Annotated in this window: 58 protein-coding genes and 1 riboswitch (2 of these 59 only partly in view); of the genes, 28 read left to right on the forward strand and 30 right to left on the reverse strand. The window is 66.1% G+C overall.

Features of this window, described 5'->3' with window-relative positions; translation table 11 throughout:
- On the forward strand, positions 1-598 hold the 3' portion of the coding sequence (locus ACFWO8_RS05155) for a Uma2 family endonuclease (RefSeq protein WP_378942608.1). The gene continues 17 nt to the left of window position 1, outside the view; 598 of the gene's 615 nt are visible here — the last part of the coding sequence; its start codon lies off the left edge, out of view; its stop codon occupies positions 596-598.
- 130 nt (positions 599-728) lie between these two features.
- Here ACFWO8_RS05155 and ACFWO8_RS05160 read toward each other — a convergent pair whose 3' ends face one another.
- The 3 genes from ACFWO8_RS05160 to ACFWO8_RS05170 form a co-directional block, all read right to left on the reverse strand.
- The gene (locus tag ACFWO8_RS05160; protein WP_378942613.1) at positions 729-1,937 is read right to left on the reverse strand and encodes an O-succinylhomoserine sulfhydrylase; all 1,209 of its coding nucleotides are present in this window, start codon (positions 1,935-1,937) and stop codon (positions 729-731) included.
- A gap of 10 nt (positions 1,938-1,947) precedes the next feature.
- Complete coding sequence (locus ACFWO8_RS05165) at positions 1,948-2,364, reverse strand: rhodanese-like domain-containing protein (protein ID WP_378942620.1); 417 nt, start codon at positions 2,362-2,364, stop codon at positions 1,948-1,950.
- A 17-nt stretch (positions 2,365-2,381) separates the two neighbouring features.
- Positions 2,382-2,501, reverse strand: a riboswitch (SAM riboswitch).
- A gap of 45 nt (positions 2,502-2,546) precedes the next feature.
- Positions 2,547-3,005, reverse strand: a complete 459-nt coding sequence (locus ACFWO8_RS05170) for a hypothetical protein (protein ID WP_378942623.1) — start codon at positions 3,003-3,005, stop codon at positions 2,547-2,549.
- A 190-nt stretch (positions 3,006-3,195) separates the two neighbouring features.
- On the opposite strand from ACFWO8_RS05170, the gene ACFWO8_RS05175 reads away from it, so the two are divergent.
- Entirely contained in the window at positions 3,196-4,584 is a 1,389-nt protein-coding gene (locus tag ACFWO8_RS05175; protein ID WP_378942627.1) for an FAD-dependent oxidoreductase, read from the forward strand.
- A 204-nt stretch (positions 4,585-4,788) separates the two neighbouring features.
- Entirely contained in the window at positions 4,789-5,637 is an 849-nt protein-coding gene (locus ACFWO8_RS05180) for an amidohydrolase family protein (protein ID WP_378942630.1), read from the forward strand.
- A 114-nt stretch (positions 5,638-5,751) separates the two neighbouring features.
- On the opposite strand, the gene ACFWO8_RS05185 is transcribed toward ACFWO8_RS05180, so the two are convergent.
- Positions 5,752-6,234 carry a DUF456 domain-containing protein gene (locus ACFWO8_RS05185; protein ID WP_378942633.1) on the reverse strand — a complete coding sequence of 161 codons (483 nt, stop codon included), beginning with the start codon at positions 6,232-6,234 and terminating at the stop codon, positions 5,752-5,754.
- Between the two features lie 124 nt (positions 6,235-6,358).
- Here ACFWO8_RS05185 and ACFWO8_RS05190 point away from each other — a divergent pair, with 124 nt between their 5' ends.
- Both ACFWO8_RS05190 and ACFWO8_RS05195 read left to right on the forward strand, forming a co-directional pair.
- On the forward strand, positions 6,359-7,456 hold the full coding sequence (locus ACFWO8_RS05190; protein ID WP_378942637.1) for a CaiB/BaiF CoA transferase family protein: 1,098 nt from the start codon (positions 6,359-6,361) through the stop codon (positions 7,454-7,456).
- 78 nt (positions 7,457-7,534) lie between these two features.
- Positions 7,535-7,906, forward strand: coding sequence for a hypothetical protein (locus ACFWO8_RS05195; protein ID WP_378942641.1), 372 nt, complete (start codon positions 7,535-7,537; stop codon positions 7,904-7,906).
- On the opposite strand, the gene ACFWO8_RS05200 is transcribed toward ACFWO8_RS05195, so the two are convergent.
- Positions 7,893-9,392 carry a PLP-dependent aminotransferase family protein gene (locus tag ACFWO8_RS05200; RefSeq protein ID WP_378942648.1) on the reverse strand — a complete coding sequence of 500 codons (1,500 nt, stop codon included), beginning with the start codon at positions 9,390-9,392 and terminating at the stop codon, positions 7,893-7,895. The genes ACFWO8_RS05195 and ACFWO8_RS05200 overlap by 14 nt on opposite strands.
- A gap of 62 nt (positions 9,393-9,454) precedes the next feature.
- On the opposite strand from ACFWO8_RS05200, the gene ACFWO8_RS05205 reads away from it, so the two are divergent.
- The 4 genes from ACFWO8_RS05205 (at position 9,455) to ACFWO8_RS05220 (ending at position 11,976) form a co-directional block, all read left to right on the forward strand.
- Entirely contained in the window at positions 9,455-9,718 is a 264-nt protein-coding gene (locus tag ACFWO8_RS05205) for a hypothetical protein (protein WP_378942653.1), read from the forward strand.
- A 37-nt stretch (positions 9,719-9,755) separates the two neighbouring features.
- Positions 9,756-10,319 carry a methylated-DNA--[protein]-cysteine S-methyltransferase gene (locus ACFWO8_RS05210; protein WP_378942658.1) on the forward strand — a complete coding sequence of 188 codons (564 nt, stop codon included), beginning with the start codon at positions 9,756-9,758 and terminating at the stop codon, positions 10,317-10,319.
- Positions 10,320-10,426: 107 nt separating this feature from the next.
- Positions 10,427-11,065, forward strand: a complete 639-nt coding sequence (locus ACFWO8_RS05215; RefSeq protein ID WP_378942663.1) for a DUF998 domain-containing protein — start codon at positions 10,427-10,429, stop codon at positions 11,063-11,065.
- A gap of 92 nt (positions 11,066-11,157) precedes the next feature.
- Positions 11,158-11,976 carry an alpha/beta fold hydrolase gene (locus ACFWO8_RS05220; protein ID WP_378942668.1) on the forward strand — a complete coding sequence of 273 codons (819 nt, stop codon included), beginning with the start codon at positions 11,158-11,160 and terminating at the stop codon, positions 11,974-11,976.
- Here ACFWO8_RS05220 and ACFWO8_RS05225 read toward each other — a convergent pair whose 3' ends face one another.
- The 3 genes from ACFWO8_RS05225 to ACFWO8_RS05235 form a co-directional block, all read right to left on the reverse strand.
- Positions 11,977-12,270: a hypothetical protein gene (locus tag ACFWO8_RS05225; protein ID WP_378942675.1), complete on the reverse strand. Its 294-nt coding sequence runs from the start codon at positions 12,268-12,270 to the stop codon at positions 11,977-11,979.
- Between the two features lie 243 nt (positions 12,271-12,513).
- On the reverse strand, positions 12,514-13,335 hold the full coding sequence (locus ACFWO8_RS05230; protein WP_378942680.1) for a hypothetical protein: 822 nt from the start codon (positions 13,333-13,335) through the stop codon (positions 12,514-12,516).
- A gap of 862 nt (positions 13,336-14,197) precedes the next feature.
- Entirely contained in the window at positions 14,198-15,487 is a 1,290-nt protein-coding gene (locus tag ACFWO8_RS05235; protein WP_378942684.1) for an adenylosuccinate synthase, read from the reverse strand.
- A gap of 263 nt (positions 15,488-15,750) precedes the next feature.
- On the opposite strand from ACFWO8_RS05235, the gene ACFWO8_RS05240 reads away from it, so the two are divergent.
- The 3 genes from ACFWO8_RS05240 to ACFWO8_RS05250 are packed head-to-tail and all read left to right on the forward strand — an operon-like array spanning position 15,751 to position 18,060.
- The gene (locus tag ACFWO8_RS05240; protein ID WP_378942689.1) at positions 15,751-16,380 is read left to right on the forward strand and encodes a hypothetical protein; all 630 of its coding nucleotides are present in this window, start codon (positions 15,751-15,753) and stop codon (positions 16,378-16,380) included.
- A complete protein-coding gene (locus ACFWO8_RS05245; protein ID WP_378942692.1) occupies positions 16,377-17,165 on the forward strand; it encodes a site-2 protease family protein in 789 nt (262 codons plus the stop codon). The genes ACFWO8_RS05240 and ACFWO8_RS05245 overlap by 4 nt, the downstream gene beginning before the upstream one ends.
- A 40-nt stretch (positions 17,166-17,205) precedes the next feature.
- Positions 17,206-18,060 (forward strand): glycosyltransferase, encoded by an 855-nt coding sequence (locus ACFWO8_RS05250; RefSeq protein WP_378942699.1) that lies wholly within the window; start codon positions 17,206-17,208, stop codon positions 18,058-18,060.
- A gap of 1 nt (position 18,061) precedes the next feature.
- Here ACFWO8_RS05250 and ACFWO8_RS05255 read toward each other — a convergent pair whose 3' ends face one another.
- Positions 18,062-19,228, reverse strand: coding sequence for an aromatic acid exporter family protein (locus ACFWO8_RS05255; protein ID WP_378942703.1), 1,167 nt, complete (start codon positions 19,226-19,228; stop codon positions 18,062-18,064).
- A 25-nt stretch (positions 19,229-19,253) separates the two neighbouring features.
- Positions 19,254-19,688, reverse strand: coding sequence for a DUF3151 domain-containing protein (locus tag ACFWO8_RS05260; RefSeq protein WP_378942708.1), 435 nt, complete (start codon positions 19,686-19,688; stop codon positions 19,254-19,256).
- A 525-nt stretch (positions 19,689-20,213) separates the two neighbouring features.
- Between ACFWO8_RS05260 and ACFWO8_RS05265 the strand changes: the two genes are divergently transcribed.
- The 3 genes from ACFWO8_RS05265 to ACFWO8_RS05275 all read left to right on the forward strand — a co-directional run bounded on the left by ACFWO8_RS05265 (position 20,214) and on the right by ACFWO8_RS05275 (position 24,327).
- The gene (locus ACFWO8_RS05265; protein WP_378942711.1) at positions 20,214-20,975 is read left to right on the forward strand and encodes a hypothetical protein; all 762 of its coding nucleotides are present in this window, start codon (positions 20,214-20,216) and stop codon (positions 20,973-20,975) included.
- 269 nt (positions 20,976-21,244) lie between these two features.
- Entirely contained in the window at positions 21,245-23,176 is a 1,932-nt protein-coding gene (locus ACFWO8_RS05270) for a hypothetical protein (protein ID WP_378942714.1), read from the forward strand.
- 98 nt (positions 23,177-23,274) lie between these two features.
- On the forward strand, positions 23,275-24,327 hold the full coding sequence (locus ACFWO8_RS05275) for a fused (3R)-hydroxyacyl-ACP dehydratase subunits HadA/HadB (RefSeq protein ID WP_378942722.1): 1,053 nt from the start codon (positions 23,275-23,277) through the stop codon (positions 24,325-24,327).
- Between the two features lie 50 nt (positions 24,328-24,377).
- On the opposite strand, the gene ACFWO8_RS05280 is transcribed toward ACFWO8_RS05275, so the two are convergent.
- The 3 genes from ACFWO8_RS05280 to ACFWO8_RS05290 all read right to left on the reverse strand — a co-directional run bounded on the left by ACFWO8_RS05280 (position 24,378) and on the right by ACFWO8_RS05290 (position 28,111).
- Positions 24,378-25,496: a BTAD domain-containing putative transcriptional regulator gene (locus tag ACFWO8_RS05280; protein ID WP_378942733.1), complete on the reverse strand. Its 1,119-nt coding sequence runs from the start codon at positions 25,494-25,496 to the stop codon at positions 24,378-24,380.
- 30 nt (positions 25,497-25,526) lie between these two features.
- The gene (gene fbaA / locus ACFWO8_RS05285) at positions 25,527-26,564 is read right to left on the reverse strand and encodes a class II fructose-bisphosphate aldolase (RefSeq protein WP_378942741.1); all 1,038 of its coding nucleotides are present in this window, start codon (positions 26,562-26,564) and stop codon (positions 25,527-25,529) included.
- A 110-nt stretch (positions 26,565-26,674) separates the two neighbouring features.
- Entirely contained in the window at positions 26,675-28,111 is a 1,437-nt protein-coding gene (locus tag ACFWO8_RS05290; RefSeq protein WP_378942745.1) for an RNA-guided endonuclease InsQ/TnpB family protein, read from the reverse strand.
- A 280-nt stretch (positions 28,112-28,391) separates the two neighbouring features.
- Here ACFWO8_RS05290 and ACFWO8_RS05295 point away from each other — a divergent pair, with 280 nt between their 5' ends.
- Positions 28,392-29,048 (forward strand): DedA family protein, encoded by a 657-nt coding sequence (locus tag ACFWO8_RS05295; protein WP_378943241.1) that lies wholly within the window; start codon positions 28,392-28,394, stop codon positions 29,046-29,048.
- A gap of 32 nt (positions 29,049-29,080) precedes the next feature.
- A complete protein-coding gene (locus ACFWO8_RS05300; RefSeq protein WP_378943246.1) occupies positions 29,081-29,746 on the forward strand; it encodes a DedA family protein in 666 nt (221 codons plus the stop codon).
- Between the two features lies 1 nt (position 29,747).
- Here ACFWO8_RS05300 and ACFWO8_RS05305 read toward each other — a convergent pair whose 3' ends face one another.
- A complete protein-coding gene (locus tag ACFWO8_RS05305; RefSeq protein ID WP_378943251.1) occupies positions 29,748-30,836 on the reverse strand; it encodes a glycoside hydrolase family 76 protein in 1,089 nt (362 codons plus the stop codon).
- A gap of 132 nt (positions 30,837-30,968) precedes the next feature.
- Positions 30,969-31,634: a TrmH family RNA methyltransferase gene (locus ACFWO8_RS05310; protein WP_378942756.1), complete on the reverse strand. Its 666-nt coding sequence runs from the start codon at positions 31,632-31,634 to the stop codon at positions 30,969-30,971.
- A 147-nt stretch (positions 31,635-31,781) separates the two neighbouring features.
- On the opposite strand from ACFWO8_RS05310, the gene ACFWO8_RS05315 reads away from it, so the two are divergent.
- Complete coding sequence (locus ACFWO8_RS05315; protein WP_378942761.1) at positions 31,782-32,228, forward strand: hypothetical protein; 447 nt, start codon at positions 31,782-31,784, stop codon at positions 32,226-32,228.
- A 121-nt stretch (positions 32,229-32,349) separates the two neighbouring features.
- Here the strand turns inward: ACFWO8_RS05315 and ACFWO8_RS05320 are convergent, their stop codons facing one another.
- The 8 genes from ACFWO8_RS05320 to clpB all read right to left on the reverse strand — a co-directional run bounded on the left by ACFWO8_RS05320 (position 32,350) and on the right by clpB (position 41,284).
- The gene (locus ACFWO8_RS05320; RefSeq protein ID WP_378942765.1) at positions 32,350-33,228 is read right to left on the reverse strand and encodes an alpha/beta fold hydrolase; all 879 of its coding nucleotides are present in this window, start codon (positions 33,226-33,228) and stop codon (positions 32,350-32,352) included.
- 12 nt (positions 33,229-33,240) lie between these two features.
- Positions 33,241-33,930 (reverse strand): lysoplasmalogenase family protein, encoded by a 690-nt coding sequence (locus ACFWO8_RS05325; RefSeq protein WP_378942770.1) that lies wholly within the window; start codon positions 33,928-33,930, stop codon positions 33,241-33,243.
- Between the two features lies 1 nt (position 33,931).
- Complete coding sequence (locus ACFWO8_RS05330) at positions 33,932-34,990, reverse strand: beta-ketoacyl-ACP synthase III (RefSeq protein WP_378942775.1); 1,059 nt, start codon at positions 34,988-34,990, stop codon at positions 33,932-33,934.
- A 69-nt stretch (positions 34,991-35,059) separates the two neighbouring features.
- Positions 35,060-35,623, reverse strand: a complete 564-nt coding sequence (gene pyrE / locus ACFWO8_RS05335; protein ID WP_378943255.1) for an orotate phosphoribosyltransferase — start codon at positions 35,621-35,623, stop codon at positions 35,060-35,062.
- 5 nt (positions 35,624-35,628) lie between these two features.
- Complete coding sequence (locus ACFWO8_RS05340) at positions 35,629-36,387, reverse strand: SDR family NAD(P)-dependent oxidoreductase (RefSeq protein ID WP_378943260.1); 759 nt, start codon at positions 36,385-36,387, stop codon at positions 35,629-35,631.
- A gap of 173 nt (positions 36,388-36,560) precedes the next feature.
- Positions 36,561-37,760, reverse strand: coding sequence for a hypothetical protein (locus ACFWO8_RS05345; RefSeq protein ID WP_378942779.1), 1,200 nt, complete (start codon positions 37,758-37,760; stop codon positions 36,561-36,563).
- A 68-nt stretch (positions 37,761-37,828) separates the two neighbouring features.
- Positions 37,829-38,644 (reverse strand): DUF5666 domain-containing protein, encoded by an 816-nt coding sequence (locus tag ACFWO8_RS05350; RefSeq protein WP_378942782.1) that lies wholly within the window; start codon positions 38,642-38,644, stop codon positions 37,829-37,831.
- A gap of 63 nt (positions 38,645-38,707) precedes the next feature.
- A complete protein-coding gene (clpB, locus tag ACFWO8_RS05355; RefSeq protein WP_378942788.1) occupies positions 38,708-41,284 on the reverse strand; it encodes an ATP-dependent chaperone ClpB in 2,577 nt (858 codons plus the stop codon).
- Positions 41,285-41,499: 215 nt separating this feature from the next.
- On the opposite strand from clpB, the gene ACFWO8_RS05360 reads away from it, so the two are divergent.
- The 4 genes from ACFWO8_RS05360 to ACFWO8_RS05375 all read left to right on the forward strand — a co-directional run bounded on the left by ACFWO8_RS05360 (position 41,500) and on the right by ACFWO8_RS05375 (position 44,682).
- Positions 41,500-42,489, forward strand: a complete 990-nt coding sequence (locus ACFWO8_RS05360; protein WP_378942793.1) for an NADP-dependent oxidoreductase — start codon at positions 41,500-41,502, stop codon at positions 42,487-42,489.
- A 26-nt stretch (positions 42,490-42,515) separates the two neighbouring features.
- Positions 42,516-42,755, forward strand: coding sequence for a hypothetical protein (locus tag ACFWO8_RS05365; RefSeq protein WP_378942796.1), 240 nt, complete (start codon positions 42,516-42,518; stop codon positions 42,753-42,755).
- A gap of 772 nt (positions 42,756-43,527) precedes the next feature.
- Complete coding sequence (locus ACFWO8_RS05370) at positions 43,528-44,241, forward strand: DUF6882 domain-containing protein (protein ID WP_378942801.1); 714 nt, start codon at positions 43,528-43,530, stop codon at positions 44,239-44,241.
- 123 nt (positions 44,242-44,364) lie between these two features.
- Positions 44,365-44,682, forward strand: a complete 318-nt coding sequence (locus ACFWO8_RS05375) for a WXG100 family type VII secretion target (protein ID WP_378942805.1) — start codon at positions 44,365-44,367, stop codon at positions 44,680-44,682.
- 221 nt (positions 44,683-44,903) lie between these two features.
- On the opposite strand, the gene ACFWO8_RS05380 is transcribed toward ACFWO8_RS05375, so the two are convergent.
- The 3 genes from ACFWO8_RS05380 to ACFWO8_RS05390 form a co-directional block, all read right to left on the reverse strand.
- Positions 44,904-45,287: a hypothetical protein gene (locus ACFWO8_RS05380; RefSeq protein WP_378942809.1), complete on the reverse strand. Its 384-nt coding sequence runs from the start codon at positions 45,285-45,287 to the stop codon at positions 44,904-44,906.
- A 423-nt stretch (positions 45,288-45,710) separates the two neighbouring features.
- Positions 45,711-46,778 carry a hypothetical protein gene (locus ACFWO8_RS05385; protein WP_378942813.1) on the reverse strand — a complete coding sequence of 356 codons (1,068 nt, stop codon included), beginning with the start codon at positions 46,776-46,778 and terminating at the stop codon, positions 45,711-45,713.
- A gap of 120 nt (positions 46,779-46,898) precedes the next feature.
- Complete coding sequence (locus tag ACFWO8_RS05390; protein WP_378942816.1) at positions 46,899-47,219, reverse strand: hypothetical protein; 321 nt, start codon at positions 47,217-47,219, stop codon at positions 46,899-46,901.
- A 559-nt stretch (positions 47,220-47,778) separates the two neighbouring features.
- On the opposite strand from ACFWO8_RS05390, the gene ACFWO8_RS05395 reads away from it, so the two are divergent.
- From ACFWO8_RS05395 to ACFWO8_RS05415, 5 genes are all read left to right on the forward strand, one after another.
- The gene (locus tag ACFWO8_RS05395; RefSeq protein WP_378942819.1) at positions 47,779-49,497 is read left to right on the forward strand and encodes a DNA/RNA non-specific endonuclease; all 1,719 of its coding nucleotides are present in this window, start codon (positions 47,779-47,781) and stop codon (positions 49,495-49,497) included.
- Between the two features lie 2 nt (positions 49,498-49,499).
- Complete coding sequence (locus ACFWO8_RS05400) at positions 49,500-49,967, forward strand: hypothetical protein (protein ID WP_378942824.1); 468 nt, start codon at positions 49,500-49,502, stop codon at positions 49,965-49,967.
- Positions 49,964-51,166 (forward strand): hypothetical protein, encoded by a 1,203-nt coding sequence (locus tag ACFWO8_RS05405; protein ID WP_378942827.1) that lies wholly within the window; start codon positions 49,964-49,966, stop codon positions 51,164-51,166. The genes ACFWO8_RS05400 and ACFWO8_RS05405 overlap by 4 nt, the downstream gene beginning before the upstream one ends.
- An 8-nt stretch (positions 51,167-51,174) precedes the next feature.
- Positions 51,175-51,633 carry a hypothetical protein gene (locus ACFWO8_RS05410; protein WP_378942832.1) on the forward strand — a complete coding sequence of 153 codons (459 nt, stop codon included), beginning with the start codon at positions 51,175-51,177 and terminating at the stop codon, positions 51,631-51,633.
- A gap of 579 nt (positions 51,634-52,212) precedes the next feature.
- Positions 52,213-53,202, forward strand: coding sequence for a tetratricopeptide repeat protein (locus ACFWO8_RS05415; RefSeq protein ID WP_378942845.1), 990 nt, complete (start codon positions 52,213-52,215; stop codon positions 53,200-53,202).
- 47 nt (positions 53,203-53,249) lie between these two features.
- On the opposite strand, the gene ACFWO8_RS05420 is transcribed toward ACFWO8_RS05415, so the two are convergent.
- Both ACFWO8_RS05420 and ACFWO8_RS05425 read right to left on the reverse strand, forming a co-directional pair.
- Complete coding sequence (locus ACFWO8_RS05420) at positions 53,250-53,819, reverse strand: PIN domain-containing protein (RefSeq protein WP_378942856.1); 570 nt, start codon at positions 53,817-53,819, stop codon at positions 53,250-53,252.
- Between the two features lie 2 nt (positions 53,820-53,821).
- Positions 53,822-54,277, reverse strand: a complete 456-nt coding sequence (locus ACFWO8_RS05425; RefSeq protein ID WP_378942861.1) for a helix-turn-helix domain-containing protein — start codon at positions 54,275-54,277, stop codon at positions 53,822-53,824.
- A 95-nt stretch (positions 54,278-54,372) separates the two neighbouring features.
- Between ACFWO8_RS05425 and ACFWO8_RS05430 the strand changes: the two genes are divergently transcribed.
- Positions 54,373-54,621 carry a prevent-host-death protein gene (locus tag ACFWO8_RS05430; protein ID WP_378942866.1) on the forward strand — a complete coding sequence of 83 codons (249 nt, stop codon included), beginning with the start codon at positions 54,373-54,375 and terminating at the stop codon, positions 54,619-54,621.
- A gap of 222 nt (positions 54,622-54,843) precedes the next feature.
- Here the strand turns inward: ACFWO8_RS05430 and ACFWO8_RS05435 are convergent, their stop codons facing one another.
- Together ACFWO8_RS05435 and ACFWO8_RS05440 are read right to left on the reverse strand one after the other, a co-directional pair.
- Positions 54,844-55,623: an ESX secretion-associated protein EspG gene (locus ACFWO8_RS05435; RefSeq protein WP_378942872.1), complete on the reverse strand. Its 780-nt coding sequence runs from the start codon at positions 55,621-55,623 to the stop codon at positions 54,844-54,846.
- Between the two features lie 12 nt (positions 55,624-55,635).
- Positions 55,636-55,818, reverse strand: partial view of a hypothetical protein gene (locus ACFWO8_RS05440; protein WP_378942878.1) — the 3' end only. Its footprint extends 912 nt past the window's final position; only the last 183 of its 1,095 coding nucleotides appear in the window; its start codon lies beyond the right edge, outside the window; the stop codon is at positions 55,636-55,638.

Here is a 55,818-nt window from a genome sequence, read left to right on the forward strand (position 1 = left end):
TGACGCCCCGCGGCTGGTGACGGCCGAGGAATTTCTAGACGGGCCCGCAGATGCGTTCGGCGAGATCCATGACGGTGTGATGGTCGAATGTATGGCGCAGGGTCCCGTGCACGATCGCGTGGTGCATCGGCTCCGATCGGCGCTGGAGTACGGCATCGACCCGAACGGGCCATGCCGCGAAGTACACGGTGACACACCGATGCGGCTCGCCGATAGCGACAATACTGACCCAGCACGTCGGCTGCGCGCACGATATCCGGACCTGATCCTGCGGGACTGTTCCGACGGCCCTTACGACGCGCAACACGTCGCCGACCAAGCACTGATCGTTGTCGAGGTGACGTCGGAGGGCACGATCGACAACGACATCGGTATCAAGCGTGAGCTCTATGCTCGCGCGGGTATTCCGGTGTACCTGATCGTCCATTTCGACAAGGACTGGCAGCACATCGCCATGATCGAGGAGCTGCGTCTCGACTGGTCAGGACGACGGTATGTCGGCTGGACCAAGCACACCGATGCCCTGGTTCTGACCGAGCCGGTCAGAGTAGCCATCATGTTCGAGGATCTTCAGAGTCCGCTGCCGCGTCGTCCGTGAGTCCGCTCAAAACAGCAGGCCTAGAACCCATTCGAAGAATTTGGCGATCAGACGGAGGAGTGGGCAGCCAAGGGTCATCCCGCCGGAGGTGGCTCGTTTTCGACAGGCTGACCTTTGGCACAGCCTGCGGCTAGCTCAGCGCGTGATCGAGGTCGCCGAGGAGATCTTGGAGGTCTTCCAGGCCGACCGAGATGCGTACTACCCCGTCGGACAAGCCGATTGAGGCTCGACCCTCAGGGCCCATGGCTCGGTGGGTGGTGGTGGCGGGGTGGGTGATCATCGTTTTGGCATCGCCGAGGTTGTTGGAGATGTCGATGATGCGGAGGCGGTTGAGGACCTCGAAGGCTTGTTTCTTGCCGTCTTCGCCGTTGAGGGCGAAGGTGACGACAGTGCCGCCGCCGGACATCTGTTCCTTGGCCAGTGCGTGTTGTGGATGTGATTCCAGGAAGGGGTATTTCACCCAGTCGACCGAACTCTTGGTCTCCAGGAATTCGGCCACTCGCAGGGCCGACTCGGTGGCGTGGCGCACGCGCAACGGCATGGTTTCCAGACCCTTGAGCAAGGTCCATGCGTTGAAGGGGCTCAGGGCTGGGCCGGTGTGGCGCATCAGGGTTTTGACGGGGCCGTCAATGTAATCCTGGGCGCCGAGGATGGCGCCGCCGAGAACGCGGCCCTGGCCGTCGATGTGTTTGGTGCCGGAGTAGACGACCACGTCGGCGCCGAGTTCGAAGCCGCGCTGGAGCAAAGGAGTGGCGAAGACGTTGTCCAGCACCACCTTCGCGCCCGCGGCGTGGGCGAGCTCGGTGACCTTGCGGACATCGACGAGGGTCTGCATCGGGTTGGCGGGGGTCTCGAAGAAGACGGCCTGGGTGGGAACGGAGAGGGCCTGCTCCCACTGTTCGAGGTCGTCACCGTCGACGAAAACGGTTTCGATGCCCCAGCGCGGGAGGATCTCGTTGCAGACCACGAAACAGGAACCGAACAGGCTGCGGGCGGCGACGAGTCGGTCGCCTGCCTTCAGCAAGGCACCGAGCGCGGTGAACACCGCCGACATGCCGGACGCGGTCGCGAAGGCCGCCTCGGCGCCGTCGAGCAGCCGGATGCGCTCCTCGAACATCGCCACGGTCGGGTTGCCGAAGCGGGAGTAGACGAAGTGCTCGACGTCGCCGGTGAACGCGGCTTCGGCGGCTTCGGCGCTCTCGTAGACGAAACCCGAGGTCAGGTACAGCGCCTCGGACGTCTCGTCGAAGCCGGAACGGCGCAGACCGCCACGCACGCCGAGCGTGGCGGGACCGACGCCCTCGGGCAGTGGCTTGTCGAAAGAACCACCGGTGATCATGCTTTTCTCCTTATGCCTGACGCCACGGCAGGCCGACCGCGCGCCAACCGGTGCTGCCGCGCTGACCGAACGCGTCGGGACCACCTTCGAAACCGTCGAGCACGTTGTAGGACGGTGCCACGCCCGCCGCCGTCGCCAGGTTCGCCGCGTGCGCGGAACGCTGACCCGAGCGACACAGGAACACCACCGGTGCGTCATCGGGGCGACCGGCGAGCGCCTGCTCGAGCTGCACGCCGAACGCCGGGTTGCGCGTGCCGGTGCCGTCGACCCACTCGATGAAGTGGGCCGGGCGTTCGATCGAGCTGGTGTCGGGAATGCCGATGTGTGCCCACTCGCCTTCGGTGCGCACGTCGACCAGCACGGCGCCGGGGTGCTCGGTGAGCAGCTCCCACGCCTTCTCAGGGGTGATGTCGCCGGCGTAAGTCATGTCGATCCTCCTGCGTGAATCCGCTCTTGCCGTGCCGGAAATCCCCGAACACACGGCCAGGTCGTCACCCGGAGCACCCCACCGCGGAGGAGGGTTGCCGACCAGCGAGCCGGGGCTTGACGCTGGCACTCATGACCTTGCGATCTGAGATTGCCTCGGCACCGGTCATCGTGTCAAACGATTCAGAAGCTGCACACCAGCCACGCGCTGTCGACGCGGGCGAGTTTCCATGTGTTGGTCGACGGATTGCCGTTGACCACGAGGGCGGCGTCGATTTTGGCGCGATCGCCGTTGACGGTCGCGTTCTGGAAGCCCTTACCGTCGATCGTGACAGTGGATTTCGGGCCACCGAGCTGTTCGGTGAGGCCGGATTTCTCCTCGTCGAAGCCGGGGCAGGCCACACCGGTCGGCGGACGGAGGTCGCTGCGCGAGCGTGCGTCGATATAGTTGGTGACGGCGGCCGCGAGACGGTCGGCCTCTGTGACATTTTTCTCAGCGGGTGAGAGCAGTCCGCCCGCCACGATGCCGATGAGCACGATGATCGCGATCACCGCGGCCGCGACGAACGGGACGATGGAACGCTTGTCGGTCTGATCCACCACTACGGGCTGGTCATCCGAGCCTGTTTGCTCCTCGTTCATGCTCTAATCCTGACAGACCCGCGCGGGCAGCCACACCGCGCGCCGGGTGCCCGCGTCGCCGCAGCTAGAATCGCCTTGATTGCGTCGGCTGCCGCGTGGGATGGCAGCTGCCAGTAAGCCGGTATACCGACTTAGCCTAAGCTAAGTTGACGCCGTCAAATCAGTTCTCGACCAAAGGGTGCGCGTAGATATGACCGAACAGAGTGCAGCGACTCGCCCACTTCGCATTGCGATCGTGGGTGCGGGACCGGCCGGTATCTACGCCGCCGACGCCTTGATGAAGTCCGATGCCGACGTGAGCATCGACCTCTACGAGCGCATGCCCGCGCCCTTCGGCCTGATCCGCTACGGCGTCGCCCCCGACCACCCGCGGATCAAGGGCATCATCACCGCCCTGCACAAGGTCCTCGACAAAGACCAGGTCCGACTGCTCGGCAACATCGACTACGGCACCGACATCACCCTCGACGACCTGCGCCAGTTCTACGACGCGGTCATCTTCTCCACCGGCGCCAACGCCGACCGTGCCCTGGCCATCCCGGGTATCGACCTCGACGGTTCCTACGGTGCCGCCGACTTCGTGTCCTGGTACGACGGCCACCCCGACGTCCCGCGCGCTTGGCCCCTCGAGGCCGAGAAGGTCGCCGTCCTCGGTGTCGGCAACGTCGCCCTCGACGTCGCCCGCGTGCTCGCCAAGACCGGTGACGAACTGCTCCCGACCGAGATCCCGCCGAACGTCTACGAAGGCCTCAAGGGCAACAAGGCCCTCGAGGTCCACGTCTTCGGTCGTCGCGGCCCCGCCCAGGCCAAGTTCACCCCCCTCGAACTGCGCGAACTCGATCACTCGCCGACGATCGAGGTCATCGTCAACCCCGAAGATATCGACTACGACGAAGGCTCCGAAGCCGCCCGCCGCAACTCCAAGCAGGTCGACATGGTCGCCAACACCCTGGAGCAGTGGGCCATCCGCGACCACGGTGACCGCCCGCACAAGCTGTTCCTGCACTTCTTCGAGTCCCCTTCGGAGGTACTCGGCGAAGACGGCAAGGTCACCGGCCTGCGCACCGAGCGCACCCAGCTCGACGGCACCGGCAACGTCAAGGGCACCGGCAACTACACCGACTGGGACATCCAGGCCATCTACCGCGCCGTGGGTTACCTCTCGCAGAACGTCACCCAGCTGCCGTTCGACGATCAGGCAGGCACCGTGCCCAACGAGGCCGGTCGCGTGATCTCCGACGACTCAGCCGTTGGCGACGCCCGGTTCATGCCCGCCACCTACGTGACCGGCTGGATCAAGCGCGGCCCGGTCGGCCTGATCGGCCACACCAAGGGCGACGCCAACGAGACCATCGCCTGCCTGCTCGACGACGCCAAGGCCTTCGCTCCCGCGCCCAAGCCCGAGCTCGATGCCGTCACCGAGTTCCTCGAGGGCAAGGGCATCCCGTTCACCACCTGGGCAGGCTGGTACCGCCTCGACGCCCACGAGCGCGCCCTCGGCGAGCCCGAAGGCCGTGAGCGCGTGAAGGTCGTCGAACGCGAGGACATGCTGCGCGCGTCCGAGCCGAACAAGGCCTGACACCGCCGCGGCCACACGGCACGCAACCCCGCACGACCCGACCTCGAGGAGGGTCCGCCGCGAAGCGGCGGTTCGCGGCCGTCCCGCTGTTGCGGACTCGAAAGCGCTACGCCGAAGGCGTTAGTCTCGAGTCCGCAACAGCGGGACCGGCGGGGCCGCGAACTCGAGCGTGCCAGCGCTCCAAAGATAAGGCATTCTGTACAAGTGTTCGATGCCCACGTCCACATCATCGATCCGCGGTTTCCGCTGATCGAGAACGAAGGCTATCTACCCGAGCCCTACGTGATCGATGACTATCGAAAGCGCATGGGGCACTTCGATGTCCGCGGCGGTGCTGTCGTCAGCGCGTCTTTTCAAGGCGCCGATCAGACGTATCTGAAGGCAGCACTGTCCGCGCTCGGTCCCGACTGGGTCGGCGTGACCCGGCTGGATCTCGATGCCACCGACGACGAGATCCTCGAGTTGAACAAAGCCGGTGTGCGCGCACTGCGGTTCAATCTCAAGCGCGCTGCCGCCGACATCACCGAGATGACGTTGCAGGCGTTGCGCGCGCACGAGCTGGCGGGCTGGCACGTCGAGCTCTACATCGACGGTCAGATGCTGGCCTCGCTGCAACCGGTGATCTCGAAGCTGCCCGCGCTCTCGATCGACCATCTCGGCATGTCCGAGGAGGGTTTGCCGTACCTGCTCGATCTGGTGGACCGCGGCGCCAGAGTGAAGGCGACCGGGTTCGGGCGGGTCGAGATGGATGTGGCCGAGACGCTGCGGCGCATCCATGCGGTCAATCCGAGTGCGCTGATGTTCGGCAGCGATCTGCCCGGCACGCGCGCCGGTAGGCCGTTCGAGGAGCGCGATGTGGACCTGATCCGCCAGGTGGTCGGCGCGGATATGCACGCGGTACTCGAGGACAACGCCCGCGAGTTCTACCGCCTGCCCGCCGTGCGCCGCGACCAGGTGCCGCCCCCGCGCGTCGAGAACCCGACGATCCCGATCCCCCGCAACCTGCTGCCCGGCGCGGACGAGCACACCCGCCCGCTGCCGGTTATCGAATAGCCGGTTCTCGGCCGCCTCGATCTGGACTGACCAAAGGGTGCGACGAAGGGGTGCCCGGCGGGAGGGAAGATCGAGGGAACAGGCCGAGAACCTGCGGCACCAGCCGCCAAATACTCAGCTCAATAGCGCGCCGGTGAGCCACACGCCGGAGGCGATCAGCGCGCCGAACAGCTCGACCAGCATCGACAGGCCGACGCCCTTGAGTGCGTGCAGCGTTGCGGGCCAAGCCAAGTCGTTGGTCTTCAAGCGGTACAGCTCGGCCAGGTACACCCCGAGCACGAAGCCGATGAACAGGCCGACGATCGGGATCACGAAGAAGCCGACGATGCCGAGCACCGCGCCGGCCAGCAGCGCACGGTTCGACACCCCGGCTTCGCGCATCCGCCTGCCCGGCCAGGTGTACTTCACGACGCCGGAGAGCACCAGCGCGACAGTCGCGATCGCCAGCACTGTCCAGGCCGTCGCACCGCCGGTCATGAACGCCCACACCGCGATTGCCGCGAAAATGAGGATCACCCCCGGCAGAATTGGTACGATCACGCCGACGATGCCGACCAGAATGACGAGGCCGACTCCGACCTCACCCCACACGCTCACTACCGGTCCTCCCGTTGCCGCGCCGAGTCGCGCTCGTGCGAATTCTCGCCCATGCTCTACCCGAGCCGCCACCCCAGCGCTATTGTCGAGGTGTCAATACCGTTCGACGAACTGAGGTCACCGCGTGAGCACGGAGTCCACCGCCAAGCAGGGGCCCCTTGCGGGCATCAAGGTCATCGAGTTGGCAGGCATCGGGCCAGGCCCGCACGCCGCGCTGCTGCTGGCCGACCTCGGCGCCGACGTGGTGCGCGTGCAGCGCCCGAACCAGCTACCCGGCTTCATGGAACGCCCACAGTGGCGCGGGCGAACGATCGTCGAGGCGAATCTGAAGGACCCCGCCGACGTCGCCAAGATCCTCGACCTGGTCGAGAAGGCCGACGTGCTGCTCGAGGGCTTCCGCCCCGGCGTCACCGAGCGCATGGGCCTCGGACCCGACGACGCGCTGGCCCGCAACCCGCGCCTGGTGTACGGCCGGATGACCGGCTGGGGCCAGCACGGCCCGCTCGCCGACCGCGCGGGACACGACATCAACTACATCTCGCTGACCGGCGTGCTCAATGCCATCGGGCGTAAGGGAGAGCGGCCGGTGCCGCCGCTGAACATGGTCGGCGACTTCGGTGGCGGCTCGATGTTCCTGGTGTTCGGCGTGCTCGCCGCGCTGGTGGAGCGGCAGAGTTCCGGCAAGGGCCAGGTGATCGACGCCGCGATGATCGATGGCGCGCTCGCCCTTTCACACATGATCTGGGGTATGCGCGGGGTCGGTCTGTGGTCCGACGAGCGCGGCACCAACCTGCTCGATACCGGCATGGCCTTCTACGACACCTACGAGACCTCCGACGGCAAGTACATGGCCGTCGGCGCGATCGAGCCGCAGTTCTACGCCGAGTTGCTGGCGGGGCTGGAGATCGATCCGGAAGGTCTGCCGATGCAGATCGACCCGAACGGTCAGGAGCAGCTGCGCAAGCTGTTCACCGACAAGTTCCTGACCAAGACCCGCGACGAGTGGGCCGCGATCTTCGACGGCACCGACGCCTGCACCACGCCCGTGCTGACCTTCACCGAGGCCACCGAGAACCCGCATATCGTGGCCCGTACCGGCCTGATCGACATCGACGGTGTGGTCCAGCACGCGCCGGCGCCGCGGTTCTCGCGCACGCCGGGCGGCACGCCCACTCCCCCGCCGACCGTCGCGACACCGATCGAAACGGTCTGGGCTGACTGATTTACCGGCCTGTCGTCGGTAAAGTTCTCCGTTATCGACGACAGGCCGAGGATCCGAACCGTCAGAACACCACCGAAGGTGCTCGCCGCCCTCATCGCGGCCACCACCTTCGGCACCGCGGTGCTGTGCTTCATCCTGGCCGAAGGATTGTTCGACACCCGCCAAGGTCATATCGCCGAAACCCATTGCCACAGTGAGGCACCGGCGCCGGTGATGGTGAGCGTGCTCAACGGGCTCGCGACCGGGCTGCTGCTGGCCGCGGCGATCTCGCTGCTGTGCTTGCTGGTGCTGCTGTTCCGCTATCCGTCCGAACGCAGCGCCGTCGCGGTGCCGTTGACCGCGCTGGGGTTGGTGGCATCGGTGCTGTTCATGTTCGGGGCAGGGTACGAAACCGTCCGCCCCGCACCGGTTTCCACCGGGCCCAACCCGTGCGCGTTCAGTAACAGGTGAGCGGTTGGAGTGGGTCGGCGGCGCGCGGGGTGAGGGCGTCGTAGGCGGCGGCGATGGATTTCACGGCGATGCGCAGGTCGGCCTCGGGGTGGGTGTAGGGCAGCCGGACGAAACGTTCGAAGGCGCCCTGAACACCGAAACGTGGTCCAGCGGCGAGTAATACACCGTGATTGGGGGCGGTGGCGGCGAGTGCGGTGGAGACGGGGCTCGGCAGCTGGGCCCACACCGACATGCCGCCCGCGCCGACCGCGATGTGCCAGCCAGGCAGGTCTTCGGCGACGGCGTCGAGCAGGGCGGTGCGCTGGGTGCGTAGCTGTTCGCGCCGGCGCTCGAGGATGGGTTCGGCGTTTTCGAGCAGGTGGACGGTGGCGAGCTGATCCATCACCGGGGTGCCGAGGTCGACAGTGGAGCGGATACCGAGCAGCTTGGCGATCAGGGGCGCATTGGTGCGGATCCAGCCCACGCGCAGGCCACCCCAGAACGACTTCGACGCCGAACCGATCGTGACGATCTCGGAGCCCTTCGCGAACGCGGCGACCGGCGGGGGCATCGTCGAGTCCGACAAACTCAGTTCGCTCATCGACTCGTCCACGACGACGGTCATCCTGGTGTCGCGGGCGATAGCGGCCAGTTCGGCGCGGCCTTCGGCATCGAGCAACAGGCCGGTGGGGTTGTTGAAGTCGGGAACCAGGTAGGCCAGGGTGGCCGCGGTTTGCCTCGCCGTGCTGCGCAAGCCTTCGAGATCCCAACCGGCGTCGGGGAATTCGGGTCGCAGCGGGACGGGGATGGGGCGGGCGCCGACGTCGCGAATGGCTTCGATGGCGTTCGGGTAGGAGGGGTGCTCGATCAGGACTCGCGCGCCGGGTGAGGCGAGCACGTTGAGGAGCAGCCGAAGTCCGTGTTGCGCACCGAGAGTCACCAGGATCTGTTCCGGCTCCGTAGGCAGACCACGGGCGGTGTAGCGGCGGGCCAGCGCTTCGCGCAGCGCGAGGATGCCGACCGGGTCCATGCCGTGAGTGCCGAGGTAGGACGGAATCCCTTGCAGCGCGACGGAATACGCGTCGTGCAGTTCGGGGGAGGCAGGCATCGCGGCGTAGGTCATGTCGATGGTCGGCAGTTCCGGCTGCGCCATCAGGGCCATGATGCCGCGGCTCGGCTTGGCACCGTCATGCTGGATCGCGGGCGGCAGCGCGACGGTGCTGCGCGAGCCCTGGCGGCTGATCAGGTAGCCGTGTTCACGCAGCAGCGAATACGTGGAGGTGATGGTGGTACGGCTGACACCGAGGGTGCCCGCCAGGTCGCGCTCGCTGGGCAGCGCGACGCCGAGTGGGGCGCGACCGTCGTGGATCAGCAGGCGGATGGCCTCGGCCAGTGCCAGGTAGGCGGGGCGGTGCGGGCGGCGCTCGGAATCGCCATCGGTTTCGGGGTCACGCCACCGGCCGAGGTCACGAGCCAGGCCCGCTGCGCCGATCACTCTTGTCGCCATAAAGTCCAGTATTCCCTAAGTGGATATTTCTAAGCAAGGCCAGTCGGTGGATTCTTACTGACATGACCACTTTCCTTGCCCTCGCCGTTGCCGTCGCCTTCGGGGTGGCGGTCTACCACTTCTCGCCCAAGAAGGGCGAGCTGCCGTTCTGGCCCTTCCAGTATCTGCCGCATGACCGGGCTTTCGGCACCTACGACGAGCAGCGGCTCTACCGCGATCTTGATGCCATGCGGGCACACGAAGTCGGTGACGATGCAGTCCAGTTACCTGAAACTGGCCTTAATGTGGCCTCGACTGACCGGCAGCAGAGGCCGCTCGCCGCGTGAGTGTGGCTTTGTCGGTGGGTCAGCGCACACTGTGAGCATGAGTGATTCGACGCAGACCGAGACGGTGGTCTCGGCACTGTTCGACACCGCTATCGGGCTGTGCGCGATCGCCTGGCACGGTGACGCCGTTGTCCGGTTCCAGCTACCCGAGGCCAGCGAGGAGGAGACCCTCGCGCGGATCACCCGGCCGTTCGATGGGGCCGCGGTGCCGGAGAGTGCGCCGGGGCCCGTGATCGTCGAGGCGATCGCGGGCATCCGCGCTCACCTCGACGGGGCGGTCGACTCACTGCGCTGGATCGAGGTCGATCTGCGGGGTGTGCCGGAATTCCATCGCGCGGTGTACGCGGTGACGCGCGAGATCGACCCCGGCCGCACGCTCAGCTACGGCGATATCGCCGGCCGCGCCGGCGCTCCCGGCGCCGCGCAAGCCGTTGGACAGGCGTTGGGACGCAATCCTGTTCCGCTCATCATTCCGTGCCATCGGGTGCTCGCGGCCGATCACGCGCTGCACGGGTTCTCGGCGCCTGGTGGTATCGGCACGAAAGCACGACTGCTGGAGATCGAGCGCACACCGGGTTTCGGTGAGCCGACGCTGTTCTGATCAGATCCCCCTGTCGATCAGGTCCAGGAGCAGGCCGCATTCGGGACCGATGAGTTCACCGGGCACGCACCGTCTGAATCAGCGGACCGTCTCGACAGGAGAGAATGATGAAGACCGACAAGATGCTCGCCGCAGGCCTCGTTGCCGTCCCACTGTTCTTCGTGACCGCACTGACCCAGGCGTTCACCAAGGACGGGTTCGACATCACCCGGCACATGATCAGCCAGCTCGCGACCGGACCGCTCGGCTGGATCCAGGCGGCGAATTTCGTCGTCACCGGTGCGCTGTTCGCGGTGGTCGCGGTCGGGCTGCACCGGCGGATGACCGACGGGATCGGGCGGGTGTGGGCGCCACGGCTGGTCGGCGTTTTCGCGGCTGGTCTGATCGGCGCCGGGTTGTTCGCCTGCGATCCGATGGCCGACTATCCGGTGGGTGCCGCCGAAGTCACGACCTGGCACGGGACGCTGCACGGCGTCGCCTCCGGTGTCGCCGGGCTGGCCCTGCTCACCTTCGACGTCATCGTGTTCCGACGGCTGCGGGCCGAGGGCAACACCGCCGGTGCAGTGACGAGCGGGGTCGCGTTCGTGGCATTCCTGGTGGGGCCCTTCATGATTCCCGGCCTGATGAGCGTCACTTTCGCCGCGGTCTCGTTCCTCGCGTGGGGCTGGGTGGCCGTATTCGCCGCCGGACTGCGCACCGCCCCGACGTTCTCGCCGCGTACGAACGCCGAGCTCGTCGCCCACTGACATCCAACGGAAACCGTGCCGACCTGCACTGGACTCGATCGCGTACCGTTCGAGTCCGGTGGTCGCACTCCCCGCAATCGAGAGGAACCACAATGCAGACTGTGACGTCGGCCGACGGCACCACGATCGCCTACGACCGGATCGGTGAGGGGACCGCCGGGACGGTCGTCCTGATCGGTGGCGCGTTCAGCTACCGCGAGTTCCCGACAATGGTCGAACTCGCGCAGACACTGGCCGACGACTACGGGCTGACGGTGCTGAACTACGACCGGCGCGGGCGCGGTGACAGCACGGACTCCCCCGGCGTGTACGACGCCGCCAACGAGATCGCCGATATCGCGGCGCTGGTCGAGGCCGCGGGCGGGAAAGCGGCGCTGTTCGGCTGGTCCTCCGGCGCCGCGCTCGCGCTGCTGGCCGCGCAGTCCGTGCCGGGCGTCACCGAAGTGGTGGCTTTCGAGCCGCCGTTCGTGGTCGACACGAAAGGCCATGTGCCGCCGAAGGATCTGGAAGCCAAGCTGCATCCGATGATCGCCGCGGGCGAACGCGGGAAAACCGTGCGGTACTACATGACCAAGGCGATGGGGATGCCGTTGCTCATGGTGGCGGCGATGCGGATGACGCCGTTCTGGAAAACGCTGACGGCAACGTCGAATTCGACCGCACACGACTGGGCGGTGATGAAGCCGTACATGCAGGGAAAGACGCTGGATCCGGCCGACTGGCAGGGTGTCGAGGTTCCGGTGCTCGTCCTCGCGGGCGACCGAACCGCACCGCTGCTCATCAAGGGCTCGAAGGCGGCGGCCAAGGTGCTGCCGAACGCGGAGTTCGCCGGGCTCGCCGGCGTGAGTCACAACCCGAAGATCTCGATCCTCGCCCCCGCGGTCGGCGAATTCCTCACTCGCACAAGGTGATCAGGGCGGCGGTGGGTGATCGCGGAAGAACTGGCACGGCTCACCGGTGAGGTAGCCGTCCAAACAGGCGAAGTAGGCCTGGACGCAGCTGTTACTCGTGCAACCGACGGTGTAAAGCATTCCGCGAATACGTTCGTTGCGCTGCTGCGAGGGGGCGAGGGTCTGCGCGGGCGGCAACACCGAAGTCACCGGGGCGGCGCTGGGCGAGGGAGCCGGAGCGTCCTGAGCGGCACATCCGGGCAGAATCGCCAGCGCGAGCAACGCCGCCGAGGCCAACCCATGTCGCAGAACCATCGTCCACCTCCATCCGGAACCCGTCTCGACGCTACCCTGGCAGGCATGCGGGCGCCGAGGTGGTCGTCCGGAGCCACCGTCGGCCGGATCGCACGATTACGCGTGCCGTTCAGGCCTGTTACGGCGAGCGCCCGATCCGGCCGGAGTTCCGACGGGACCGGGCGATGCGTATTCCAGCGCGACGCGCACCGGGAGTTTGCGCCGGTTGGACAGCTGCCGAGGGCGGGCTAGGTCAACGACCAGTCAGAGGGTCGCGCCGTATCCGCTGCCGAGCACGCCGCCTGCGACGGCACCGGCCGCGGCTGCGGGAACGCCGAGAACGGCGGCACCGGTCGCCGCACCCGCCGCAGCGCCGATGGCAGCGCCCGCGCCGGTGCTGGCAGCTGCGATCGGCCACGCCAAGGCAAAGCCGGCAGGGACCGCAAGCAAGGCGCTCGCGCCCGCGGTCGGGACCGCCGCCGCAGCGCCGAGAATCGCGGCTGCACCGGCAGTGCCCGCGGCGCCAACCGCGAAGCCGACACCAGCACCGATACCAGCACCGATAAGGCCGCCACCGACCGCGCCGATAGCAGCAGCCGGAACGCCCGCGATCGCGGCACCGGCCAGTGCGCCACCGACGGTCGCCGCGGCGATCTTGTCCGAGCGGCTCGGGTTGATACCGACCGAGCGGCCCTGGGTGGCGATGGCGGCTTCGACGTTCGCGGCCGTGCCGTTGACATCGCCGAGGATGTCATTCGGGACCTCGTCCGGGACCGGGGTGGTGAAGTCACCGATGCGCAGTGTGCGCTCGGGCGGGGCGATCGGGGCCACCGGCTCGACCGGCTCCGGGAGGTGGAGTTCCTCGATGACGATCGGCGGGGCCGGGGTGGTGTATTCCGGCACCGGGCGCGACTGCTCAGGATTCAAATGGCCGAGCGTATCCGGGCCGTCGAACTTGGCCAGATCCGAACGCCCGCCCTCATCCGCGGGCGACTCGGTGGTGACACCCGGCTGCACCGGAGCCACATTCACACCAGGCTGCGGCACCGCGATAGCGACACCCGCGCACGCAACCGCCAACGCCATCGGCAGCACCCCGACAACCGGGCGAGCAATCCGCCGCACCGTCGAGGAGTTCACATTTACAGACCGACGGATCACGCCGACACCCACTAACCAGTTCAAAGGAAAACGACACGTCCCCGCGCGCCGCCCGCGAACGATAGCGTTTGCCAGACGGATGCCACAAATCGATAGCGACAAGACATCACCACCCGCACACTGCCTGGACCAGCACCGAATCCGCCACGACCGCACACCCAGCCCCACCCGCGCCCCTTAGCGAGCGGCCCCACCCGCGCCCCTTAGCGAGCGGCGCCACCAAGTGACCGGTCGCGGCCGGTCGCCGGTTAGGCGCCGCCGCGTAGGCGACAACCGAATGACCGCACACCCAGCCCCCACCCGCGACCCCTGGGGAGCGGCCACCAAGTGGCCGGTCGCAGCCGGTCGCCGGTTAGGCGCCGCCGCGTAGGCGACAACCGAATGACCGCACTCCCAGCCCCGCGCGCGACCCCTGCGGAGCGGCAGCCACCAAGTGACCGGTCGCAGCCGGGTCGCCGGTCGTAGCCGGGTAACCGGTTAGGCCCCGCTGCATAGGCGACGACCGAATCCGCCATAACCGCACCCCCAACCACACCGCTCACCCCAAGACCGCCATGACCGCACTCCCAACCCCCACCCGCGACCCCTGGGGAGCGGCGGCCACGAAGTGGCCGGTCCGCGGCCGGGTCGCCGATCAGGGCTCGAAAGCGCTACGCCGAAGGCGTTAGTCTCGAGCCCTGATCGGCGGCCCCTCAGGGCCGCGGACACGCGCGCGCCAGCGCGCCAATAAACACAGAAAGGCCCGGCGCCGCAACCCGGCACCGGACCTCAGAGCTCCAGCCTCACCTCAAGCGAGCACGTCGTGCCGAACAATCGTCTGGTCACGCCCCGGACCAACGCCGATGCACGAGATCCGCGCACCCGACAGCTCTTCCAGCCGAAGCACATACGCCTGCGCGTTAGCGGGCAACTCCTCGAAGGTGCGAGCGTGGGAGATGTCCTCCCACCACCCCGGCAGCTCCTCGTAGACCGGCTTGGCGTGATGGAACTCGGTCTGCGTGGTCGGCATCTGCTCGACCCGCTTACCGTCGATCTCGTACGCCACGCAGATCGGTACCGTATCCAGCCCGGACAGCACGTCCAGCTTGGTGAGGAAGTAGTCGGTGACGCCGTTGACGCGCGTGGCGTACCGGCTGATCACCGCGTCGAACCAACCACAGCGACGCGCACGACCGGTGGTGACACCGACCTCGCCACCGTTCTTGGCCAGGAACTCACCGAAGTTGTCGAACAGCTCGGTCGGGAACGGGCCGGAGCCGACGCGGGTGGTGTAGCACTTGAGAATGCCGAGCACCGTGTCGATCTTGTTCGGTCCGATGCCCGAACCCACCGCGGCCCCACCCGCAGTCGGGTTGGACGAGGTGACGAACGGATAGGTGCCGTGGTCGACGTCGAGCAGCGTGCCCTGCGAACCTTCCAGCAGCACGGTGTCGCCCCGCTCGAGCGCCAGGTTCAGCTCGAGGCGGGTGTCGGAGATGCGGTGCTTGAACGATTCGGCCTGCTCGAGCACCTCGTCCACCACCTGCTGCGTGTCGAGCGCGCGGCGGTTGTAGATCTTGACCAGCACCTGGTTCTTGAACTCCAGGGCGGCCTCAACCTTCTGGGTGAGGATCTTCTCGTCGAGCACATCGGCGACGCGGACGCCGACGCGGGCGACCTTGTCCTGGTAGCAGGGGCCGATACCGCGACCGGTGGTGCCGATCTTGCGGTTGCCGAGGAAGCGTTCGGTGACCTTATCGATGGCCACGTGATACGGCATGATCAGGTGCGCGTCAGCGGAGAGCAGCAGGCCGGAGGTGTCGACTCCGCGCTCTTCCAGACCGGCGAGTTCGTCGAGCAGCACGCCCGGGTCGACAACGACACCGTTACCGATGACGTTCTTGACACCGGGGGTGAGGATGCCGGACGGGATCAGGTGCAGAGCGAACTTGTCACCATTGGGGAGAACTACGGTGTGGCCGGCGTTGTTGCCGCCCTGGTATCGGACCACCCACTGCAACCGCTCACCGAGCAGGTCTGTAGCTTTGCCCTTACCCTCGTCGCCCCATTGGGCACCGATGAGGACGATTGCCGGCATTTCGGAGTCTCCTACAGATCGACGGCAGCACACACAGCACTGCAGCTACCTGCCGTAGACGCTGGCGCGTCTATCACTGAGGCGGTGGCCGGACGCACAGTCTAGCCGACACCTGATCAGGTCCCGTCGACCTGCCCCACGGAGCGCCGACCCCGCCCTACCGCACCTGCCCTGATCGGTTACGGTTATCAGTCGGCAGTGAGTTTGCGTGACCGAGGAGGGTGTGCCGCAGTTTGAGTACCCACGTTCTCCGATGCGGTGACATGCCGGTCCCGATCGCGCTCTCCTCGTTACCCAACACCCAGACCGGGCGGGTGCCCGATGTCGCGGTGATCGATGAGCTGCTGCCGGTGCTGGCCGCCGACAGCCTGCCGCGCCTGATCGTGCTCGGCGCCGATGCCTCGCTCGCCGCCGTGCTCACCCATTTGATGCGCACCGAGCGGTTGCATGTCGAGGTCGGTTTCGTACCGGTCGATACGTCCTATGCCTCGCGGGTCTATCAGACCGGAACCGGTAACGGCGCCGCGAAGCGAGCGGTGGAGGGCCGGGCCGTCGAGACGCCGCTGATCCGCGACGACACCGGCACCGTGCTCGTCGGCCGCGCGAGCATCACCGGCGTCGACGGCGCGAAGCTCGAAGGCGAAGCCTATGTCGACGACACGCTGCTGTTCACCGGCAAGGTCGCCACGATGCTGATCTCGCCGACGATGACCATGCCCGGTGTCCGCGCACGAGTGCGCAAAGGCCTGCGCAAACGCACCTGGGTTTCCGGTCGCGCTGCCCAACTCGGCACCCCGGGGGCCGTGGTCACCCGCGACGGGATCACCGCCGAACGCACCGTCCCCCGCTCGACCTTTTATCGATTCGAACAACCCTGGTTGCTGGTGCGATGACTTACTCCTTCCCCTCGGATCGGCGGACCGGGCACAGCGCGGTCCGGCCGAGCCCGGTTTTCCTGCTGATCGTGCTGGTCGCGGTGGGCGGCGGCGCACTCGCCTGGGACGCCGATATCGATTCGGTGCGCGCCAAGGTCGGCGTATTCCTGCTCGTGGTGTTCGGCTGGATCATCAGTTTGTGCCTGCACGAGTTCTCCCACGCGTATGTGGCGTGGCGAGCGGGCGATCACGAGGTGGAGATCCGTGGGTATCTCACGCTGAATCCGCTGAAATACAGCCACCCGGTGCTGTCGATCGGCCTGCCGCTGGTGTTCATCGCGCTCGGCGGGATCGGTTTGCCCGGTGGCGCGGTGTATGTGGACACGACGCGGTTCAAGACGAGTGTGCAGCGCCTGGTGAGCGCGGTCGGACCCGCGTCGAACGCGCTGTGCGCGGTGGTGCTGCTGATCGTGATCCGGGCTTTCGGCTCGGTCGCCGAACATCCCGCGTTCTGGTGCGGGCTGAGTTTTCTGGCGTTTCTGCAGATCACAGCGTTTCTGCTGAACATTCTGCCGGTGCCGGGGCTGGACGGCTACGGGATCATCGAGCCGTCGCTGAGCTACCAGACGCGGCGCTCGCTCGATCAATTCAAGCCATACGGCATGTTGATCCTGTTCGCTGTCATCTTTTTCACCCCGTTGAGTCAGGTGTTCTTCAACGGCGTTTACGCATTGTTCGAACTTTCGGGGGTACCAGAGGTGTGGGCTGCCTACGGCGGCCAGTTGACCCGTTTCTGGCGTTGATAGCCTCGGGTCAGAATCGACCCTGGAACGGAAATTGCGTATGAGCTCCACCGGATCGTCCGCTGTCCTGTCCGTCGTCATCCCGGCCCTCGACGAAGCAGCGGGCATCACCGCGTGTCTCGAGCGCCTTGTCAGCCAGGATGCGATCGACGAGATCGTCGTCGTCGACAACGGAAGCACCGACAACACCCGCGAGATCGTCGCCGAACTCGCCGCCCGCCATCCCAAGATCGAATTGTTCTCCGAGCCGCAGCCCGGCGTCGCGTTCGCTCGCAACACCGGTTTCGACAAGGCTCGCGGCGACTACCTCGGCCGCATCGACGCCGACACCCTCGTCTCCCCCGAGTGGGGTGCCACCGTGCGCGCCCACCTCGACGCCTACTCGGACACCATGGCGGTGACCGGTATCAGCACCTATCACGACTCCCCGATCGGCATCTTCCTCGCCGCCGCGATCGGCGGACAGGAGCGGCTCGGGATGATCAAGACCCAGCCCGTCGGCAATGTGCACGGCGCCAATATGGCGATCCGGCGCTCGGCGTGGGAACAGGTGCGTTCGGCCACCACTACCCGCCGTGACCTGCACGAAGACCTCGATCTGGCGCTGTGCCTCGCGAAGGCGAAACTGCGCATCGACCAGCTGCCTGCCTTGCGGGCGGAGATCTCCGCGCGCCGGCGCAAGACCCCGCCCGACGTGTGGTGGAAGTACCAGCTGCGCGGCCTGCAGACCATCGCCAACCAGGGCTACAACATCGTGCCGTTCCATCGCGCGGTGATCACCGGTGCCTGGATCATGCACACCTCGCAGTGGCCGATCTACCGGGCATGGGACTTCGACCGCAAGCGTTTCTCGCTGCGTTCGGGGCGCCCACGCGTTTCCCCCGTCGGCGACTGAGTTACTCCTCCGGCGTCACATACGGATTGGGCACGGTGGGTGGGAGCAGGGCGATGGCCGAGATGCGCTGCATCCCACACACCACCATCAGATCCACCAGGATCGAACGGATCTGCGCGAACACCACGTGTGCCGACAATCCCGCCCCGACAACGAGTTCGGGGCGAGCGTCCTTGGCGACGCTGCGCAACAACTTGAGGGCTTCGGCCTGATCGGGTTGCTGGCCTGGGTCGGCCAGCATCATTGTGCGGACCACGTCGGTGGCGTGGCCCAACTGGTTGACCAGGTCGATCAGGCGCGGGTCGAGGACCTCGTCGTCGCGGACGAGGGTGAGCGAACGGCGAAGCAGCACACGGGTATTGCGGACGGCGTTGTCGAGCGGGTCGGCCGCGTTGTGGATGCGTTGCAAGCGTTTTCGGGAATTCCAATACAGCGGCGATATGCGGCTGATCTCGCGGCCCCCCGCGAGTGCGTCGCGTAAGGCGTCGATCTGGGGCTGGGTGTCGCGCACCGCCGACAGCGAGTCGGACACCTTCGTCGAGTTCTGTTCGAGCAGGCCGTCGGCGCAGGCGATCATCGATTTACTCATCACCGACAGCACGGCGGCGGCGTGTTCGCGGGCGCGGCGCACCGGGTGCAGTGGGATCAGCGCGACCATCAGCACGCCGACGAGCCCGCCGATCAAGGCGTCGATCATGCGGTTCGGCCCCGCGCCGGGCGCCTGATTCAAGGTCGAGACCAGCACGGCCGAACCCGCCGCCTGCATCGTCATGAGCGCGCCGCTGCCGAGAAATACCGACACCGCCATCGCGCCGCCGACCACCAGGCCCACCTGCCAGACACCGGTCCCGACCTGGGCGATGAACAGGTCGCCGATGCCGATGCCGACCGCGACACCCACCACCAACTCCACCGAGCGGCGCACCCGCGCACCGAACGAGATACCGATGGAGACCACCGCGGCGGTCGGCGCGAAGAACGGTTCGACGTGGTGGACGAGGTCGTGGGCGATGAACCAGGCCAGTGCGGCGCCGAGCGCGCACTGGATGATCGGGATGGCCGAGAGCCGCAAGCGCTCGATCGACGCCCGATACCGGCCGACGGTCGTGACCTTGGCGGCCGCGACTACCGGCGTGGCGACGGCGACGAAAGGCTTGTGCTCGCTCACCTACGACTCGGACCCGACTACTGACTCAGTCCAGGCCGAGTTCGTTCGCCGCGCGCGGATCGCAGTCCTCGAGCAGGTCGAGGCAGCGTGCGTACTCCTCGGTTTCGCCGATCGTCTTCGCGGCGCTCGCCAGCGCGCCGACGCTGCGCAGGAAGCCCTGGTTGGGTTCGTGGCTCCACGGGACGGGGCCGAAACCCTTCCAGCCGTTGCGACGCAGCAGGTCGAGGCCGCGGTGGTAGCCGGTGCGGGCGAAGGCGTACGCGGCGACGGTGTCGTGGTTCACCTCGCCGCCTGCGCGCTTCAGGGCGGCCTCGGCGAGCTGTGCCCATGCGATAGACGCGGCCGGGTATTGCGCGACTACCTCGACGGGGTCGGTGCCCGCGGCAATGGCGTCTTCGGCGTCGGTCAGTTCGGGAAGGAGGACCGGCTGCGGTCCGAGCAGGTCACCGAAGGAGGTCATGGGTTCATTGTGCACCGAGGGTCTGACAGACGCCGACCGGCCCGCCGCTTGGTGATCGGCGGTCTCCCGCACGCAGCGCCCGTCAGGGGTGCCTTCGGCCGCGCGCGGCAGGCCTCGCCGACCGCTTCGCGGCTACGCCTTCGAGGCCTGTCTTCGCCGCGGCCGTGCGCGATAGAGCTGGGACCGCTCAGCGCCGCCGCCGCACTCGCTCCGACCATGCGCGAGAGACTTGGGACCGCTTCGCGGCTGCGCCTATTAGGCTGAGCGCAGAGTGCAACGTTCGAGCCTGAGCGAGGGGTACAGAGGTGTCCGACCCGACCGACGAGAACAACCCGGCAGCAGAGTCTGCCGGTCCCGGCGCGCCCGGCCAGCGTGACGATTCGTCCGCGTCGCCTCCCGGCGCACCTGACTCGGTCACCGAGCCGGACCGGGCGACGCGGCCGCCGGTGGGTGCGGATCAGACGGTGGTGATTCGGCGAGGGGATCTGCCGGTTCAGCCCGATGATGCCGCGGACGCGCGTTCCGGTGGGACGCAGCCAGGCGAGCAGGCCGGTGGTCCTCAGCGCTCGGGTGGTCCCGGTGCCGATGCCGCCGGTGGAACTCGGGCGGGTGCGCAGGGCACTGCGGGTGGACCGCCGCAAGGTGGACCTCGTGCACCGCAGGGCAACCCCGCTGGTGGGCTGCCCGGTGGCAACGCACCCGGCGTGGGGCAGGGATCGGCGCGGCCGGGCAATGCGCCTGGTGGACAACAGTCTTCGGGTCCGGGGTCGCAGCAGTCATGGGGGCGGCCAGGGTTTACGCCCGGTGGGGCACGACCGGGTAGCGGTCCCGGTGCGGGACAGCCGGGCAATGTGCCCGGCGCACAACAACCTTCGGGTCGACCGGGTAACGCGCCTGGCGCACCACAACATCCGGGCCAGGGTGGACCACGGTCAGGGGGTCCGGTCGGTGGTCCCGGCTCGCAACAAGGCGGCGGACCGCAGGCCGGACGCGGACCGAGTGGCGGACCTGGTCCACAGCAAACCGGCGGACCGCAAGCGGGACACGGACCGAGCGGCGGACTCGATCCACAGCAAACCGCCGGTCCCCACGCCGGACAGGGACCGAGCGGCCGACCTGGTCAACAAACCGGTGGCCCCCAGGCAGGAAGCGGCCGACCCGGTCCGCAACAGCCGGGTGGACCGCACGCGGGATACGGTCCCGGTGGACCGGGTTCGCAGCAAGGCGGTGGACCCCGAGCCGGGGAAAACGCCGGTGCTCGGCAGGTCGGCGGGCCGGGCAATGTGAGTGGTGGGCCGCGGCCTGCCGGGCCGGGTGGGCCTTCGCGAGTGAGCGGTCCCGGTGGATCGCCTTCCGTCGGCCGGCAAGGAAGTGCGCCCGTGGGTCCGGGTGGGCAAGGCGCGGAACAGGATTCAGCTGCTGGCGGGTCGCCGTTGGCTGGGCTGTCGAAGGGGCTGCCCGGTGGGAACCGAGGTGACCAGGCGGCTGCTTCGAGCCCAGCGCCTCGTGACGAGCGGGGTTCCAACGTCGCCGGACCGGACGCACCGACGACCGCCATGTCGATTCCCGGGCGGAATCCGACGGCGGGGCACGGGGGTTCGGCGGATGACCACACGGTGAAGATCGGTGGCGCCCAGGCGAAGTCGGCGCAGGCGGATGTGCCTACCGCAGGGATGAACAGGGCCGATCTTGCCGACGCGTCGGATGTGGAGTCCGACAAGACATCCGCGCCGAGCGGCTCGACCGCACGCGGCTCGGTCGCCGGTGCAGCGGTGGTAGGTGCCGCAGCCGCGGGTGCTGCGGCGGCGGGCAGCGGATCCGCCGAGTCGTCAGATCCGCAGAGCTCGAAGTCGACCACCGATGGCGGCTCCGGCCAGCGCGCGCAGGACGGCGACAGCCCCACGGGAGGCACGGAAACCACTGCAACAGAAGCCGATTCGGGTATTACTGCCACCGTAGGGCCGAAGGGCGATCCGACTGCCGCTGTAGACGCAGGGACCGCAGCCACGGCCACGGCCGCAAAGTCCGGGGTCTCAGGGTCCACTGCTGCCGGGTCCGGTGCCGCCGGGTCCGCGGCTGCCGGGTCCGGTGCCGCCGGGTCCGCGGCTGCCGGGTCCGGGGCCGCCGGGTCCGGTGCTGCCGGGTCCGGGGCCGCCGGGTCCGCGGCTGCCGGGTCCGGTGCTGCCGGGTCCGGGGCCGCCGGGTCCGCGGCTGCCACGGGAGCGGGTGGCTCACGGGGCCAAAAGCCGGGTGACGTCGATGCGACCGAGAAGTTCGAGACGGGTGGGTCGAAGGGCGGCGGTCCCGCTTCCGAGGATCAGACCGTGGCGATGCGGGTGGTGAGTTCGGCGGATGCGCCGACCACCGCCATGCCGGTGCAGCGGGCGAAGACCGCCGGGCCGGGTGGAACCGATCGGGTGGTGCCGCCCGCGGGTGGGCGGCCTGCGATGACGCCGCCGCCGAACACACCGCGCGGTCCTGCCGGGCCGCGTCAGGCCGGGCAACAAGGGCTCGCCGGGCCGGGCCAGGTCGGACCTGCCGGGCCGGGCCAGTACCCGGTCGGTCCCGGACACCAGGGCACTGACCATCGCGGACCAGCAGGACCGGGGCAGCAAGGCTCAGGTCAGCAAGGGCCCGTCGGTTCTCGGCCCGGTGGTCCCGGCCAGCACGGGCCTCTGGGTCCAGGACAACAGAGCCCCGGCCAGCACGGGCCCGCAGGTCAGCACGGACCGGGCGCTTCGAACCAGCAAGGACCCGCAGCGGTCGGCCTGTCAGGACTCGCGGCCGCGGGCAACCAGTCGCCCGGTCGGCCCGGACCGGGCGACTCCGACGAGCAAGGTCCGCGTGGCGCGGGGCCGGGAGTCGAGGAAACTCAGCCCTCGCCGCCGCGCGGGCCGGGTGGGCCGCAGCGAACGGGTGGGTCGGCGCCTTCGCCCGCGGATATCCAGCCGACAAAGCCCGCCCAGCAGTTGGCCGATGGGCAGCGGGCGGTGGCGCCGCCGCAGCGCATCGGGGCCCAGCAAGGCGAGGATGGCGGTGAGGCCGGGGCCAAGCGGCCCAAGAAGTGGTTGCTGGCCGCCGGTGGGGCCGCGGTGCTGGTTGTCGCCTTGATCGCGACGGTCGTGGCGCTGATGGGCGGTGCGGACGATTCGCCCGAGGGGCAGGTGAAGGCGGTAATCGGGGATTACACCGACGCGCTGCGCAGCGGTGACCTGGAGGACCTGCGGGCCAGCACGTGTGGCGAGCTGCACGCGTTCTACCAGGGCATCACACCCGAGCAGTTCAAGGGCGTGCACGAGGTCTCGACCGAGCGCGGATCCATTCCGGTGGTCGACAGCGTGGACGCGGTGCGGATCACCGGCGAAACCGCGCTGGCCCAGGCCACGGTGTACACCACGGCGGATCCGTCGAAGCGGACCGCGCGGACGTTCGACCTGCAGCGCACCGACGGTAGCTGGAAGGTGTGTGACCCCGCGGGTACCCCCTGATCGTGCGTTGACCCGTCGTAGCGGACGCTTCTGCCTGCTATGACGGGTCACACATAACTGGTGATCCAGATGGGTAAACAAGTAAAGTTTTCCGGATCATGAGCAGGGAACAGACAGTGGTGCAGCCGGACATCGAAGCTGTGGTCCCGGATGCGACGCTGGTTGGTCAGCGCTTCGGATTCCGCGATCACTACGAAGTCGGCCGCGAGAAGATCCGAGAATTCGCCAGGGCCGTGCAGAATCTGCACCCCGCCCATCAGCAGGAAGTCGACGCGCGCAAGCTCGGCTATGACGGGGTGATCGCCCCGCCGACCTTCGCCTCGGTGATCGGCATGACCGCCACCCGCGCCCTGCTCGACACCGTGCTCACCGAGTACGACCTCTCCCAGGTGCTGCAGACCGACCAGGTTTTCGAGCTGTTCCACCCGATGCTGGCGGGCGACCGGATCAGCACCGAGATCGAGATCGAGTCGATCCGCCAGTTCGGCGACAACGACTTCATCAATGTCGGTTTCAAGCTGCGCAACCAGCACGACCAGGTCGCCGTGCAGGGCACCACCACGATCGTGGCCCGCCGTGGCATCGAGGTCGACGCCAATATCGTCGAGGCCGTCGAGAACATCAGCATGCAGCCCCGCCCCGATGTCATCGCCGACACCGGCGACCTGCTGATCCGCCGCACCGGCCCCGCCCCCGCGGTTCCACCGCGCGAAACCGTCGCGGTCAACACCACCCCCGAATTCGACACCCTGGCAAAGGGAACCGAACTCCCGCCCGCCACCGCCCGCCTGACCCGCGGCGACCTCGCCAACTACGCAGGCGTCTCCGGCGACCCCAACCCCATCCACTTCAGCGACCGCGCCGCCGAACTGGCCGGCCTGCCCACAGTGGTGGCCCACGGCCTGCTCACCATGGGCCTGGCCGCGCAGTACCTCACCGATTGGCTGGGCGACCCGACCGCCATCGAGAAGTTGAGCGTCCGGTTCTCCGGTTTCGTTCCGGTCCCCCCCGCCGAGGCAGGCGTCATCGAGTTCTCCGGAAAGATCAAGTCGGTCGACCCCGTTCGGCGCGCGGCAACAGTCCTCCTGAGCGGAGTTTCCGAGGGCCGCAAACTCTTCGGCCGAGCAGTAGCCGAGATCCGGCTTACGTAGGCCCCACCCGCGACCCAAGGAGTGGCTGGGTCGCCACACCCGACCCAGCCCTACTTCACCGCGATGAACACCAAAACGGTTCCGCCGATACGGATTACATCCCCGTCAGCCAACAGCGCACCGCTGTCGATAGGCGCCTCATTGACGTAAACCCCGTTGGCGGAGTGCAGATCCTTGATCAGCAGACCAGCCCGGCTCGGCATGATGTGCGCGTGATACCGACTGGCCTTCGGATCATCGAGGACCAGCTCGTTATCCGTCATCCGGCCGATCCTGATGCCGCCGTGCGGAATCGGCAAGGTGCGACCATCCGCGAACCGCAGATTGCCGTTCCGGATCGACTGCGGCACCTCGGTAACCGTCTCGGTCATCGCCGCGGCCACCTGATCAGATCGCCTGGACGCCAACACATTCAACGGCTCCTGCCGCAGAACCCGCTGCTCCAGCTCGATCAGCGCCGCGCCGGGATCGATCCCCAATTCCTCGGCGAGCACCCCACGTACCCGTCGGCACGCCTCCAGCGCATCCGCCTGCCGCCCGGACAGATACAGCGCGGTGATCAACTGCCCCCACAGCGGCTCGCGCAGCGGATGCTCGTTGGTCATCGACACCAGCTCGCCGATCACCGAAGACGCCCGACCGCAGGCGATTTCAGCGTCGACACGGGCGGAGACGGCGAGTAGCCGCTCCTCGTTCATCGCGGTGGCGAAACCGTCGGCGAACTGCAAGCCGGCCAGGTCGGCCAGTGCCCGCCCGGTCCATTCACGCAGTGCCGCACCGAAAAGGTTGGCGGCGCCGGGGTGGTCACCCGCGTCCAGGCATCGCGAACCCGCTTCGCGCGCGCTCTCGAACCGTCCGAGATCACAGGCGGTATCCGGGATTTCGAGCCGATACCCCGCACCCTCGGTCCGCAATACCTGCGCCGAATCGATCCCCGCGTTGCGCAGCGCTTTGCGAATGTTCGACACGAACACCTGCAGACTGGCCGCGTAGGAATCCGGTGGATCCTCGTTCCAGACCATCTCGGCCAGCACAGCAGAAGACACCGCGCGCCGCCTGTTGACGGTGAGCGCGGCAAGGAGAGCGCGCGGCTTGGGCCCGCCGACCGCTACCGGCTCACCGCCGACGAGCAATCGGACGGGCCCGAGCACACGGACATCAAGACTCATGAGCTCGGGCCCCGTTTGTTGATGCGAAAATCAGGAACCGCTGACGGAGCGACCGGCCGACTTCAGGTCGTTGCAGGCCTCGGCCACACGCTCGGCCATCGAGGTCTCGGCCTTCTTGAGGTAGCTGCGCGGGTCGTAGACCTTCTTGTTGCCGACCTCACCGTCGATCTTCAGCACACCGTCGTAGTTGGCGAACATGTGGCCGGCGACCGGGCGGGTGAAGGCGTACTGGGTGTCGGTGTCGACGTTCATCTTCACCACGCCGTAGCGCAGCGAGTCCTCGATCTCGGACTTCAGCGAGCCCGATCCACCGTGGAAGACGAAGTCGAACGGCTGCGCACCCTCGGCCAGGCCCAGCTTGGCGGCCGCGACGCGCTGGCCCTCGGCCAGCACCTCGGGCTTGAGCACCACGTTGCCCGGCTTGTACACACCGTGCACGTTGCCGAAGGTGGCGGCGAGCAGGTACTTGCCGTTCTCGCCACCGCCGAGCGCGTCGATGGTCTTCTCGAAGTCCTCGGGCGAGGTGTAGAGCTTGTCGTTGATCTCGGCCTCGACGCCGTCTTCCTCGCCGCCGACGACACCGATCTCGACCTCGAGAATGATGTTGGCCGACTGACAGGCCTTCAGCAGTTCCTTGGCGATCTCGAGGTTCTCGTCGATCGGGATGGCCGAGCCGTCCCACATGTGCGACTGGAACAGCGGGTTCAGGCCGTTGTTGACGCGCTCCTGCGAGATCGCGATCAGCGGACGCACGTAGGTGTCCAGCTTGTCCTTGGGGCAGTGATCGGTGTGCAGCGCGATCGTCACGTCGTAGCGCGCGGCCACGATGTGCGCGAACTCGGCCAGTGCCACCGCGCCGGTGACCATGTCCTTCACGCCGAGGCCCGAAGCGAATTCGGCGCCACCGGTGGAGAACTGGATGATGCCGTCACTGCCCGCGTCGGCGAAGCCCTTGATGGCGGCGTTGATCGTCTCCGACGAAGTGCAGTTGATAGCCGGGAACGCGAACGAGTGCGCCTTGGCCCGGCCGAGCATCTCGGCGTAGACCTCCGGGGTCGCGATAGGCACAGCAGTGACCTCCGTCTTGTGGGGAAAAAAACATTCTGTCAGGCCACACCCTAAATTACAGCGTGTCCGAACACTTGTTTGCATCCAGACACCGCCCTTCCCGGGCGTCCTCAGCTCACACCACGCGTGGTATGAGCATCAGTTCCCGCGTCGACCGGGACGGTTTCACCGATACCACGAGGGTTCCGGTCAGCGCCTTCCCGTCGGCGGACATTGGTGGCCCGGCCCCCTGCTCGGGGGTCCGGGGATCGTGAAAAGACCTGGTCACTTGTCGGCCACGCAGCGAGATTGACCGCCGCGTTGTGGTCACGGTCGGCACGAAACCCACACCCACAGAAGAACGTCCGATCCGCCAACGTCAGGGTGGGGTTGATCGTCGCGCAGGCCGAGCAGCGCTTGCTCGACGGATACCACTGATCCGCGATCGCGACCGTGCCGCTACGCCACGCCTGTTTGTAGGTCAACAGTCGGGCGAAGTCGGCCCATCCGGCGTCGCTGATCGCGCGAGCCACATGATGGTTGCCGAGCATCCCCGCCACGTTCAAGTCTTCGATCACGAGCCGGTCGTGGGTTTTGACCAGCCTATTGGCGACCTGATGGGCGAAGTGACGACGAACATTCGCGACTCGATGATGATGGCGCGCCAACCGTGCCGTGGCATCTCGACGGTTGTGCGAACCCACCTGTTTCCGGGACACCGACCTCGCCAGACGGCGTTGCCTGCTCACCTCTGTAACCAACGGTCTGGGAGCGGTGACGATGCGCGCGACCTCGGTTCCGTCGGCGGTCGCGGCGACCGCGAACACTGCCAGTCCGCGATCGATCCCGATCCAACCGTGGTGATCGTGATGCTCCCTCGGCCGGTGATGGTGCGCCGGGTGCAAGTCCGCGGCTTCAAGCGTCAGGCAGATCCACCACCGTCGAGCCCGACAGGAGACGGTGACAGAGAGGATCCTCGCGCGTTCCTTGGTGAGTAGGCGCCGCAACCGGCGAGTGTCGTCACGCACCCGGATCGCACCGATTCCGGGCAAGGTCACCGACCGGACGATGCCGTTGTCACCGACACGGACCGTCGGCCGTCCACCTTTGGGGTGCTTGTTGCGGATCCGGAACGATGGCGTGGTCTTGTTCTTCTTCTTGAAACGGGGGAACCCGACCCGTTTACCCGCGCGTTTACCGCTACGGGAGTCCGAGAACGCCGCCAGGCCGCGTCCACAGTCCACGGCGGCCTCTTCGAACACTTGCTGGCACACCTGGGTGCGCCACGCCAACCCGGTTACCTGGATCTCTGCGACCCCGTCGGGGCTGACGGTGAAGACTCGTCCGGCGGCATCAGTCTTCTTCCAGGTGTTGAATGCGTTGATCAAGTCGAACCGGGTCCACGGAACTGGGTGTTGCGGGGTGGTTTTGCGGCGGTCGAGGGCGGTTCTGACGAAGTCGAGGCTTTGGTTGAATGCGAACCGGGCCGCACCGGCATGCCGCGCGAGCACGTCGGACTGCTCGACGGTGGGGTCGAGGCAGTATCGGAAAGTGGTGTGGCGGCTCATCGTCGACGAGTGTGACACGGGACACCGACACTGATCGCTCGAGGACAGCGGGACCGTAACTGGGCTCTCGATCAGTAGGATTCAGGCAGGCGCTGGACGTGGGCGGGCAGAGGGTCTCGGACATCCTCTCAGGAGGACGAGAGCGGAATCACCCGGTCGCGAGGTTCACCCGCAGGGCACTCATGTCACAGATCGGACCGGTACTGTGGGGGCCGTGACTTTGCTGGCGGTATCCGATGCGGTGACGAGCAACCTTGCGTTGACCCAGTTGCTGGACCCGATGTATCTGCTCCAGGAGACGTGGCTCAAGAATGCGGTTCTGCCCGCCATCCTGGCGATCGTGTTCATCGAGACCGGTCTGCTGTTCCCGTTGCTGCCGGGTGACTCGCTGCTGTTCACCGGCGGCATGCTCGCGGCGCAGGAGAACCCTGTGGTCTCGATCTGGTGGCTCGTGCCGCTGGTGATTCTCACAGCATTCGCCGGCGACCAGTGTGCGTATTGGATCGGCCGCAAGATCGGTCCGGCCATCTTCAAGAAGGAAGACAGCCGCTTCTTCAAGAAGCACTACGTCACCGAGACGCACGAGTTCTTCGAGAAGCACGGCCCCAAGACCATCATCCTGGCCAGGTTCGTGCCGATCGTGCGCACGTTCATGCCGGTGCTCGCGGGTGTGTCGCAGATGAGCTACCGCAAGTACGTGGCGTTCGACATCGTCGGCGCGGTGCTGTGGGGTGGCGGTGTCACGGTCATCGGCTACTTCCTCGGCAATGTGCCGTTCATCCGCGACCACGTGGAAGCGATCTTCCTGCTGATCGTGTTCGTCTCGATCCTGCCCGCGATCATCACGGTCGGTAAGAAGGTGCTCGAGCGCCGTAATGCCCCGGCCGCCCCGGCACAGAGCGGCGAGCTGGCTGCTTCGACGAACGAGACACACTGATCCCTGTGACCGCAGTACCGTCGACCCTCGCTATGGGCAGCTTCGATCCGCTGATCTCGGCAGGCCCCGCTGTGGTCTGCACGGTGGTGCTAGTTTTCGTCTTTCTCGAATGCGCGTTCATCATCGGGCTGTTCCTGCCCGGTGATTCGATGCTGATCACCGCAGGCATCGTGCTTGCCTCGCACGCCAACGGCGAAGCGCAGGTCTGGGCGTTGTCGGTGGGCACGATGCTCGCGGCGATCGCGGGTAACCAAGTGGGCTATGTCGTCGGGGCGCGTACCGGGCATCGCGTGGTGGCGCGCAAGAACGGCCGCTACATCAACACCAAGAATCTGGCCAAGGTCACCGATCTGCTCGAACGGCACGGGTTCCTCGCGGTGCTGGTGGCCCGCTGGATTCCGTGGGTGCGCACGCTGTGCCCGATGGTGGCGGGTGCGGCCGGGATGGATCATCGGCGCTACACCGTGGCCAGCACGCTCGGCGCGATCATCTGGGCGCCGGTGCTGTTGCTGATCGGGTATTACGCGGGCGAGTTCCTCGAGCAGGTGCCGTGGCTCATGCCCGTCGTGGTCGGCACGCTGATCGTCGGTCTGATCATCGGCACCGTCGTCGGTATCCGGCACTATCGCCAGGAGATGGCGAGGCCGGTCGAGGACTACGACCTCGAGCCCAGCATCGCGGCCGACGCCGAGCGCTGAGCTACAGCCCGGCCGCGCTGACCTGGTAGGCCGCTTCCATCAGCATCCAGCCGGACAGCTGCACGGATAAGTCGCGTTCCGGCACGGCCGAGGCGGTCACCGAACCACCCGCGGTGAACTTGCCCGCGCCCGCGGTACCGCCGGGAAGCCGGGACGGTTTGCTCCAGTCGTGCCCGAACAGCGGCTCGCCTTCGACCTCTAGTCGATTGGCCCAGGCCGCGGTGGCCGAGGCTTTGACGATGGCCGCGGCGGTGCGCCGATCGGTTTCGGCCTGCTTGCCCTCGCCGGGCAACATCAGGGCGACCACCGCGAGATAGCGCGCCAGCACGCCGTTGAACAGGCCACCGTCACCGCCGCCGCCGCCGTTGATCACCAGGCGGGTGGTCATGTGTTCTTCCACCGCGGCCAGCAGGGTGCTCACCCGAGCGATGTGACGTTCGTCGTCGGTGTGCACGGCCAGCTCGGCTTCCAAACCGAGGACAACACCCTGGCAGTAGCTGAACACCGGGCGTTCGATCTCACCGGAGGGTAGGTGGATGCCGTCGAGGATCAGGCCGGTTTCGGGGTCGCGGAGGGTCGCGTCGAGCCAGTCGGCCATCTCTCGCGCGCGCTCGACGCGACCCAGGCGTAAGAGCGCGATGCCCGCCGGGCCGTTGGCGGGGGCGTTGAAGAAGTCCGATTTGATCCGCCACGGAATGCCGCCGCCGACCTCGGGTTCCCACGCGCCGTAGAGCTTCTGTTCGAGGGCGAGGAGTCCGCTGCGGGCCGAGGTGAGTTCCTGGGTTCGCTCGGCGCGCTCCAGGACGATGGCCAGCCAGGCCATGTCGTCGTAGTAGCGGTTGGTCCAGCCGGTGATGTTGCGTAGCCGGATGCCGCGGGCGATCGCGCCGATGCGCCTGCGCCTGGCGGGGGTGGGGACGCGATTGGCGGCGTCGACCGCCACATCGAGCAGGTGGGCCTGCCACCAGTAGTGCCAGCCGACGAAGGCCCGTTCACGACGGGTCGCCGGCCAGCCGACAACACCCAATTCCGTTCCCGGACAACCCCACAGCATTCGCAGATGCCGCGAGATGATCGCGGACTCGGCCATATCGGCACGCTCGGACCACAGCGCCGGGGTTGGCACGGATCCGGCGCGATCAAAGGGCTGGGGGCGCCGGCCGCTGCGCGAGGTCATGGCTCCATGGTGCCAGGTGGAACCGACATTGGCGTGCCCATTCCGTTACCAAGCCGCGGATAGGTCGGCGTGTTGACGGATCCAGGCGTGCATGGCGATGCCCGCGGCGACACCGGCGTTGATGCTGCGGGTGGAGCCGAACTGGGCGATCGAAACAGTCAGCGCCGCTGCGTCTTTCGCGTCATCGCTGACGCCGGGGCCTTCCTGGCCGAACAACAGCAGGCAGTTGCGTGGCAGGTCGGCTGTTTCCAGGGGGACCGCGCCGGGCACATTGTCGACGGCAACCACCGTCAAACCCTCGCGCGCGGCGAATTCACGCAGTTCGGCGAGGTCGCTGTGGTGGACGAGGTGCTGGTAGCGGTCGGTCACCATCGCGCCGCGACGGTTCCAGCGCCGCTTGCCGACGATGTGCACCGCCGCGGCGGCGAAGGCGTTGGCGGTGCGCACGACGGTGCCGATATTGGCGTCGTGGCCGAAGTTCTCGATGGCCACGTGGAAGGGGAACCGGCGGGCGTCGATGTCGGCGACGATCGCCTCGCGGGTCCAGTATCGGTAGGCGTCGACGACATTGCGGCGGTCGCCCTCGGCCAGCAGGACGGGGTCATAGCGCGCGTCGGTGGGGACGGGGGTGTCGTATTCCTGCTCCCACGGACCGAGGCCGTACGGGTGCTCGCCCCACTCGGTCGGGCCCGCGACCTCTTGTTCATTCACCCGGCAATGCTAGGCGGGGGCTCAGTAGGTCGAGGAATGCGGGCGCTGATAGTAGCCCGGGGGCGGGTAGCTCATCGGCCAAGCGTAATCGCGGCGGCCGTAGGGCGCTTACCCTGGAAGAACACCGACTTGCGGGTGGTGAGCGAGATGGATCATGAGCGGGTATTCCGGGCGCTGATCGGCGTCGTGGCGGGGTATCTGATCGCGCTCGCGGTGTGGCTGGGATGGTTGGCGCCGCACGCACCTCCGGGCACGGCGCCGTATCAGGTGATGATCATGGTCGGGTTGTTCGGCTCGGCCTGCGGGATCGCGATGACCTGGGCTTCGATGCCGACGCGGGCGGACCGGCAGTTGCGCAAGCACGGGCTCGAGGGATGGGCACGAATCGACGGGGTGCATCCGTTGCGTCGGACCGATCATGCGAGTGAGCTGACCGAGTTCGATGTGGAGCTCACGGTGCCGGGGTCCGAGAGCTACCACGGGACGATCGTGGTGGACGTGATGCCGGTGCACAAACCCAGAATGGTTGTGGGAGAGACGGTTCCGATTCGTGTCGACCCGCAGGACCGGGATCGGATCATCCTGGTTCTGTGAGCGGTCTTTCAATCCGACGGCTGGAAGCACCACGGGCACAGCTTCATTCGAAGGTGCCGGTTCACCCCGCGTGTCCAGGCGTTATGTGGGTGCGGACCCGACCGCCTTGGCGGATACGGGCTCAACCGTTTGCGCGGGCTCCGGTTCGGGCTTGGGCTCGAGTGAGGGAAGGCCGACTATCGGACGGCCGCGGCGGAGTGTGCGCTGCCAGCGGACGGGGTCGAAGACGGCCGGATCGGTCTCTTCGATGAACGAGCGGATCAGTTCGACGAAGCGGTCGGGGTCGAAGTGGTGCGGGAAATGGCCTGCGCCCGCGAAGATTTCGATGCGACTGCCGGGGAAAGCCCGGTGGGCGCGATCGGCGTGGCCCGACGGGATGACGGTATCGCGGGTGCCGCCGATGACCAGCGTCGGGAGGTGGGCGGCGAGGTAGCCGCGGTCGAGCATGGTGATGGTCTGGCCGCGGCGGTGGGCAGACCAGCGCGATCCGTTCCACCTTCTCGGGGAACTGATAGGCGAACTGCATCGCGACCCCGCCGCCCAGCGAATGCCCGACCACGGTGATCCGCTCGATGCCGAGGATGCTGAGCAGGTCGCGCATGCCGTTGGCGTAGGCCGCTACGGCGTAATCGGCGCGTGGTTTGGCCGATTCACCGTGACCGAGCAGGTCGGGCGCGATCACGGTGTAGTGCTCGGCGAGCGCGTCGAACACGGGCGCCCAAGTCCCCGAACTGTCGGTGATCCCATGGATCAGCAACAGCGGCGGACCGGTGCCTGCCATCCGGAACGCCCGGCGATACCCGTGCACCTCGATGAACTGCGATTGCCGGGTCATCGTTGAAGCGTGCGCGCGGGCTGTTGCGTGGCGACGACACCCAGGTAAGCGCCATGTGACAGTCCCGCCTCTCCGCGATTCACAGCCAGACGGAGGCGCGGGGTAGGTGGCGTCGGCGTCTTGGGGATCGCGATCGGGTTGGCTCGTGCCCGATGAGTTACCCATGTGCCGGCGAGATCAGTGGTTGCGGTCCCGCAGTGCGTCCGTAAGCAGGTATTGCGCAGCGACGTAGGTTGCCAGGATTACACCTTCGGTGACTCTACGGGTGCGGTCGTCGTTGGCGAAGAGGCGGCGTAGGACGATCAGGCCGTCCGAAACCGTGAACAGCAGGGCGCCGATACCGAGGCGACTGCGTGGGTCGGCGTTCGGAATGTTCAGGCCCGCAATATTCTTCGCGTCCGGCGCAAGGGCAGGATCCGAAGCGAGGGTCGCGGCGGTACCAAGGGTCGCGCCGTAGGCGGTGAGCGGGATCGCGAGGACGGGGGCTTTCGCGCGCAGCAGACCAGCCGCGCCTACCCAGGCGATTACCCGGGGAAGCGCGATCTCGGGGCGCGGGCGGGCGCCTCGTTTCCACCACAGCAGCGAGTAGCCGGTCTGCATCACCGCGAACGATGACGCGCCCGCGATGAGGCGGCGGTCGTCGTCGGGGTCGAGGAGCAGCACGTCGCCGACGGTGGCCGCGGCCAGCGAGCCGAGCAGGATCCGGCGTTCGGCCGGATCGATCTCGACTCCGCTGGTCACCGTGTCGGCGGCGAGCAGTGGCATCAGCAGTGGCTTGGCGACCCATTGCAGGCGGTCGCGGCCGGTGACGGCACCGAACACGGTGACCGCACCCGCCGCTAGATAAGCGGCGCGCAGTCTTCGCATGTCAGAAGCTCGGTTCCTTCGGGGCGGGCGGCAGGGTAACGACCTGGCCCGCGTAGCTCAGGCCCGCGCCGAAGCCGAGCAGCAGCGCGAGCTGACCGCCCTTCGCCTTGCCGGTGACCAGCATTTCCTCGATCGCCAGTGGCACCGAGGCGGCGGAGGTGTTGCCGGTGTTCTCGATGTCGTTGGCGATCGGGACGCTCTCGGGCAGGCCGAGGTTCTTCTTCATCAGCTCGTTGATCCGGGCGTTGGCCTGGTGCGGGACGAACACCTCGATGTCGTCCTTGGCCACGCCGGAGGACTCGAGCGCCGCCGAGAGCGCGCGCGGCAGGGTGACCGCGGCCCAGCGGAAGACCTTCGGGCCTTCCATGTGCAACGACATCCGGCCGACGGCCTCGACCGAGGGATCGGTGCCCTGCAGGGCCTGCGCCTTGTCCATGTACGCCAGGAAATCGACGTCCTGGGCGATGGCTTCGGCGTTCTCGCCGTCGCTGCCCCAGACCGTCGGGGAGATGCCGTTGTCCTCGGCCGGGCCAACGACCACAGCGCCCGCGCCGTCACCGAAGATCATCGCGGTGCCGCGGTCGGTGGGGTCGAGGCCGACGGTCATCGTCTCGGCGCCGATCACCAGCACATAGTCGAACGAGCCCGCGCGGATCAGGTCGGCGGCGACACCGAGGCCGTAGCAGAAGCCACCACAGCCGGAGGTGAGGTCGAACGCCGCGACGCCGTTGAGCCCCAGGTCGGAGGCCACCGAGGGGGCACCGTGCGGGGTGAGCTTGAGCCAGCTCGAGGTGCACAGGATGACCGCGCCGATCTTGGATCGATCGATCGGGGTGTTGTTCAGCGCGCGCTCACCGGCGGCCGCGGAGATCGACCGGATCGTCTCGTCGCCACTGATCCAGCGCCGGTTGTGGATACCGGTGCGTTCGAAGATCCAGTCGGGCGTCGAGTCGAGGGTCTCGCACACTTCGGCGTTGGTGACGATGCGCTGCGGACGGTAGGCACCGATCCCGAGCATCGCGACGTTGTCGCGACCTTTGTTAACTGCAATGCTCACCACAGGTGACTCACACGTCCTTCAGACTTTCCGGACAGACCACGTCGTCGTCCGGGTTCGGCGTTGTTCAGGCTAACCCAGGGCGAGATCGTCGAGGCCGAGGATCGATCGATATTCCAGCCCCTCCTCGGCGATCACCTGGTCAGCACCGGTTTCCCGATCGACAACGGTGGCGACGCCGACCACGATCGCACCGGCGTCACGCAGCGCGCGCACCGCGGTGAGCGGCGAGTTGCCGGTCGTGGTGGTGTCTTCGACGACGAGCACTCGCTTGCCGACGATGTTGGGGCCCTCGATCTGGCGCTGCATGCCGTGCGCCTTGGCCGCCTTGCGAACCACGAACGCGTCGATCGGGCGACCCGGCGCGTGCATCACGGCCATCGCGACCGGATCGGCGCCCATGGTGAGCCCGCCGACCGCGTCGAAGTCCCAGTCGGTGACGAGCTCGCGCAGTAGCGAACCGATCAGCGGGGCGGCCTGGTGGTGCAGGGTCGCGCGGCGCAGGTCGACGTAGTAGTCGGCTTCCTTGCCCGAGGACAGCGTCACCTTGCCGTGCACGACCGCGAGCTCGCGCACGAGGGCGGCCAGCTGGTCGCGATCGGCCTTCGTGAGCGACTGACGTGCTTGGTCGATCATCTGAGTCATGTCCTTCCGCGTGCGTTGAAGAGTCCGCGATTCATCCGGGCCACCAGGGTGCGCGGGACGAAGCCCGCGACCGCGGTGAGCACCTTGTACTGCACGCCGGGCACGCTGATCACCCGGCCGGAGTCCAGATCCCGCAGGCACCCTTCGACGACCTGATCGACGTCGAGCCACAGGCGCTTGGGCAGCGAACTCATCTCGATGCCCGCGCGCTCGTGGAACTCGGTCTGCACGAATCCGGGGCACAGCGCTTGGACGCGGACACCCGTGCCCACTAATCCACCCGCCAAACCCTCCGTGAAGGATACGACGTAGGCCTTGGAGGCCGAGTAGGTCGACCCCCGTCCGGGGATCAACCCGGCCACACTCGCCACATTCACGATCGAACCCGCGCCCGCCGCGACCATCAGCGGCAGGGCTGCCCTGGTGAGCTGCAGGACCGCGGTGACGTTCACGTCGAGCTGCGCTTGCAGCTGCGCGGGCTCGAGTGTCCAGAACTCACCCGAATGCGCGAAACCCGCGTTGTTGAAGAGGAAGTCGATGCCGCTCGCGGCGCGCGCGGCGACGCGAGCGCGGTCGTCGTCATCGGCCAGGTCGGCGACGAGGATCTCGGCCGAGGTGGTGAAACGGCGGGCCAGCACGTCGGCGAGTTCACGCAGTCGTTGCTCGTTCCTGGCGACGAGCACCAGGTCGTAGCCGAGGGCGGCGAGGCGGTGGGCGAAGCCCTGCCCGATGCCGGACGTCGGCCCGGTGATCATGGCGACGGGGCGGTGCACGCCGGGTAGGCGTACCTCCGCCTTCGCTCCGGCCGTGCGCGAAAGACTGTCGAACGCTGGCGCGTCAGTGACTGTTGGGCGCAAGGGACTGTCGGTCATCGCAGAGATCGATTCCGGTCGAGGAGGATGCCGCGACGACTACCGCGGCAGGTGGATCACTTCGGGACAGGGCCCTGGTATGGGCGGAAACCGGGGTGGAACGGACCACCCGGCTGGCCCGGTTCCGCGTCGTCGAGCGGTGGCTCGGTGCGGGGACGCGGCTCGGGGACGACGGCCAGCGACGGGCGCTTGGGCTGTTCGCCGAGTGGGCGGCGGCCGGGTGCGGGCTGGTCTTCGAACTCGGGGTCGTCGAGATCGGGGTCGTAGTCGGCGGGCAGCGCGGGGGCGCGGCCGCCGATCGGGGCGCGATCCTCGCGAGACCGGGCGCCATAGGACTCGTCCGGGCGCGCGGCAGCACCGCGCGAGGCGTAGCGCTCGTCGTCGTCGATGCCGACCGCGGCGCCACGACTGTCGTAGGGCTCATCGGTCTCGGGCAGGCGTGCCGCCGGACCACGGGCGGCGTAGGGCTCGTCGTCGGCATCGAGTTCGTCAGGACCGGGGAAGCGGGCACGACCGTGCTCTTCGACGTCGGCGTATTCCGCCCGGCCCGAAGCGAATTCGCGATCGTCGTCTTCGTCGTCGTACTCGGGGCGGAAGCCGGGCGCGAGATTGGCACTCGACCTCGGCCGCGTGAATTCGTTGGGCTCGGCCACCGGCGGCAGCACGTGCAGCAGGCCCGACAGGCGGAGCACCACGTCGATCGCGGTCTCCCAGTCCTTGGATCCGCTGCCGACGGGGAGCATGCCGAGAGTCCAGTTGCCCTCGCTCCACAGCATCTGCACGGTGTCGGACAGCGACTCGATGAAGCCGACCATCCGCTGATCTACGGCGTGGCGCGCGATCTCCGGATCGGTGGCGAACACGACCCGGTCGCCGATGGCGCCGAGCAGTTCCAGATCGTGGTCCTTCGGCGGCGCCGCGGTCTTGAGCCGCATGTCGACATCGATCTCGGAGCCGATCTGGCGTCGCACGGCCACCAGCGTCGCCGCGTCCTCCAGGTCGAAGAGCACGAACTTCTCGCCCTTGCGAATACCGGAGACCACGTCGACCGCCGAGAGGTAGCCGAGCTTGGTCAGCGCGCCACGACGCCACGTCGAGGCGAGCGCGGGCTCCACCGACACGTAGGTGTAGCCCTGGGACTTCGCCCACACCTGTCTCGCGTGTCCGGTGCGCTGCCGCTGGACCCGATCGAAATACAGCAGGACTATCGCACCCACGAGTGCGATCGCTGCTAACCCGAACCACATAGCCGTCATCGTCGCCTAGCCTATCCAGCCGTCGCCGTGATTGCCCGGTAGCACCGGGGATTCGACGCGCGGGTCGCTCATCGGGGGCCGCCCGGCAACGCCGTACTGATGATGATCTTGGCGTGGATCGACCCGTCTGGGTTCTTGTCGCCCTGCACCATAACCATGTCGCCGACGGGAAGCTCGCTCGCCTTCGTGCTGGTCAGCGAGATCACCTGGGTGGCGTCGTCGATCAGCACTCGCACGTCGGATCCGCCGAGGGTGCTCATGGTGATCTCGGTGCCGGTATTCGCGGTGATACTGCCCATGGTGGCGCCGAGATCTTCGCCGCCACCCAGACCCGGCAAGCCGGGGAGCCCGCTCGCGCTCGGCGGCGTGCCCGGAGTGGTCTGTTTCAGCGTCGGCGGGACGAGCAGCTGGGTGGTCGTCGGCGCCGAAGCGGTGTTCTCATCGGAGTTGTTGCCGCTCAGCACGAGACCGGCCAGCACTCCACCGACCGCGATCAACGCCAGCACGCCCAAGCCGAGCGCGATCCACAAACCGGTGTGGCGTTTGGGCGGTTCTTCCTGGTCACCGTCCTGCGGCCGCGGCGGATAGCCCGGTGGCGGCGCGGCGGGATAGCCCTGGTCGTACCCGGGTGGCGGCGCCTGATAACCCTGGCCGTAGCCGGGCGGCGCCTGCTGTGGCGGGGGTTGAGCTGCGGGATAGCCACTTTCGTAGGCACCCCATTGCGCGTCGTGCGGTGGCAACGCCTGCGTCGGGTTCGACGGTTGCCCCCACTCGTCGAACGAATTGCCTCCGTACGGCGTGGTCGAGTCGGTGCCCGGCGAACCCAGCCGTTCGGTCGGCGAATCCTCCGGGCGTTGCCCCCACGGATCGTTCGGGTTCGTCATGGGCTCCAGGGTAGGACAGCCCGGTACGTTTGGGTGGTCCCTACGCACCGGGCTGTGGATAAATCACGGGCTGTGGATAACTTCGCGTTCGACGACGAGCTTGTCGGTGGCGTCGTCCACACTCACCTTCACGGTGTCACCATCGGCGACCGAACCGGAGAGGAGTTCCTTGGCCAGGCTGTCGCCGATGGCCTGCTGGATCAGCCTGCGCAGCGGTCGCGCGCCGTAGGCCGGGTCGTAGCCGCGCACGGCGAGCCACTTCTTGGCCTCGGAGGTGACATCGAGGGTCAGCCTGCGCTGTGAGAGCCGTTTCTGCAGCTGACGCAGGTTGATGTCGACGATCGACTCCAGTTGCTCGGCGTCGAGCGCGTGGAACATCACCACATCGTCGAGCCGGTTGATGAACTCCGGCTTGAACGCGCGCCGCACCGCCTCCATCACCTGATCGCGGTCGCCACCGGCGCCGAGATTGGAGGTGAGAATGAGGATCGTGTTGCGGAAGTCGACCGTGCGACCCTGACTGTCGGTGAGCCTGCCCTCGTCGAGAACTTGCAACAAAATGTCGAAGACATCCGGGTGTGCCTTCTCGATCTCGTCGAACAGCACCACCGAGTACGGCCGCCTGCGCACCGCTTCGGTGAGCTGGCCGCCCTGGTCGTAGCCGACGTATCCCGGCGGTGCGCCCACGAGCCGGGCCACCGAGTGCTTCTCGCTGTACTCGCTCATGTCGATGCGCACCATCGCGCGTTCGTCGGCGAACAGGAAGTCAGCCAGCGATTTCGCCAGCTCCGTCTTGCCGACGCCGGTCGGGCCGACGAACAGGAACGAGCCCGTCGGCCGGTTCGGATCGGCGACACCGGCACGCGCCCTGCGCACCGCGTCGGAGACCGCCTGCACGGCTTCTTCCTGCCCGACAACGCGCCCCGCGACCTCGGTTTCCATCCGCAGCAGCTTGGCGGTCTCGCCCTCGAGCATGCGCCCGACCGGCACCCCGGTCCACGCCGAGACAACATCGGCGATGTCGTCGGGAGTCACTTCCTCGTTGAGCATCACGTCACCGTCAGATGCTGCGGCACTGGCCTTTTCGGCGTCGGCCAGCTCCTTCTCCAGGTCGGGGATGCGCTTGTAGCGCAGCTCTGCGACCTTGCCGAGTTCACCGTCACGTTCTGCCCGTTCGGACTCCCCGCGCAGCGCCTCCAACTGCTCCTTGAGCCCGCGCGCCGAATCGAGCGCGTTCTTCTCGTTCTGCCAGCGGGTGGTGAGCTGGCTGAGCTTCTCGCGGTCATCGGCCAATTCCTGGCGCAACTTCTCGAGCCGCTGCTTGGACGCGGCGTCGGTCTCCTTCTCGAGCGCCACCTCTTCGATCTCGAGGCGCCGCACCGCTCGCTCGATCTCGTCGATCTCGACGGGACGCGAGTCGATTTCCATCCGTAGGCGCGAAGCCGATTCGTCGATCAGGTCGATCGCCTTGTCGGGCAGGAACCGCGAGGTGATGTAGCGGTCCGACAGTGTCGCGGCCGCCACCAGCGCCGAATCGGTGATCCGCACGCCGTGGTGCACCTCGTAGCGTTCCTTGATGCCGCGCAGGATGCCGATGGTGTCGGCCACCGACGGCTCGCCGACCAGCACCTGCTGGAATCGCCGTTCGAGCGCCGCGTCCTTCTCGATGTACCTGCGGTACTCGTCGAGGGTGGTCGCGCCGACCAGGCGCAGCTCGCCGCGGGCCAGCAGCGGCTTGATCATGTTGCCCGCGTCCATCGCCGAGTCGCCGGTGCCGCCCGCGCCGACGATGGTGTGCAGCTCGTCGATGAAGGTGATGATCTCGCCCGCGCTGTTCTTGATGTCGTCGAGCACGGCCTTGAGCCGCTCCTCGAATTCACCGCGATACTTCGCACCCGCCACCATCGCGCCGAGGTCGAGCGAGACAACCTTCTTGTTGCGCAACGACTCCGGCACATCGCCTTCGATGATGCGCCGCGCGAGACCTTCGACGATGGCGGTCTTGCCGACGCCTGGTTCGCCGATGAGGACCGGGTTGTTCTTGGTGCGCCTGCTCAGCACCTGCACCACGCGCCGGATCTCGGTGTCGCGCCCGATCACGGGGTCGAGTTTGCCCGCGCGGGCCAGGTCGGTGAGGTCGGTGGAGTACTTCTCGAGTGCCTGATAGCTCGCTTCCGGATCGGCGCTGGTCACCCGGCCGCTGCCGCCGCGGACCGCGGTGAACGCGTCGCGCAGGGATTCCGGGGTGGCGCCGTGCTTACGCAGCAGCTGGGCGACGTCCGAAGAGCCTTCGGCCAGCCCGACCAGCAGGTTCTCGGTGGAGACGAACTCGTCGCCGAGCTCGGTGGCGAGCCGTTGGGCAGCGGTCATCGCGGCAAGGACTTCGCGGCCCAGTTGTGGTGTGGTGGTGGCGCCGGTAGCACGCGGCAGGCGGTCGACGAGGGCACCTGCCTCACGTTCGACTGTCGCCGGATCGACCCCGATGGCCTTGAGCAACGGTGCGGCGATGCCATCGGTTTGATCCAGCAACGCCACCAGCAAGTGTGCCGGACGGATCTCCGGATTGCCTGCCGCCGCGGCGGCCTGAAGGGCGGCGTTGAAGGCCGCCTGCGTCTTGGTGGTGGGATTGAACGAGTCCACGAATCTCCCTACTTGTGTGTGTCCGGTATCGACTTGTTCAACGCTCACAAAGTTGAGTCTGTTCCGCTCAACTCTAAAAATTTTCGGCGGACTTCGAAGCCGCGCTTCACGGTACGCCGCGACACCACCGAAGACGATCAATCACCGCATGTCGAACGGCTATCCGCCTAGGATTGCGGTGCCCGGCTCACCCCCGATGCGAGGAGTTCACCCCCATGCGCGCGATCGTGGTTCAGAAGTTCGGCGCCACACCGGAGCTCGCCGATGTGCCCGTCCCCGGGGTGGGTCCCGGTGAGGTTCAAGTGGCGCTCGACGCGGCCGGGGTGAACCCGTTCGACCTGAAAATGGCCGACGGCATCCTGGAGGGCAAAATGCCCACCGACTTCCCGATGATCCTCGGCGTCGACGGCGCGGGCACCGTCTCGGCGATCGGCACCGGTGTCACCAAATTCAAGGTCGGCGACAAGGTGGTCGGTAAGTTCCTGACCGCACCGGCGGGACACGGCAGTTGGGCGCAGTACGCCACGGTCCCCGAGGACGCGACCCTCGTCCCGATCCCCGACGGGGTCACCACGGTGGCCGCCGCGGCGCTGCCGGTCGCCGGCGTGACCGCCCAGGATCTGGTCGACGCCGCGCACATCCAGCCCGGCCAGACGGTACTGATCGTCGGCGCGACCGGCGGTGTGGGTTCCTTCCTCGTCCAGCTGGCCAATACCGCCGGTGCGCACGTGATCGCCACCGCCCGCGCCGACGCCACCGACCAGGTCGCCCGCCTCGGCGCCGCCGAAACTGTCGACTACACCCAGATGCGCCCCGCCGACCCGAATTTCGTCGATCCGGACCCGGCCACCCGCCATGACTCGAGCGTCACCGACGCCGTCCGCTTCACCCATCCCGACGGCATCGATGTGCTCTTCGACGTGATCAGCTCGCCGGGAGATTTCGCCTCCCACGCCACCCTGGTCCGCCGAGGCGGCCATGCCTTTTCGACGACCTGGGCGGCCGATGAAGCGGTGCTGCGCGAAAACGACATCACCGGCGGCAACTTCGAATCCAAAGGGCGCTCACCGGAATTGAGCCGACTATTGTCCCGCGTCGCCGCCGGTGATGTTGTCGTTCCGGTGCAGATGACCGTGCCCCTTGAAGCCGCTCCTGCCGTGCTCGGCCAAGGCAACGCACGTGGAAAAACCGTCCTCGCCATCTGATTCCCGCTCGCCGAAGGTTGGAGGAAATGATGACCATGACGTACGAGTATCAGGGTCGGATCGCACGGAAATACGTCGCGCAAGGTCGTGAAGAGGGGCGTGAAGAGGGGCTTGTCGGTGGCATCCTCACTGTTCTGGAAGCCCGCCACCTCACTGTTTCCGCTCTGCAGCGGGCCCGCATCGCAGAATGCGCCGATATCGACCAGCTCACCGCATGGTTGCGGCGCGCGGCAACCGCCGCTGATGCCGACGAGATCTTCGGCTGAGAACACACCGCCGTTCACGCATTCGCTGAATTCAAGGGCGTGACAGCCGCATTGCACGGGCCTGCTCGATGTGGGCTTCTCGATCACCTTCGTTGCGCCGCTCGGTGGGTATCGCCGCGACGACTGACCGACGACGTCCGGTCGGACTACACCGTATGGAGCACCCAAGGGTGCCGGTGTCGTAACCATCCCTGCCCGCTTCCCCGCACCGAACCCCGATTTGCGTCCTCGGCCAACACAATTGGCCCCACGCCTGTTTCGGCGTGTGGCGATGTTGGACCTGGGCGAAGGTGTGCACTCCCGAACCGACCAGGTGCGTACGTGCGAGGCGTACGACGAAGGTGCTCGCAGGAGGCTGGGTGTCAGGGTTGTCTGCCCCTCGGTCGGGCTCTCCGATAACGACCGACAGGAGCGGCCAAGGCCCAGGACACGACACAGACAGCCCGTCGTCAGGGTATGGACACACCCCTGGAACGACGAAAGCCCGGCATCAAGAGACGCCGAGCCGTTGCATGTAGGATTTCACCCTACGGTGCGAACAGCTGTTGACTGTTTCGTACCTAGGCCGTTCGGTGAGTTGGCGCTCGCCGGGCGGCCGTTCTTGTTCGTGTGACGCTACACACTCCCGCGCGCACTAGCAACTAGCGAGTTTCCGCTCTGGCCAGTAACTTCCGCGAGAACCCTGTGACTAGTTCACATCGAGTTTCACCAGGGCCGCGCGGGCGGAAAGATCGTTCCCGCGATCCGATTCGCGCTCGGTACGCTCGCCGTCATGTCTGATGTGACCTTGGCGAACCTGCTCGACGATGCCGCGCTGTATTCCTTCGAGCATCAACTGCATCTCGCCGATATCGCCGGTGATCGTGGGTGGAGTGTCGACTTGGCGGTCGGCCGGTTCACCTTGACCGGGGACCAGCCGATCGAATGCGAGCGGATGCACCTGCTCGGGTCGGCGGCTCCGGGACCTCAGTCGTGGTTGTGGGCGTGGGGTAACCCGGCGGGCTACCCGGATTCGGTCACCGGACTCGCGCAGTCCGTGCGCGACTTCGGAATCCGTTATGGCATCAGTGGACTCGCTGATGCGGAAGTGCCGTTCGCCGTGCTTCCCGGTTCTCCCGATCGGGCCGAGGGTGTGGTGAATGTGTTCATGGACGCAGCCAAGGCGATCTCCGGAGTGTGGACTGCCTATAGCGGGCCGGTCGGTGGCGGGACCAGGGCCGCGTTTCTGATCGAGCATCCGTCGTTCGTGCTGCCCGCGCCCTTCGCACCGCGCATCGCCCGGGTTATCCAGGAGGGGCTCACCGAGTTTCCGCTCACCGATCGACGCCGCGCTCTCCACGCCTACGCCAATCATCGAGGACTCGGCGTCCAGTGGTCCGGCGACCACTCCCTGGCAACGGTCACCGGGCCGGGCCTCACCGGGGAGATCGCCTTCGACGAATTGGCCAGGATGAAGAGCATGGACTTGCAGATGAGCAACGGATAACCCTGCCTCGCAGAACAATAGCCATAACCTCGCCAATGAGACATAGCACACAATAGGGATCCGCGGCACGGCCTCGTGCGTCCAATATCTCGACAGCACTGTTGGGCGAGGTTGGGGTTTGCGATGAGTTCGATCAAGGCTGATCCCGATGCGCTGCGCACTACGCAGTCCTCGTTCGATGCGGTCGCTTCGACTCTGTCTGCGGCGTTGACCACGTTGACCTCGGCGTTGGCCGCCGAAGGTGAGTGCTGGGGTGGGGATGAGATCGGGCAGGCGTTCGCGGGTAACTACACACCGGGTGTGGAGCAGGGCAAGACCTCGGTCGGCAATCTCGCGAAGTCGATGACGCAGCTCGGCACGAATATGGTGACTGTCGCGGACAAGTTGGTCGAGCAGGACACGGCCCGTGCGGCCCAGCTGAAGCAGTCGACGGGGTCATAGTTCGTGGGTATCGAAATCCCGGACTCTTTGCAGTGGGTTGCGAAATACATTCTCGGGGCGGGTGATTGGCCCGAGGGTGACGAGACCGCGATGCGGCGTCTGGCTGATGCATGGACCACTACGGCGAACACGCTCAACACTGTCGACGAGGACGCCGCGCGGGCTTTGAACGCGGCATTGAGCGCCTTGTCTGAAGGCGAGACCCACGACGCGATCGCGGCCTACCGCGACAAGCTCCTCGCTGGTGACGAGGCGGCGTTCACCGCGATTCGTAAGTGGTGTGAGAAGCAGGCCGAGCTGCTCGAAGACGGTGCCAACGATATCGAGCACACCAAGCTGGTGATCATCGGGACGATGATCGTGGCGGCGGTCGAGATCGGTATCGCGTTGGCGACCGCGTGGACCGGGGTCGGTGCTGCGGCGGGTGTGGCGGCGCGGGTTGCGGCGCAGGTCGCGGTGAAGATGGCGATGAAAACGCTGTTGACCAGGATGATCGCGCGCGGTATCGCCAAAGCGGCCGCGCGGGCCGCGATCCGTGGGGCGGCGTTCGAGGCGTTGGAAGAGGGCGGGATCGACGCGCTCGCCCGCACCATCCAGGTCGCCAAGGGCGATCGCTCGACCGATGACTTCGGTTGGGCCGACCTGGGTTTGGCGACGTTCGGTGGTGCTGTTGGTGGTGCTGTCGGTGGTGGTCTCGGGGACAAGCTGGGCGGTGTCGGGGACAACGTCACTTCCGGTCTCGGCAAATTGGCGGCCAAGTCCGCGGCAGGTGCGGCGACTGAGCTCGGTGCTGATCTGTCGGCGCAGGTCGCGTCGGCGAGTGCGGCGTCGTTGTTGATGGGTCAGGATTTCAAGCTCGATATCGGGGTTGATACGTTCACCAGTGCTGGTGCGGGTGGGTTGCAGAGCGGGTTGGAATCCAGCTCGCAGGGCGGCGGGGACTCTCCGGCGCCGACGGTTCCCGAGTTGGGCGATACGGGCTCGCCTACCAGCCCTGCCGGTACGGGAGATCCGGGTTCGTCTCCGGCTCAGACGAACGGTGGTGCGCCGGGATCGACTTCGCCCGCATCGACGGGTACTCCTGGTTCCCCAGCTCCGGCATCTGAGGGCACCCCGTCAACACCTAATGGGGACAACGCAACCCAGCCTTCCGGAGCGGGTTCACCTTCCTCTCCTGGCGACAGCTCGCCATCGAACAGCAATCCGGCCGATACTCCCGGCGCTGCGACACCTGCCGGAACGGGCACCCCATCCGCGGATGGTTCTCCCAGCCCGAGTTCGCCTGCCGACAGTTCACCCAGCCCCAGCACACCCGGCGACAGCACGCCCAGCCCCAACTCGCCCAGCGACAACTCACCGAGCCCGAGCTCACCTGGCGACAACTCGCCAAGCCCCAGCTCACCAGGCAACAGTTCACCAGGCGACAACTCGCCAAGCCCCAGCTCACCAGGCAACAGTTCACCAGGCGACAACTCGCCAAGCCCCAGCTCACCAGGCAACAGTTCACCAGGCGACAACTCGCCAAGCCCGAGCTCACCTGGCGACAACTCGCCGAGTTCCAACTCGCCCGGCGACAGTTCCCCTACCTCGCCAGGCGACAGCACGCCTAACCCCAGCTCACCCGGAGAGACCTCCCCCGGCCCGACATCGCCCGCCGACAACGGAAACCCGTCCAGCACAGGTGCACCGGACTCGCCGAGCAACCCCAGCCCGTCGGAGACCAACCCCTCGACACCCTCCGACAACGGAAACCCTTCCAGTACTGGCTCACCGGAATCACCGAGCAACCCCAGCCCCGCGCCGACCAACCCCTCGACACCCGCCGACAACGGCACGCCCTCATCGCCGAGCAACACCGGCACCACGAATCCGAACCCAACCGGATCGCCCAACAGCACAAACCCAAGCACTCCGGGCGACACCTCCAACCCCACCAACCAACCCAGTCCGTCGGCACCCCCCTCGTCCTCGCTCGACCTCCCACCGGTCGATGCGCCCACGACACCTACTGATTCGCCCGCAGCCCAACCAAATCCATCGAGCCCGGCCCCCACCCAGGCACCGACCACCAGCGAACAGACGTCGACCAGCAGCAACCCGACTACCTCCACCCCGTCCACGGTCGGGACGACGCCACAACCCACCACCCCGAGTACGACCACACCAACAGCACCGACCCCGAACAACCAGTCCCCCAGCGACACCACCCGCCAGCCTCAACAAGCCGAGGCATCAACAACCAGCGCGGCGACCACCGCCACAGCACCCAGCACGGCACCCACCGCAACACCGACCACCGCAACACCTCCCAACTCGACACCGTCAACCCCACCCATCAGCGCACCGATCACCCCGGCCACGCACCAATCGCCGACATCGAACACTCCCCAACCATCCACAACCACCAGGCCGACAACCCCCACCGCCCAACCGCCCGCCACCCAGCCGACAACCCCGAACAATCCCGGGTTATCCACAGGCCCCACACCCACGCCAAGCGCCCCACCATCCACTGCGAATCCGGCGACACCGAACACTCCCCACTCATCCACAGGCACCACCCCGACGACTCACACGGCACCCCCGTCCGCTGCTCGACCGACAACCCCGAGAACCTCGCCGACGGGCCGCACCCCAGCCGCACCGAACACGGCCCCCAACTCGCCGACCCCCACAGCGAACGGAACCCACAGCGAGGTTCCCTCGACCACGACAACTCCCACCGACACGACCCAACCCACGAACCCGACAACTCCCACCAACACCACCCCCGCGACGCCGCCAACAGACCCACTCCTCACCCCCCAAAACCTCGAAGCGGCCAACCAGGCCCGACAAGCCCGCGAATCCCTCCGCCCCATCCAGCCCGCCAACAACCAAGCCCTCCAGGTCAACCCACCCACGGGCCGCCCCTACCAAGCCGCCGACTACCCCAACACTTTCGCCCAGCCGGTCCGAGTAGTCCGCCTAACTGTCGCCGTAACCGGCTCCCCCACAACCCCTCCCACCACCATCGACACCGTCGCCGACAATGCCCAAACAGCCACCGACATCGCCTTCAACCAAGGCCATCAATTCCCCCTCGGCGACTGGCTCATGGTCGACGCCGTCCCCACCACCAACCCATCAACAGCCGACCTCACCATCAACGCGGATACCACCCCCACCCTGACCGACCTCGCCAACACAGTCCGCACCAACCTCGGCCTACCCCCACGCGACAACCCCACCCTCACCCCCGACGACATGCACCGCCTCGGCTCCGACATCTCCCGAGCCGACCTCTCCCGAGCAACAATCCCGTCCTGGGCAGACCAACACGCAACCCCCACAACCCAACCCGACAACACCGTAACCACCACCCCCGACACAAACACCACCCCCGACCTCGACACCACCGTCGACCTCGACGCAATCCACAACAACCACGCCGAACAAACCCCAGCCGGCGTCTCCCACCACCGCGGCGACCCCACCATGGGCGACCTCCCCCACCGAGTCCCCGCCGACCCCAACCGCTTCACCGCCGACACCCACATCACCCCCGACGGCCACGCCGTAATCGGCGGCCAAACCCTCACCCCCGAGCAATACGGCGACCTCCTCCGCCGCTCCGGCTGGGACGGCGTAACCCCCATCCGCCTAATCGGCTGCGACGCCTCCACCAACGGCTTCGCCGACCGCCTCGCCCAGCACTTGGGGGTAGAGGTACTCGCACCGACCCAGGCCGCCTGGACCGACGCCAACGGAAACGTATTCAGCACCAGCGGAACCACAAATCCCGACGGCACGCGAACCCCAACGGTGCCACCCGACGGCATGTGGCAGACACACAGGCCCGACGGCACAACAAGACCCGAGGGAACTGGCTCCCATCCGCCCGGCACCATCCCGACGACACTCGCGCCCGAGACCGCCGTCGACAGAAGTAGCTTCCATCGACCGGATCGAAATCCACCGAACGACTACACAGCCCTCGCCGGTGGTCGGCCGATCGAGCATATCCGGCGACCAGATCCGCGCGTGCCTGCGAAAGGTAAGCCATTCGGCCGAGAACGCGGCGGTACATTTGCGAATCCGGCCGACCCCGTGAGTTTGGATCCGAATACCGCCTACCGTGTAACGGATCGGAATGGTCGGGACCGCGGCCTCTTCATTACGGATGAAAACGGAAATATTGTCGAGGTACACACGGACTCCGGGGATTCCGAGCAAGGCTTCAACCCAGATCTCAGGACACCGCTACCCAATTGCCAGTACACAGTCGACGGGGGACGGTTTACGTATATTACCGACGACCACGGCCGTGTCGTACAGGCACGCGGTCGACTCGAACTCGTACCCTCGCTAGACTCACGACGTGGGCCTCGCCAAGCCGATATCGGAAATATTGGCCAAGCAGAGATCGCCCAGATAAACCAGGAAGCGATCGACGCATTCCGGGAAATATACGATCGCGATCCGACCGCGCAAGAAGTGACGCTATACCAAATGGCAACATTCGACGGTGGCCATCTTTTCGCAACACAGTTCGACGGTCCTGGCGAGGAAATAAACATGGTACCCGAGCTGACTAACCTCAATCGATTGATCGGCGACGGTCGCAATGCAACAAACAACTGGCGAGCTTTGGAAGTGCTTATCGGCACTCACTTGTCACGAACACCACCACCTATAGTCGATATGACAATCGACCTCGACTATAATCCGTCTCGAACAGACCTCACTCCGACGAACATCACTGCAGTACTGACGGTAGACGGTGTTCCTGTTCTGACCAATCCGTACCCCAATATGCCACCACTTCAGGAGTAACATTGGTTCAATACGATGCGGTTGACCCACTGGAACAAGCCGCAATATTGCAGTCAATAGGCCAAGACATGGTTTCAGTCGCGCCGGCCGAATGGACGCAGCTCAGATTCATCGCCAGAGAAACGGTTCAGACGGCGGAAAGAATCCTTGAGATCGTCGATGCGGATGGAGCCGTAGATATTTCGCAATCTATAGCCATGCCGTCACAGTCCGACAGAATTCAGAAGCTCCGTACCGGAATGTACGAACCCGATAAAGGCACGTGGTACACGATGGTGCTCGTCGTCGAAAATAGCGGGGAATACCACGCACGATATGAGTACAACGACGAGCCCGAGTTTCGGTTTCCGACGTCGCCCCATGCCTTCGCAGCAGACCTTGAGTATTTCCCTCGCGACACCGCGCACACGCCCGGATGGCTTGCTCAAAGGGCAGTAGATCTCGATAACGGCACTACGGAGCGCGGGTGACCTCCCGAGCGCGGCCGGATCCTCAGAATCGCGAAAGGCTGCTCGCCTGGCAGCAAGCGTTCGCCGATGGGGACCACGAAGATCTATCGGAAATTATCCTCGAAGCGGCGCCCGACGATTGGGACCGGATATTTTACCGAGCCCATACGTTGATCAATTGTTTCGGTTTCAGCGCCGTATCGGTTGCACCGGACGGAAAAAAGACTTCCATCACTCCGGATATCGAAGTTCTTGAGATGTTCGGGGACCTCCGGCCGAGAATGTATCTGCCAGGTATCGGCGCCTGGTTCTCGGTCGACTACACCTTTGACCGGTCGGGAAACCCGCGCATGGCTTTCGACTATGCAAGCGATCCGTTCAATCCCTCCCGGCCACCCGAAGCATACGCAGAAGACTTCGACTACTTTCCGAGAGACGTCGACTTCGTGCCGGATTGGTTGAAATCTAAGCTCGACGCGGCACGCAAACCTGCGGGCTGGTACATCCATCCTCAACTCGATGGGTTGGACAGGCCACGAAAGAAGGTGAGCCGCCCGACCAAGATTCAACGAGACGATGTCGTATCGGGAAATACAGAAATCGTCGGCCTAAAGGTCCGTGATCCCGCGACACCACGCATTGTGGTGCCCACGTCGAACAGAGTTCCTACCCCGGCAAAAGGCGACCACGAACCGACTATCGACGACCTTAAGAATGAGATCACCAGACTATTGACGCAGGTCGTTCCCCCAGGATGGGCTTCGATTAGATATAGCTTTCGCGAAATTTGGTCTTGTAGATCTCGCACATTCGAATGGATTGGGGTCGACGGGCGAGTCACCCGATTTTATCCCGAGAAATCCCCGCTGAAATATTCAACTATAGACGAAGGGAGGCGCGCTGCCGCGGCGAAGGAATGTCCGCCCAGACCGGTTCCAGGTTGGCGTGAAGATGATCTCTTTAGGTGCTTTTCGGCCCTCAGGAGACTGATGTACATTCCAGGAAATGGGACATGGTTTACCGCCGTATCGACAATTGACCGCACCGGGACTCTCACCCTTGCGATCGACCACGACAATGCCCCGACTTTCTTCCCCCGCCTCGTCAACGGAATGTATGCCCGCGACCAAGAACAATACCCACGAGATCAGGACCACATCCCCCATTGGCTGCAGAACAAGTTGAACCGCGCAGCTTCGGAACCATTGGGGTTCTCCTGAACAATCAAATGAACGACGAGAGATTGATTTCCAACCGAGAACCGCTTCACATCATGGAGCAGCAGGAAATTCTCGACGAAATTACGCGCGAGATACTGCCGACCTTGCCACACGAATGGACTCGCCTTATCGCCCGAGGTATGTTTGTCGGCCGACATACCGATGCCGAAACGGGCATCAAAATGCCGAACGGATCGATACTTCCATGGCAGTTTCCAACACCAGTGTGGCGCAGATTCCAGGATCTCCGCAAGGGCATGTACACCGAAGGATTCGGTACATGGTTTGAGTTCGAGTATATTCTGGAGCCGCCCGCGCGGTTCAATATCAGGTACAATCGCGACAACTATCCCGGATTTGCGGTTGCACCGAAGGCCGAAGACTACGCGCTGGAAAATCAACGGTATCCACGTTCGCCACAGTACATACCGGACTGGTTTCGAAACGGTTTGAGCGCGGCCCACTAGAAACGGGCGGGGAGGGGTTTCCCAACCCGTGACTGCCGAAAGATCGCGGAGGTTGATGCCCTATGGCGGGTGAGACAAGCAGGCGAGATATGAAGTCTTTCGGTCAGGATCTGATAGTGTCCGGGTTTGCAACGAATGACTCGATCATTGGATGTGGCGCAGACGAGATCACGCAATCTCGTTCCGGCGCACCCGGCAATTGTCGCATTCGCGGGGATTACTACCCCTTTCTGGGATATATGGGAAAGGAGGCTGGCACCCTCGTTAGAGGAACCGATTTGTTCTTTCCACAGATGCTTAATTCCATCGACGGAGCCAAAGATATCCCCAATGACGGCCTAGCCCTGGAGCACGGCATCACCAAGGCTATAAGATCTATTTCTTCGAACCCGGATTCAGTGCGGTTTATTGCTACCAGGAGGGAAGTGCGGACGTCAAGAAGCTGGCCGACAACTTCCAGGATTTCCTTCGAAACGCCTGGCGCATCCAGCAGAGATTCGCGAAGATACGTCGGCGATTCGCAGCCAAAGCTGATGGAACGATAGAGATGGCGGAAAGAAGAGAATCGAGAGCTGATCGATGACCGATATCGACGACGTCGAAGCCGCTTACCGCAGTGCGGCCGACGCTGGTGACATTACCTCGATGGCCAACCTCGGCATCCTGCTAGCCGAAAGGAACGACATCGAAGAAGCCGAAATCTGGTATCTCCGTGCCGCCGAAGCCGGCAGCACAACCGCCATGACGAATTTCGGCCTCATGCTCGAGGAGTACGAACGCGAGGAAGAGGCTGAAGTCTGGTATCGCCGTGCTGCCGACGCCGGTGACACCGAAGGCATGTTCTATCTCGGCCACCTGATGTGGCTGAACGAAAACTTGGAGGAAGCCGAAACCTGGTGGCGCCGTTCCGCGCAGGGCGGTGACACTGATGGCAGCATCCACCTCAGCAGCCTATTGATCAAACGAGGCGACCTCGACGAAGCCGCAACCTGGCTACGCAAAGCCGCAGACCACGGCTCAGAGTCGGCGATGCACCACCTCGGCCGTCTGTTGATGAAGCGCGGGAATCACGAAGAGGCCGAGATCTGGTACCGCCGCGCCACAGATCTCGGTTCGACGTACGCCATGTATGACCTCGGTGTCCTGCTGAAGGAGCGCGGCGACCTCGACGAAGCCGTGGCCTTGTGGCGCCATGCCTCCGAATCCGACCCTTCCCAATACCGGAGGCCCGGCCACACCGGCGCCATGCACGCCCTCGGCACCCTGATGAAGGAGCGGGGCGATCTCGACGAGGCCGAAAGCTGGTTCCGCCGCGCTGCCGACCACGGATACAAACGTGCGATGGCCGACCTAGGTGCACTGCAGCTGGAGCGCGGAAACCTTGACGAAGCCGAAGTTTGGTTGCGCCGCGCCGTCAAGATCGGCTACAGGCCTGCCATGACCCGCCTCGGCAAGCTACTCGAGGAGCGCGGGCAATTCGACGAAGCCAAAACCTGGTACCGCCGCGCCGCCGGTATCGTCGCAGTGCCGCCGGGCACCCCCACTGGGCAGTACCACGTCGCTCACTAGCTGGTGCAACTGCGCATCTGCCCTTTCCGACATCGGCTCCCCGACGCCTAGATGCCCCAGAGTCGACCGGTTCTCAACGCAGACACCGACGCCACCAAGCCCGCGCTTTCCAACGCATCGAGGACGTCCTCAACAGACTCAGGTGGATTGCGCCGCGAATCGGCAATCTGCTGAACGCACGCCCACACGATCCGGTCATCGAGCGCGATCTGGTCCAGCACGAACTCGTCGGGGCTCTTAGCCTCCATGTTCCAGTCGGCCAATATGTCTGCGGGGAAGTCGCGCAGGTTCGCAGTGACGATCACCTGCGCACCGATCTTGATGGCAGCCGCGAGAACGTGACGATCATCGAGATCCGGCAACTTCAAACCCTCGATCAACGGCTCGAACCCGGACACTAGGCAGTCGGGGACTGCGGCGATCATCAGTTCACGTAGCCGACGCAACTTCGCTGGCTCGATATCCGGCCGTTTTGCGGCCAGGTTGGACGTCATTTCGTCGAGTATGGTCTCGGTCCACTTGGCTTGGACCAGACCTGACCTTGCCAGTCGGATCATCATGTCCCGCAGGGTGTTTCCGTACAGCACATTTGCGTCGAACAACACGGTGAAGGCCATGGTCAGATGCCGAGTTCCTGTCCGAGGTCGGAGAGTTCATCTGCTGCGGCACGACTGCGGGAAGCACTGCGGCGCTGATAATCCTTGAGGTCGTCGTAGCGGATGCGTCGGTGAGTTCCCACCAGACGGAAGGGGATCTCGCCGGCTTCCAGCAGGCTGACGACGAACGGTCGCGACACGTTGAGCAGATCTGCAACCTGTTGCGTGGTCAACTCAGCATGGGAAGGAACGATCGAGACGCCCTGGCCATCCGCTGCCTGAGCAAGGATGAAGGCGACCATGTTCACGACCGACCGCGGCAGGATCAGGGCGTTCTCCGCGCCGGTTTCACCCGCGACCTGAATGATCTGGTCAGTCGGATGGCTTGTCAGGTAATCCCTGACACGGCGCAGCGCGCGTTCGGCTACCTCGGCATCGATCTCGCCGGGCTCGATCCGCTTGGCTTGGATTCCGGCCATGGCTACCTCCTTCTAAACGAATTATACGCAACAATCGAAACAAACGAAATGATTCAGGTATAGCCAGGCATGGCTTCGGTCGCGATCATAGGGATATGACCAAGACGATCACCGAGGCCGAGCTTGGTAGCGCGGGCGTGATGGACGCGCTCGCAGCGGGCGATACCTTCATCATCACCAGGAACGGAAACCCGGTTGGAGAGCTGCGTGCGATTCGGGTGCAGCGGAACGTGTCGACCTGCGACATCAAGGCACGACTCGCACGCTTCGCCGGGGCAGGGGATGCGACGGCTGAACGAGCTGAAATCGATGCAGCGTTCGGTGAACACCGCCTCGATGACTGATCAGCGGCACTTCGGTTGGGTCCTCGGCGGCTCGACGATTCACGACGATGGCCGAACTGGTTGTTGCCAAAGGCCGGAACCCGAAGCCACGCAAGTGCGATCTGATGATCGCGGCCATCGCATCGGTCAACAACCCCCGCTCTATACCCCGAAATCCCGATGGCTGTTCGAGGCGCTTGACCCAGTTCTCACCCTGGTGCCGTAACCGAAACTTGCCCGCGGTTAGTGGGGGAGGTAGGTGCCGGTGCGGGCTTTGGTGGCTGTGGTGGTGAGGATGGTGGCGAGGGTGGCTTGGATTCGGGGTGGGGTGGTGGGTTTGGCTATGAAGGTGGTTTCGCCGTAGAAGACGTAGCGGCCGTCGCCGGGGATGTCGTGGAGCTGGAAGTCGTCGCGGCCTTCGGCGTGGCGGTTGTCGACGCTGGCGTGGGCGTAGACGCCGATGTGGGTGAGGGTGGTGGTGGGTTTGGCCAGGAAGGATTCGAGTTGTTCGCGGGGGGTGGGGTTCCAGCGGTCGCGGACGTGGGGGCGGGGGGCGGCGAGTTCTGCTGCGGTGACGCGGATTTCGCGGCCTTTACCGGGGGCGACCTTCGGGAGGGTGGAGAGGACGGCGGCGGCCAGGGCATCGGGGGCGCAGAGGTGGAGGGTGATGTCGCCGGGGTTGGTCTCGTCGCCGGGGGCTTGGACGGCGAGGGCGGCGTAGGTGTCGCGGGTGCCGCCGTGGGCTCGGATGGTTTTGACACCCTTGGCCGCGCCCGCGACCTCGACGCGGGCGTGCGGGGCGAGCAGGGCGGCCATGGCGCGGTCGAGATCGCTGTCGTATTCGGCCATCAGGTTCTCGGCGGCCTTGCTGCGCAGGCGCAGGACCTCGGCGTGGGTTTCGACGTCGGTGTGGCGGTGATGCAGGGGGTACGGGAGCACGTCGCGGCCCGCTGCTTCCCATAGGGTGCGGAAATCTAAAGCGGTTAAATGCCAGGTACGCACGGGAGATCTACTCTGTTCCATCAGGATTGGCGACTAGTCGGCGCCGATGACGGGCGGGACCATCTTGGGCAGGGTGTCCAGTCCGGTGAGTTCGTCACCGTGTTCCTGAGTGATGAGGTAGTCGGGGATTCCCTTGGTCGATTCGTCGTCCTTGCCGCCACCCTTGCCCGCACCGGGGCTCATCATGCCGGGCATGCCGGAGCGGCCCGCTGTGCC

It is taken from the genome of Nocardia sp. NPDC058480 (assembly GCF_042720495.1).
GTDB lineage: Bacteria > Actinomycetota > Actinomycetes > Mycobacteriales > Mycobacteriaceae > Nocardia.

Excerpts from the sequence above, each read along its gene's own strand:
- ACFWO8_RS05160 (WP_378942613.1), bottom strand. The coding sequence starts at position 1,937 with ATGATCACCGGTGGTTCTTTCGACAAGCCACTGCCCGAGGGCGTCGGT.
- ACFWO8_RS05165 (WP_378942620.1), bottom strand. The coding sequence starts at position 2,364 with ATGACTTACGCCGGCGACATCACCCCTGAGAAGGCGTGGGAGCTGCTC.
- ACFWO8_RS05170 (WP_378942623.1), bottom strand. The coding sequence starts at position 3,005 with ATGAACGAGGAGCAAACAGGCTCGGATGACCAGCCCGTAGTGGTGGAT.
- ACFWO8_RS05175 (WP_378942627.1), top strand. The coding sequence starts at position 3,196 with ATGACCGAACAGAGTGCAGCGACTCGCCCACTTCGCATTGCGATCGTG.
- ACFWO8_RS05200 (WP_378942648.1), bottom strand. The coding sequence starts at position 9,392 with ATGGCGACAAGAGTGATCGGCGCAGCGGGCCTGGCTCGTGACCTCGGC.
- ACFWO8_RS05205 (WP_378942653.1), top strand. The coding sequence starts at position 9,455 with ATGACCACTTTCCTTGCCCTCGCCGTTGCCGTCGCCTTCGGGGTGGCG.
- ACFWO8_RS05210 (WP_378942658.1), top strand. The coding sequence starts at position 9,756 with ATGAGTGATTCGACGCAGACCGAGACGGTGGTCTCGGCACTGTTCGAC.
- ACFWO8_RS05215 (WP_378942663.1), top strand. The coding sequence starts at position 10,427 with ATGAAGACCGACAAGATGCTCGCCGCAGGCCTCGTTGCCGTCCCACTG.
- ACFWO8_RS05220 (WP_378942668.1), top strand. The coding sequence starts at position 11,158 with ATGCAGACTGTGACGTCGGCCGACGGCACCACGATCGCCTACGACCGG.
- ACFWO8_RS05225 (WP_378942675.1), bottom strand. The coding sequence starts at position 12,270 with ATGGTTCTGCGACATGGGTTGGCCTCGGCGGCGTTGCTCGCGCTGGCG.
- ACFWO8_RS05230 (WP_378942680.1), bottom strand. The coding sequence starts at position 13,335 with ATGGCGTTGGCGGTTGCGTGCGCGGGTGTCGCTATCGCGGTGCCGCAG.
- ACFWO8_RS05235 (WP_378942684.1), bottom strand. The coding sequence starts at position 15,487 with ATGCCGGCAATCGTCCTCATCGGTGCCCAATGGGGCGACGAGGGTAAG.
- ACFWO8_RS05240 (WP_378942689.1), top strand. The coding sequence starts at position 15,751 with ATGCCGGTCCCGATCGCGCTCTCCTCGTTACCCAACACCCAGACCGGG.
- ACFWO8_RS05245 (WP_378942692.1), top strand. The coding sequence starts at position 16,377 with ATGACTTACTCCTTCCCCTCGGATCGGCGGACCGGGCACAGCGCGGTC.
- ACFWO8_RS05250 (WP_378942699.1), top strand. The coding sequence starts at position 17,206 with ATGAGCTCCACCGGATCGTCCGCTGTCCTGTCCGTCGTCATCCCGGCC.
- ACFWO8_RS05260 (WP_378942708.1), bottom strand. The coding sequence starts at position 19,688 with ATGACCTCCTTCGGTGACCTGCTCGGACCGCAGCCGGTCCTCCTTCCC.
- ACFWO8_RS05270 (WP_378942714.1), top strand. The coding sequence starts at position 21,245 with ATGTCGATTCCCGGGCGGAATCCGACGGCGGGGCACGGGGGTTCGGCG.
- ACFWO8_RS05275 (WP_378942722.1), top strand. The coding sequence starts at position 23,275 with ATGAGCAGGGAACAGACAGTGGTGCAGCCGGACATCGAAGCTGTGGTC.
- ACFWO8_RS05280 (WP_378942733.1), bottom strand. The coding sequence starts at position 25,496 with ATGAGTCTTGATGTCCGTGTGCTCGGGCCCGTCCGATTGCTCGTCGGC.
- ACFWO8_RS05290 (WP_378942745.1), bottom strand. The coding sequence starts at position 28,111 with ATGAGCCGCCACACCACTTTCCGATACTGCCTCGACCCCACCGTCGAG.
- ACFWO8_RS05295 (WP_378943241.1), top strand. The coding sequence starts at position 28,392 with ATGTATCTGCTCCAGGAGACGTGGCTCAAGAATGCGGTTCTGCCCGCC.
- ACFWO8_RS05300 (WP_378943246.1), top strand. The coding sequence starts at position 29,081 with ATGGGCAGCTTCGATCCGCTGATCTCGGCAGGCCCCGCTGTGGTCTGC.
- ACFWO8_RS05305 (WP_378943251.1), bottom strand. The coding sequence starts at position 30,836 with ATGGCCGAGTCCGCGATCATCTCGCGGCATCTGCGAATGCTGTGGGGT.
- ACFWO8_RS05315 (WP_378942761.1), top strand. The coding sequence starts at position 31,782 with ATGGATCATGAGCGGGTATTCCGGGCGCTGATCGGCGTCGTGGCGGGG.
- ACFWO8_RS05320 (WP_378942765.1), bottom strand. The coding sequence starts at position 33,228 with ATGGGTAACTCATCGGGCACGAGCCAACCCGATCGCGATCCCCAAGAC.
- ACFWO8_RS05325 (WP_378942770.1), bottom strand. The coding sequence starts at position 33,930 with ATGCGAAGACTGCGCGCCGCTTATCTAGCGGCGGGTGCGGTCACCGTG.
- pyrE (WP_378943255.1), bottom strand. The coding sequence starts at position 35,623 with ATGATCGACCAAGCACGTCAGTCGCTCACGAAGGCCGATCGCGACCAG.
- ACFWO8_RS05340 (WP_378943260.1), bottom strand. The coding sequence starts at position 36,387 with ATGATCACCGGGCCGACGTCCGGCATCGGGCAGGGCTTCGCCCACCGC.
- ACFWO8_RS05345 (WP_378942779.1), bottom strand. The coding sequence starts at position 37,760 with ATGACGGCTATGTGGTTCGGGTTAGCAGCGATCGCACTCGTGGGTGCG.
- ACFWO8_RS05350 (WP_378942782.1), bottom strand. The coding sequence starts at position 38,644 with ATGACGAACCCGAACGATCCGTGGGGGCAACGCCCGGAGGATTCGCCG.
- ACFWO8_RS05360 (WP_378942793.1), top strand. The coding sequence starts at position 41,500 with ATGCGCGCGATCGTGGTTCAGAAGTTCGGCGCCACACCGGAGCTCGCC.
- ACFWO8_RS05365 (WP_378942796.1), top strand. The coding sequence starts at position 42,516 with ATGATGACCATGACGTACGAGTATCAGGGTCGGATCGCACGGAAATAC.
- ACFWO8_RS05370 (WP_378942801.1), top strand. The coding sequence starts at position 43,528 with ATGTCTGATGTGACCTTGGCGAACCTGCTCGACGATGCCGCGCTGTAT.
- ACFWO8_RS05375 (WP_378942805.1), top strand. The coding sequence starts at position 44,365 with ATGAGTTCGATCAAGGCTGATCCCGATGCGCTGCGCACTACGCAGTCC.
- ACFWO8_RS05395 (WP_378942819.1), top strand. The coding sequence starts at position 47,779 with ATGGTCGACGCCGTCCCCACCACCAACCCATCAACAGCCGACCTCACC.
- ACFWO8_RS05410 (WP_378942832.1), top strand. The coding sequence starts at position 51,175 with ATGAACGACGAGAGATTGATTTCCAACCGAGAACCGCTTCACATCATG.
- ACFWO8_RS05415 (WP_378942845.1), top strand. The coding sequence starts at position 52,213 with ATGACCGATATCGACGACGTCGAAGCCGCTTACCGCAGTGCGGCCGAC.
- ACFWO8_RS05420 (WP_378942856.1), bottom strand. The coding sequence starts at position 53,819 with ATGGCCTTCACCGTGTTGTTCGACGCAAATGTGCTGTACGGAAACACC.
- ACFWO8_RS05425 (WP_378942861.1), bottom strand. The coding sequence starts at position 54,277 with ATGGCCGGAATCCAAGCCAAGCGGATCGAGCCCGGCGAGATCGATGCC.
- ACFWO8_RS05430 (WP_378942866.1), top strand. The coding sequence starts at position 54,373 with ATGACCAAGACGATCACCGAGGCCGAGCTTGGTAGCGCGGGCGTGATG.
- ACFWO8_RS05435 (WP_378942872.1), bottom strand. The coding sequence starts at position 55,623 with ATGGAACAGAGTAGATCTCCCGTGCGTACCTGGCATTTAACCGCTTTA.